Origin of the sequence: Prevotella sp. khp7 (genome assembly GCF_900109055.1) — a bacterium.
Lineage (GTDB): Bacteria > Bacteroidota > Bacteroidia > Bacteroidales > Bacteroidaceae > Prevotella.
Genome location: NZ_FOIV01000003.1, coordinates 230,685 through 288,355, shown reverse-complemented (window position 1 = coordinate 288,355; position 57,671 = coordinate 230,685). Strand labels below are relative to the sequence as shown.

The following is a 57,671-nucleotide window of genomic DNA, read 5'->3' as shown; positions in this document are numbered from 1 at the left end:
CAGCAAAAGCGCATATTGATTATCTCTGGTCCGAATGCTGGTGGTAAGTCTGTATGCCTGAAGACCACAGGATTGCTACAATATATGTTGCAATGCGGCCTTCCCATACCCATTGGCGACCGTTCTACATGTGGTGTTTTCAAACACATCCTTATAGACATAGGCGACGAACAGAGCATTGAGAACGATCTCTCGACCTACTCAAGCCACCTGATGAACATGAAGCAGATGATGAAACAGGCCAATGGCCAGTCGCTGCTATTGATAGACGAGTTCGGTAGTGGTACTGAACCTACCATTGGTGGCGCCATCGCAGAAGCCATGCTGAACCAGTTCTGGAAAAAACAGACGTTTGGCGTGATAACCACTCATTACCAGAATCTGAAACATTTTGCAGAGGATCATCCAGGAGTTGTAAATGGCGCCATGCTGTATGACCGTCATGAGATGCAAGCACTCTTCCAGTTAGCCATTGGACAGCCCGGTTCTTCATTCGCCATCGAAATAGCTCGAAAAACAGGCATTCCTGAAGAGGTAATCCGCGAAGCCTCAGACATCGTAGGCTCAGATTACATCCAAAGCGACAAGTATCTGCAAGATATCGTGCGCGACAAGCGCTACTGGGAAGGCAAACGCCAAACCATACATCAGCACGAGAAATCGCTGGAGAATAAGATCAACCGTTACGAAGACGAACTTAATGAGATTGAACGCCAGCGTAAGGAAATACTGCGCAAGGCTAAGGAGCAAGCAGAAGAACTACTGAGGGAAAGCAACAAGAAAATCGAAAACGCCATTCGTGAGATCAAGGAAGCACAAGCTGAGAAAGAGCGCACACGACTGGTGCGCGAAGAGCTGAACGCCTTTAAAGAGGAACTGACAGATATTGACACGAAAGACAACGACGAAGCAATAGCCCGCAAGATCCGTCAGATACAGGAGCGCAAGGAACGTAGAGAAAAGCGTAAGCAAGAGAAAGCCAACAAGGCTGACAGTCCCGTATCTGCACCAGCCCCAAAAGCAAAAGTCGAGGATAACAAACCTATAGTAGCTGGCGACACTGTAAGAATCAAAGGACTCTCGTCTGTTGGTGAAGTAGAATCCGTTGATGGCAAAATGGCTACCGTCATCTTTGGTGGTATGAAAACAAAGATGCGTGCTGATCGTCTGGAACACGCAGAGAAACCCAAACAACATACAACCAAGGCAGAAGAGCGCAACAATAATATTGCGGGATCATACGCCACCGTATCACGAGACACACGCGACGTGATAGACAATCGAAAGATGAATTTCCATCAGGATCTTGACGTTCGTGGTATGCGAGGCGATGAAGCCATCAATGCCGTGACCTACTTTATCGACGATGCCATACTCGTAGGCATGTCGAGAGTAAGAATTCTGCATGGCACGGGAACGGGCGTATTGCGCCAGTTGATACGCCAATATTTAGGCACGATTCCCAACGTTTCACACTTCCGCGACGAGCATGTCCAGTTTGGTGGAGCAGGCATTACAGTAGTCGATTTAGACTGATTTTACCCTCTTGACATAGATTAAGCGCATACTCGCGATTTATTAAAAAAGCCAAAAATATTTGGCTAACTGCCTGATTATTTGTACCTTTGCCCCCGAAATACGACGCGACGTCGTTAGTTTGAGTAAGAAATCTAAAGGATAACGCGGGTCTCGCAAGAGTCCGCCTAAAGTATAGAGAATATGAATCAACTAATTAAAAAGGCAAGTGTCAGCTTGATGGTTCTTATGATGACAAGCTTTACAGCTTTTGCATCTAGCAGCGGCAACAAGAACACAAAATCATCAAGTTTTGACTGGAATCCAGTAATGGATGCGATTATTCAAGTAGAAAGCGAAGGAAATCCCAGAGCCGTGAGTGGGAACTCAGTAGGCGCGATGCAGATTACTCCGATACTTGTACGAGAATGTAATGAGATTCTGAAAAAGCAAAAGAGTAAGAAGCGCTACACGATGGACGACCGTTATAGTGTCGAGAAGTCAAAGGAGATGTTCCTCTTAATTCAGAAGTACTTCAACCCTGAAAATAGCATTGAGAAAGCTATACGTTCATGGAATGGTGGTGTTAAGTACAGTGTCAAAGCTACCAACAGGTACTATAAGAAAGTATTGGCACGAATGAAGTAAGGATACAGAAAACTTCGCAGTCGTTTGTATAACGAGAACTATTTGCAAGACTGATAATCCGATTGTCAAGGGCAAAACCTGACGATCGGATATTTTTTTCTCCCCTCCTCTTTCTTAACTGTCTGGATGAAAATAAAAAATGCAAGCTTTTCAGCTTGCATCCCTCTCTTGTTGCGGAGGCAGGATTCGAACGTGCGACCTCCAGGTTATGAGCCTGGCGAGCTACCAACTGCTCCACTCCGCGATGTTATTTTTTCTAAGCGGGTGCAAAGGTACTACTATTTTTTGAATTACGCAAATATTTGCGCTTTTTTTTTGTATTTTCTCGACTCAAGGCATATTTTTGCCCTATTTTCTTGTTTAATTCAAAGAAAAAAATTAATTTTGCACACTGTAATTGCTGTGTGCAATTCATAAAAAAGAGGAGGAAGTAATATGTCAATATCAAAAACCAGACAGAAACTAGTTGACGTGGCTCGACAGCTATTTGCCAAAAACGGGCTCGAGAACACGACGATGAACGACATCGCTTTGCAGTCAGGCAAAGGACGTCGGACGCTCTACACTTATTTCAAATCGAAAGAGGAAATTTATTATGCCGTTATCGAAAGCGAGTTGGAACGCTTAAGCGACAAGCTCGATGAGGTAGCAGCCAGAAAGATACGTCCACAAGACAAAATCATTGAGCTGATATATACCCATCTGAGTATGATTCGTGAGACGGTGGTGCGTAATGGAAATCTGCGTGCAGAGTTTTTCCGCAACATCTGGATGGTCGAGAAGGTACGCAAGCATTTTGACGATGCAGAAATAGAACTCTTCCGCAAAGTTTATACGGAGGGAAAGGAAGACGGTGAATTTGACATTGACAATGTAGACCTTGTGGCAGACATCACCCACTATTGTATCAAGGGTTTGGAAGTACCTTATATATATGGACGCATTGCCCACGGTATGAAGGAAGAGGACACCAAGCCACAGGTGGCCAAGGTCGTTTATGGCGCCTTAGGCAAGTTCCAGAAGAAGTAAAAGAATAAAGTACAAACATATTTAAACAACAAGAATTTTATTATGGGATTATTAGAAGGTAAGACAGCACTGATCACAGGTGCTGCACGCGGTATCGGAAAGGCTATCGCACTGAAATTCGCCGCCGAGGGCGCAAACATCGCATTCACAGACCTCGAGGTTAACGAGGATACTGAAAAAGAAATTGCCGCTCTGGGCGTAAAGGCAAAGAGCTACGCCTCAAACGCAGCAGATTTTGCTCAGACTGAGGAAGTGGTTAAGGCTGTGAAAGAGGAGTTTGGTTCAATCGATATCCTCGTGAACAACGCTGGTATCACCAAAGACGGACTGATGCTTCGTATGACAGAACAGCAGTGGGATGCCGTTATCGCTGTAAACTTGAAGTCGGCCTTCAACTTCATCCACGCTTGTGTGCCCGTGATGATGCGCCAGCGTGGTGGTTCAATCATCAACATGGCCTCAGTAGTAGGTGTTCACGGCAATGCTGGTCAGGCCAACTATGCAGCCTCAAAGGCTGGTCTGATTGCACTTGCAAAGAGTATTGGTCAGGAGATGGGTCCCAAGGGTATCCGTGCTAATGCTATTGCTCCTGGTTTCATTGATACAGCTATGACTCAGGCTCTGCCTGATGATATCCGCAAGGAGTGGATCAACAAGATTCCTCTGCGTCGTGGTGGTCTGGTAGAAGACATTGCCAATGTAGCCACATTCCTCGCTTCAGACATGTCGAGCTACGTAAGTGGTCAGGTGATCCAGGTAGATGGTGGTATGAACATGTAAGCTGATGGATGTAGTTTACGAAGACAACCATATTATCGTAGTCAACAAACAGAGTGGGGAGATCGTTCAGGGCGACAAGACTGGCGATCGCCCCCTTTCTGATATTGTAAAAGACTATATCAAGGAAAAATACGCAAAGCCCGGAGCCGTATTTCTGGGCGTGGTGCATCGTCTGGATCGTCCTGTTTCAGGCCTAGTAGTCTTTGCCCGCACCTCAAAAGCCCTGACCCGTCTGAACAAGATGTTTGCAGAAGGCGAAGTACACAAGACTTACTGGGCTATCGTAAAAAACACGCCACGCGAACCCGATGGAACACTCACTCATTGGTTGGTACGCAATGAAAAGCAGAATAAGTCGTATGCCTACACCTCGGAGAAACCAAATGCCAAGAAAGCGATCCTGAAGTACCGCGTTATCAGTCACTCAGACAACTATTGTCTGTTAGAAGTCAACCTGATGACGGGCCGTCATCACCAGATACGTTGCCAACTTTCAGCGATGGGAAGTCCTATTAAGGGCGATCTAAAGTACGGCTTTCCCCGTAGTAATCCCGATGGAAGCATCTCGCTGATGTCACGAAAGGTCGAGTTTGTCCATCCTGTTTCAAAAGAAACCATTGTTATTGAGGCACCCATACCCCACGATCCTCTCTGGCAAGCTTTGGCACCACAATCACAAAACAGACAGAAAAAGACATAAAAAACCTGGGTGTTATCGAACATCCAGGTTATCGTGTTTTGCCATCCATACACTGAACAGCATGCCAGCTAAAAGCATGGCACTCATGGTCATTGTCATTATCATTATTTTCAAATGTATAATATATCTTTACTAACTAATCTTCTTATTCTTATTGACGGTGCAAAATTACTGCATTTTTATGAAATAAGCAAGGAATCTTTAAGAATTGTGTGCGGTAACAGAAATTAGTTGATACATGTCAATTCGGCAGCAAGAATAACAATTCTATCTTTTTTCTTCACTAACCAATGGACATATCGGAATTATTTCTTACCTTTGCCACATATTTACAATGACAAGAATATGAAAGGAAACAAGATTATAGGCTTCATTGCAGGAGCATTCATCGTGGTAGTAGCACTCTATATGTGTGGCGACTGGCACATTCAGAGCAATGATGAGGCAGAGAAAAAGGAAACCTATCAGGCAGCCGACTCACTGCCTATGCTCATCATGCAGATTCAGAAGTGTTCTAAGCTCTACACAGCAGAATACAAGGTACATAAGATCGTAACCCACGACGATGCCCTGCGCCTGAAAGGCTCACTTCTCCAACGACAATTCAACTTAAAGGTTCCAATGGCTGATCGCAAGATTGCCATTCCCATGGACGCCAAGTTGAAAGCCTGGATCGACTTCAGTCAGTTCTCAGAAAAGAACGTTGAGCGCGAGGACGACAAGATTACCATCATCCTGCCCGACCCCAAGGTCACGATGACAAGTTCGAAGATAGACCAGAAGAACATGAAACAGTATGTGGCTATGACCCGTTCGAACTTCAGCGATGAAGAACTGGCTAACTATCAGCAACAAGGACGTGCAGCCATCATCGAGAGCATACCAGAAATGGGTATTTTGGAGACAGCCCAAGCCAACGCGGCGAAAGTACTCGTACCCATGCTTGTAGAGATGGGATATGAAGAAGAGAACATTACGGTTGCTTTCCGCAAGCATTATGGTCCGAAAGACATCCAGACACTGATAAGAATTGACGATTAGAAGGGAAATTGACTTATGAAGACAAGCAGTTATATTAAAATAGGTATAAGCATCATAGTCGTTGGACTACTCATTGCAGTTATCATGTGGGTGAAAAGTATCACAAAAGGCAACTATGTAGCTTTCGGAGCAGATACAGCCATTGACGTGACCCCGACACAGATTCAGAGCATAAAAGCCATTGGCGAGTGGGAATTCCTCTCCTTAAGCGCAGAAGAATTAGTTGACACCGTACGCAAGGGATTCTTCACCAACGACGAACTGGTACGCATCTACTATGGCACATTACGACTAGGTGTCAACATGCACCAAGTAGAACCCGGATGGCTCACCACGAAGGGCGACTCCGTGATCATGAAACTACCCAAGATAGGACTTCTCGACAAAGACTTTATCGACGAGGCACGTACGAAGTCATTTTACGAGAGCGGTTCATGGAAACCTACTGATCGCGATGCGCTCTATAAAAAAGCCTATCGACAGATGCTGAAGCACTGTCTGACCAAGGAAAACCTTCAGGCAGCAGAGGTCAACGCAGACCAACAACTACGCAACATGATGCAATCAATGGGGTATAAAAACATAAAGATTGTATTCAAGAATTAGCGCTCAGAATTCAGGCACAAGGATTAGCGCACAGGGAGCACAAACTCCATACGTGTTCCCTTCTGGTAATGTTCGTCGTAACGAAGATAGCCACCTATCTTCTCAGCCAGTCGATTAGCCACACTGAGGTCGAACTCTATCTCATCCGTCATATCACTGGGATTGTCGAACCACTTGAAAAGAACCTTTTTCCTATCCTCAGGAATACCTCCGCCCGTATCTTCCACATAGAACGTAATCATGCTCGACGACTTGTCGCGATAGCATCCAGCGGCCACCTCGCCCTCGCTGGTAAAGCGACAAGAGGTAAACACCAGTTTATTAAGTACCACTTCTACGATATGACGATCAGCAGACACGAACACATCGTCAGGCAGATCATGACGGAATGTCAAACGCACGCCATTCTGCACAAATGGGCGGTTACCGTCCAGACTGCGCTGAATCAGCTGGTTAGGACTGAAGCGTTCGTCCTGGAGATGATGCCCATCGCCACCTTCCGAATATACAGCCACCTCGTCGAGCAAAGTAGATATCATACTGGCATTATACTGAATCTTACCCGAGATACTCTTTTTCTCGCTTTTCGACAAATACAGATCCTCACGGGCAATAATCTCAGCCATTCCAGAGACAGAGTGAAGAGGAGTACGGATCTCACGACCTAATGCACGAATAAAAGTAGTCTTCATGACATCAAGCTTCTCCAATTCCTTAATTTTGGAATTGAGCGATCTGATGCGCATGAAAAGGTAAATGCACATACATAACAAAATGACCAAACAAACTACCAACATCATTGTACTACGCTTCTCTAAATATATCTGACATTCGTCGAGAGATTGCAAAATTATAAAATATCTGTTAAATGGCAAACTTTTCGGCTACAATTTCGCAAAAAAGGGTCAATTTTTGATAATTTCGGTAACAATCAGGCTTCTTCCATCCACCCTGAAGCGAATATCCACATTAAGGAAAGGCATGCCATAGATGCGCTGTGGATCGTCATGGAAACGTGGGCGCGGGTCCTGAGCCAGCGTCGCCTTCAAGGCCTCCAACTCGCCAGCAGGAACCATAGCAGCCAGTTCGTCAGTCATCTCCACCTCAAGAGGCTTCCACTCTGTAGCGTCCACGAAACCACTACGCGCCTCAGGATGAGCATCAGCGTATGCCACATAGGGTTTCACGTCGTAAATAGGAGTACCATCCATGAGGTCTGCGCCAAGCACATAAATCACAGGCCCCAGACGCGAATCCATCTCCACCCTGTCCATGCGCACACACGAAAGTCCTAAGTTATTAGGGCGGAAAGGCGAACGCGTGGCGAAGACACCCAGGCGGGTATTTCCCCCCAGACGGGGCGGACGCACAGTGAGGCTCTTCTCTGCATCCCGATTGGCAGAGAATTCCCATATCAGCCACAGGAAGTCAAACCCTTCGAGGCCTCTCACAGCCTCTTCCCTGCGATAAGGCGGTTCAAAGACAATACGCCCTGAGAGTTGCTCCACAAGTCCACTTTGCCTCGGGATGCCGAATTTCGACTTCAGGGGCGATTCGAAATGAGCTATCGGTTTTATTTCCATAGGCGCAAAATTACCATTTTTCAGAGAAAAACACAAAATATTCACCCAAAAACTTTGAGAGAATGGATATTTTTCTTATATTTGCAAAGGAAAATAGAGCTAAACAATTTTTATGAGGTTAAAGACTATCCTTTTGACAATGGCTTTAACACTGTCTGGTAGTATATTATACGCTACTGAGGACTATAAGAGCAGCGCCGAATATACTGCTCTGCGCGACTCAATGAGCCATGCTTTCAACGATGGCGACAGCGCCCGTTTCTTCCCAGCCCTGAAAAACCTTCAGAGCTATCTGCTGAAACAAAAGGACATGCACGCCTACTACACCCAGCGATGCAACGAAATTGTGTTTCTGATGAACCAACAACGCATCTACGAGGCCTACAAATGTGCTCAGGTGATGGCCAAGGAACTGCGTGAGAAGAAACTCGACAAGGAGATGTATATGGCCGTCAACATGCTGGGCCATATCAATCGCTATTGCGGCAACGAGAAAAAAGCGAAGGAATGCTGGTACGAGGCGCTCAGCATGATGGAGGAGCAGGGCTACTACTCCAACATGCCACCAATCTACATGAACATCGTCAACGTGGCGCTCGACAATAACCCGGCAGAGGCCGACAGTCTGCTGGAAAGAGCCAAGTGTATTGCGGAGAAGCACTCCAAAGAGCGTGTGTTCGACATCGTGACCCGTCGTACTGCGAGTTACTTCACACGTGGTGATATGGACAAGTTCCTTGAGGGCTATAAGGCATACAAGGAAGGTGAGGCACGTGGCGAGTCGTCAGTCCATGGTCGACTGCTCGAAGTCTATTATCAGTGCTATCTTGGCAACACTGACGAGGCCGTAAGAATGGCTCGTGAGGATTTAGGCGACGAAGGTCTGGACGCCATAGTCATGATCTACGAGAAAGCCGGCAGGTGGAAAGAGGCCTACGAAGCCCTTAAACAAGACTATGCCACCAGCGACTCAATCGACAATGTGGTGCTGACCAACAGCATGCTGGGTATCCGCGAACAAGTCAGGATGTACGAGATGGAACGCGAGGCCTCGAACACCAAGATGATCACCCTGACGGCTACCATGGGTGCGCTTCTACTATTACTCATGGCACTCTTCTATATCGTACAGGCACGCAAGCGCCATACCCTCGAACTCGAGAAGGCCTACAAGCGCGCCATGGAATCAGAGGAGATGAAGCGGGCCTTTATCAGAAACATCAGTCACGAGATACGCACGCCGCTCAACATCATCAGCGGCTTTGCCCAAGTCATAGCCAATCCCGATCTGGTAGAGAATGTGTCTGATCGTCAGCACATGGCTGAGGTCATGCAGCAGAATGCCCAGCGGATGACCCAACTCATCGACGAGATTATCGGCCTCTCGCTTATAGAGTCGACAAAGAAGATGAATCAGGAAGACCACACGCACATCAACTCGCTGCTCAGATCGCTCATCAAGCATCATGCGAAAGAGGTTTTTCCTGATATCGAAATGAAATTTGAGACCACGCTATCTGACAGCTTCACGCTCAGGACGAACAAGAACATGCTGAAACGCATTCTCAACAGTCTGCTCGACAATGCGAGGAAATATACCATTGAGGGCTATATCAAACTATCGGCAGAGAGCGACGGGCGAATGCTGTCCATCTCTGTAGAAGACACAGGAAGCGGCATACCCGCCAAGGAGGCGGAACACGTCTTCGAGCGCTTCGTGAAGCTCGACTCCTTTAAGGAAGGTATTGGTCTCGGACTGCCTTTGAGCCGCAAGTTCGCAGAACAGCTGGGAGGCACTGTCACACTCGACACCAAATACACCAAAGGTGCGCGTTTCATAGTCAGACTGCCCATTCATACATAAGCAGCAAAAAAAATCCCTCGCCAGAAAGCGAGGGATTATCTTTTTCCTTATCCTAAATATTTTATCAGGATGCGGGCATAGCCACTGTCGTGCAGTTTAGCGATGCTCTTTTCGCGAATCTGTCGCACACGCTCACGTGTCAGTCCCATCTCCGCACCGATTTCCTCAAGTCCGCGCTCCTGGCATCCTATACCAAAGCACTCCTTCACGATTTTCAGTTCACGGTCCTTCAACACGTTGCGCAACACGTTATCGAGATCGCTGGTCAGCGACTCATAGTCCACGTGTTTGTCTGTACGGGAGTCATCTCCCGAGCTGAGCATATCTGCCATCGAGTTGTCGTCGTCCTCGCCAAAAGGAGCGTCGATACTCATGTGGTGGCTATCAGCCTTAGCAGTCTGCTCGATTTTCGACTCATCGATCTGAGTCAGTTCCGCCAACTCTGTCACAGAGGGGCGACGCTGATGAATCTGCTCGAAACGGTTAATCTCCTGATTAATCTTGCTCAGTGCTCCGCTCTGGTTCAAAGGCAGGCGAACGATACGGCTCTGCTCTGCGATAGCCTGCAGGATGCTCTGGCGAATCCACCATACGGCATAAGAGATAAACTTAAATCCTCGCGTTTCGTCAAACTTTTCAGCAGCTTTTACCAGTCCGATATTACCTTCGTCGATCAGGTCGGTCAGTGTCAAGCCCTGATGCTGATACTGCTTAGCCACAGAAACGACAAAGCGCAGGTTGGCCGTCACCAGGCGTTCCTTGGCTTTCTCTCCTTCCGGGCCACCCTTACGGATAGCCTGTGCCAGTTCAATTTCCTCATCAATGGTTACAAGGGGTTGACGACCAATCTCTACGAGGTATTTGTCAAGTGCTTCACTCGATCGATTGGTAATACTCTTTTGAATCTTTAATTGCCTCATATATATTCTGTTACTCTGAAAAAGTGTGCAAAAGTACAAAAAATATCGGTTCGTTGTTACTTGGGCACTTTCTTTTTAAGAGACGTTAACTAAATTTCGTTCGTTATTGATACAAATCATTGCACTATTTCCTGCAGTCTGGCGTCACCAGGCTTAAAGAGCCATCCTTTACAGGTCTTGGCGTCAGCCTTGTAAGCCTTCATTTCCACCCTGCTCCAGTCTATCTGGTCTGTGCGCTGAGCCAGAGGGGCATGAGGTATCAGACTGCCGTCACGCACCAGGATAATGGCAGGAATCTTCCCTGCCTCGATGGTCTGATAGCCACCCTCATAAACCTTACCGGTCTGATAGTCGATCCACTTACCCTTGGGCAGATAGACCTCACGCTCATGACCACTCTCCATGAGCGGAGCCACCAGCATCTGCGAGCCGAACATATACTCATCTTCAACGAGCCAGGCACCCGTATCGTGCGGGAACTCCACCAGCAGAGCCCTCACCATAGGCAGTCCGCGCTCAGAGCAGTCCTTGGCCTGAGCATACACATAAGGCATCAGTTTGTATTTCATCTCCGCACAATCGCGGAAAGCCTCTGTAAACGATTCCGAGATGAGCCAAGGCTCCGTAGGAGGCGCACCATGGGCTCGTGTGTGAGAGCTCAGGAATCCGAAGGGCAGCCAACGACGATAGATATCCTCAGGCGAGGCCGTCACGAAGCCACCCATGTCGTGACTCCAGAACGAGAAACCGCTCAGTCCGAAGCTCAGTCCGCCCCGCAGGTCTCCCAACAGCCCTGTGTTCGTGGTAGCAGCATCGCCGCCCCAGTGTAAGGCATAGCGCTGACTTCCTGCCCAGGCACTGCGCGCCCAGATGATGCCCTCACCAGGATGGTTGCGCTCCACAACCTCCCAGAGAGCCTTGTTATAGCGCAGGGGATAGAGGTTATGCTCGTAGAGTCCGCCCTTGCCGCTATGATAGAAGCCATTATAGGGAGCTGCCTCGCCAAAGTCACACTTGATGGTTGAGACGCCCTGTTTCATCAAACCTTCGATTTTCGACTGATACCAGCTGACGGTCTCAGGGTTCGAGAAGTCGAGCACGGCATCCTCTACAGGCATACCGCCCGTAGCATTCACCACGTGAAGACGTTTCTCTATGATTTCCGGGAAGAAACGGTTCTTGGGCGTAAAGTAAGGCAGTTGCCACAGGCAAGTATGGAATCCGTCTTTCGAGAGTTGTCTGAGCATCTTCACGGGATCCTCGAAGCGGTCCTTCGCGAACTGATAGTCGCACTGCCAGTCTACGCCGAACCAGCCAGTATCGAAGTGGATCACGTCTGAAGGAATTCTGTGTGCCCTCAACTGACGGGCTATCTCCAGTCCCTCATCTTGCGAGAAGTAAGTGATGCGGCTCATCCATGTGCCAAAGCTCCACAAGGGCAGCATAGGACTCTTTCCCGTGATGTTCGTGTACTCGTCGAGAATATCCTTAGGCTCACCAAGGAAGACGAAGAAGTCCATCTGCTCGTCAGCCATAAACAGGCGGTCTGCCCCAATATACGAGGCACCGAAGTCGCACGTCACAGGGGCTGAGGTGTGCATGAACACACCATAGCCGCGGTTCGAGAAGAAGAAGGGCACGGGCTTGTATTGTCCGTCAGTCTCCGGCCCCTGAGGGTCAGTCACGGAGAGATGCACCTTCTGCCCCACCTTGTTCAGCGAGGTGAACGACTCGCCACAACCATAGATTCTCTCCCCTGGTGCCAGCGTCAGCACAGGGTTCATGCTCCTCGAGTTGTCGCTTCCGCGCTTGATGAACGAGAAGGGCAACAGCTTTACCTGACTCGAGTCGTTATCTATGCTGTGTCGCGTCTGCGTCAGTATTCTGCCCTTGGCATCCTTCACCACGATGCGCCAGGGATATTGTCTGATTTCGATGGTGCCATAGTCCGAGCTGTAGGCAATGCCGCCCTCCTTCTGCGAGACCTTCCACATGGTGCCCGCCCCTTTTTTCTTAAAGGCGTCGCAGAACATCACGTCGTCCTCGTCAGATACCTTGGGCTCTACGGGGGTCGAGAGCATGCGCACCCTCACCGTTCTGGGACTGATGAACTCCACCTTCAGTTTCAGTTCCGGGTCGTTCTCATAGGCAGCGTCAGGAAAGTCGAGCATCTGCATTCTCACGGGCCAGTAACCGTTCAGGTTGAACGCCTGGCGCGGACTCATCCTGTAGCGTTTCCACTGCACCAGTCCCTCACCTTTCGCCGCATCGAAGCTCACCAGCGAGTCGGCCAGGAAATAGGTATTCGACAAATCATAAAAGTCTGTCGACACATCCTTCTGCATAGCCTGCAGGTACTGGATACCTGCGTTGGTCTGTATCTGTGCGCTGACAACCATTGAGCTACCCAGCAGCAACATTGCACCAAAAAACTTCTTCATATTTCTTGAACTCCTTGTATTCTTGTCTCCCTAATTAAAACTCTATCCACGTTGGTTTCAGCATGGGCGACTTGGCAGTAATCGAGCCCTTGCCCGTTGCCACCACCATACATTTGCCGTGGAAGGCCTTACGCTGCGGCGCCTTGAAACGCTCCATCGACGTCTGGCATCCATTGTCGGTACCAATCACCTTTCCGTCGCCCTCATAGATGAAATAAATCATATCCTCGGCCCATGGACACAGGTTGCCGTCCTTGTCCACCACCTCAGCAGTGATGAAGGTCGTCTCCTTGCCCTTGTAGTCTATCGACAAACGGATATGGTCGGGCGCTCCGGCAGTCTTGATGGTCTGTTCGCACACCACCTTACCGTTCTTTCTCGATACGGCCTTCACCTCTCCTGGGTCGAACGTCACGCGCCATCCCACGTGATACTCCGTGCAGAGTCCGGGTTTCCAGCCTTCAGGCTGGTGGTCTGTCTTCCTGCGCACGCCCTGACTCTCGCCATTGATGAAGAGTTCCACCTCGTCGGCCCCGCTGTAGTAGCACCACATATCGATATAGTCGCCTGCCACCCAGTTCCAGTGAGGGAAGAGGTGCAGCATAGGCTTCTCCGTCCACTCGCTCTGATACATATAGTACGTGTCTTTCGGGAAGCCTGCCAGGTCTATCAGCCCGAAGTAGCTCGAGCGCGCAGGGAATCCGTAGGGCGTAGGCTCGCCAATATAGTCGAAGCCCGTCCAGATATACTGTCCGCCCACGTATGGCGTGTGTTTCACCACGTCCCATGTCTCCTCGTGCGTACTCGACCACGAAGCATGCATATTGTCATAGGCCGAGCACATATACGTAGGGTCTGTATAGGGCAGCCACCACTGTTTCGGTGCCACGTATGTCGAGTCGCTGGGCATCATATAGTAGCCACGCGTTTGCAAGGCACTCACGCTCTCCGAGAAGATAAAGGGCTTGTCGGGAAAGTTCTTCGGCACGTCCTTCACCCACTGGTGGTGGTAGTTGAAGCCTATCAGGTCTATCGCCCCGCTCTTGAAGAGATGGTTGCCTGGCGACGGCTCGTTGCAGCCCGCCGTAACGGGTCGTGTCGTGTCGTAGCGCTTCACGATCTCCGCCAGATGCTGTGTCAGCAGCGACTGTACGCTCAGTTCGCCGTCCTTAGCCAATGTCGATGCATCATGACCAGCGTTCAGAATCAGGTTGGCCTGTTCCAGCGTCAGCGTGTCAGCCTCCGCATCCGACCACTGTTCGAGCACCTCGTTGCCAATACTCCACATCAGCACCGAGGGGTGGTTCCTGTCTCTCAGCACCAAGTCGGTGAGGTCTCTCTTATGCCACTCGTCGAAGAAGCGTGCATAGTCGTTCTGTGTCTTCTTGCGCCGCCACATGTCGAAACTCTCGTCCATCACGATCAGTCCCATCGTGTCGCACATGTTCAGCAGCTCCGGTGCTGGGGGGTTATGCGAGCTACGGATGCTGTTCACGCCCATGGCCTTCAGCTTCGTGAGCTTGCGGTGCAGGGCATCCTCGTTGAGGGCTGCGCCCAGACAGCCGAAGTCGTGGTGCTCGCACACGCCGTTCAGCTTGATGTTCTTGCCGTTGAGCCAGAAACCCGTCTTGGCGTCGAACCTGAAATCGCGGAAACCCGTGGTTGTCTCTACCTCGTCGACCACCTTTCCGCCTGCTATCAGCTGTGTCCTCACCGTGTACACATAGGGATCTTCGAGGCTCCACTTACGGGGCTTCCTGATACTGACGGGCTTTCCGCTGGCGTCGAGCCACGTGTTCTTTACCGTCACCTTCTGCCCCGTGGGATTCTCATAGTCCACCTCCACGCGCCCGTTGTCTACCTTCACGCCCCAATGCTTCACATGGATGGCGCTGGTCTTCGTGAGCCACACATGGCGATAGATGCCACAGCCCGAATACCAGCGCGAGTTGGGCTGGTCGCTGTTGTCCACACGCACCGCCACCACGTTCTCGCCCTCATGGACGTATGGTGTGATATCGTACTCAAAACTCGAATAGCCGTAAGGACGGAAGCCCACTTCCTTTCCATTCACATACACGGTGGAATTCATATACACGCCGTCGAACTCGAGAAACACCTTCTCTATCTTATCGAGCGCGAAGTGCTTGCGATACCAGCCTATGCCCCCTGGCAGCGCTCCCCCGCCCGCTCCGCTGGGGTTGCCCGCCTGGAAGTCGCCCTCGATGGCCCAATCGTGAGGCACGTCGAGCCCCCGCCACCATGAGTCGTTATAGTCTGTGGCAGCCATCTGAGCCGAATCGCCCAGCACGAACAGCCAGTCTTTGTCGAAACACAGTCTCTCCCTGGCCTGCGTTGTCAGTCCCATCAGCACCGCAGCCACCGTCAGTATTGTTTTTTTGATCATGAAAGATTTGGTTGTTTTTAAGTTCTTTAAATCCCCGCCCTGAGTGTTCAGAGCGGAGATTGTTGTTTTTTTTTGTTGTTGCGCAGCGGTTCTTATTCTGCTGCTGCGATGGTCCAGCCTGTGGGGATGCCGCTATCGCCTTTTTTCCAGGGCACATTCGCATTTATCTGTGCATCATCAGCTGTTCCTGCCAGATTACCATTCATATCTGCTATATAATCCGAATAAGCGCTGCTGATATAAATCGTCTTTGTCGTTACGGATTCATCTGTGCCAGCACCATTGAGCCAGTCAATAAGGCAAAAATCTGCACTGAGATCCGTAGCCTTACAGGTGACGCTGGACAATTTCTTACAGCCAGCGAACATATATGTATAGCAGTCTACTGCCAGCGTCTTGGCGGGCAGCTCGGGCGCTGTGGTCAGGCTTGTGCAGTCATAGAACATATATGTATAGCAGTCTACTGCCAGCGTCTTGGCGGGCAGCTCGGGCGCTGTGGTCAGGCTTTTGCAGTAAGCGAACATGCTAAAATAGCAGTATCTTGTCAGCGTCTTGGCTGGCAGGTATATCTGGTGATCAGCATCCTTGTTCTTCAGATTCTCTTGCATATAGAACATCCCACCGAAGGCATAGTCGGCTGTCAATGTCTTATTGGTGGGGTAGTTGTCCTTGTTTATGAGACTCATCACGTTGCCGTAAGCAAAGGTCTCGTCTGAGAGTTCGAATTGATAACAATCGTATATATATTCAGCTCCGTACGCCTCGTTCGTGCCTCGGAACGAGATCTTGTCGCCCGCGGCAGCCAGCGTAACACCATCCGCTGTCAGGTCGTTCTTCCATGTGATGCCGCCATCGAGCGAATATTCCACGTTAGGAGCAACAGCACTGCTATTATATTTATTAAACTTGACGGTCGCGCCAGCTTTGGCGGCCTCGAAGGTGAGCGGCGTCTCCAGGTTGACCACCACGCTGACGTCGCATGTGGCCTTCTTGCTGCCCGCCTTGGCGGTGATGACGGCTGTTCCTGTGCCAACGGCGTGAACCACACCCGCGTCGTCTACCGTGGCGACACTCTCGTCAGACGACGACCATGTGACATCAAAGTCTTCAGTGTCAGCGGGACTTACCGTGGCTTCGAGCGTCACGTCTTTACCGTTGCCATAAGCCATCTCCAGCGTCGCTTCGTTGAGCGTGACGTCCGATACGGGAGGCGCCGGATTATCCGTTTCGCCCAACAGTTCGTCGCACGATGTTTGCATCATGGTCACTGCCACCAGCAACGCCATACAGGAAAGTTTCTTGATTGATAATTTCATTTTGTTCGGTTTGTTTTTAGTTTCAGAGTGCAAAGATAATTAAAAATGAGTGAATTACCAAATTTTCACGCAAGAAAAATATCAAACTTTACTCCGAGGAAAATCCTGCTTTCACCTATCGGGAGTCAGGTTTTCCTCGGAGCAAAGTCGGGGCCATTTGTTGCAGTTGTTGCAGTGTTGCAGTTGTTTGAGAGCTTTGCGCACCCCTAAAAAAAGGTCTATATATTTATATATATATAATATATATAATATATAGTATTAACTTTTCACTTTTTCCACTTCATGATTCGAACTGCAACACTGCAACACTGCAGCAAATCAGAGCCGGATGGTGACGGGTTTACCGTTATAGCTGACCATCAGACCATCGGGGTTGTCGAGATCAAGGGGCTTAGCCTGATCGCTGCTGACGAGCACGACGTTGAAGCGGCGGCTCTTGAGCATACCGGGGAACTGACCCTTGCGGGCACCGAACGAGAGCGTACGGGTGGCATCGTCGTAGGTAATGTCGATGGTGGCATATTTGCCGCGCTCATAGTTGTAGTTGGTACCCTCGTCTTCATAGAGCTGGAAACTGCCGTTTTGTCCGGCATAGACGTAGAGGTTGATGAGCTCGGCGGGGCGCTCGTCGCTCCACTGCATCTCAGGACCGAAGGGGATGATGGCGCCCTCGCGCACGAAGACGGGAATCTGCTCGTAGGGAGCATCGACCACGAGGCGCTGACCACCTTCGAGGTGCTCGCCTGTGTAGAGATTGTACCAGCCACACTGCTCTGGGAAATAAACTGAGCGATTGCGGGCCTTGTAGTAGCCTACGGGACAGGCCATCAGCGCGGGACCGAACATCCATTGGTTGCCGATATTCTCTACCTCCTTGTCGCCATTGAAGTCCATCACCAACGGACGCATCAAGGTATAATCCTTGAAATGAGCCCAGCCAGCCATTGAGTAGAGGTATGGCATGAGACGATAGCGCAACTTATCGTAGTAGACAAACGACTTATAGGCAGGATGACTGTCGGGGGCGATGTTCCATATCTCGCGCAGGGGCCACTGGCCGTGTGAGCGGAACAGGGGGATGAAGGTGCCGAACTGGTTCCAGCGAGTCTGCAGCTCGCGCCACTCCTTGAGGTCTTCGTTCTCCACGCCACTATGGTCGAAGAGCTGCTGGGCAGCCACATAACGGTTTTCGACGCAGAAGCCGCCCTGGTCCATGCCCCAGAAGGGGAGACCCGAGATGGAGTAGTTGAGACCTGCCGTCATCTGGGCGCGCATGTCTTCCCAGCGAGTACCGATGTCGCCGCTCCATGTGGCGGTTGAGAAGCGCTGCTCGCCAGCGAAACCGCTACGGGTGAGGAGGAACACGCGGGGCTCATTCTGCTTGCCTTTCCACACGCTGCGCTGGCCGTTGTAGATGGCGTCGGCATTGACGGTGCTGTAGGCGTTGAAGTATTCGGTAGAGGTGCCTAAAGCGGTGGGGCCGCTAAGGGCCTTGCGATACCACATGGGGGTACAGTCGCGCACGTTGGGCTCCGAGGCGTCCATCCACCAGGCATCGACACCAGCGACACCGTTCTTGTTGAACTTGGTATAGAGGTTCTCGTCCATCTGGCGCCAGAACATCTTGCGGGCTCCCGGGTCGTAGGCGTCGTAGAAGCCGTTCTTATAGCCGGGCCCCACCCAGTCGTGGATATCGTCGGTGGGCGACTGAACGTACATCCAGCCCTTGGCATCGAGCTCTTTGTAGTTATCGGTATTGCAATAGAACTTAGGCCACACAGAGATCATGAAGCGACCGTGCATGGCGTGTACGGAGTCGAGCATGGCCTGAGGATTGGGATAGCGCGAGGCCTCGAACTGATGGGAGCCCCACTGGTCCTCGGGCCAGTAGTTCCAGTCCTGCACGATGTTGTCGATGGGTATCTGGCGCTTGCGGAACTCGGCGAGGGTCTGTTCCACCTCGGCAGAGGTCTTGTAGCGCTCACGGCTCTGCCAGAAGCCCAGCACCCACTTGGGATAGAGCGATGCCTTACCAGTCAGAGTACGGTAACCAGAGATGACCTGGTCGAGGTTCTGGCCTGCGATGAAGTAATAATCCATGTCCTTGGCCATCTCGCTCCAGACGGAGAGCTTGCCACGCTCCTCGGCACTGCGAGGCTCAGCCACGCGCAGTCCGCAATAGCTCTCGCCGCCATCGGGCTGCCACTCTATGCGCAACTGGGCTTTGCGTCCCTTCTGGAGCTCGCAGCTGAACTTATAGGCGTTGGGGTTCCAGGCTGTGCGCCAGCGCTCGGGCACGACTTCGCGGCCATCGATATAGACCTTGATGTAGCCGGCATAGTAGAGGATGAACTGGTAGAGCTGTGCCTTACCAGCACATTTGCCACAGCATTCGGGTTCGATGAAGCCTTCGTAGGTAACGTTGGCGCCTGCCAGCTGGAAACCCTGAGGCAGGTTCTTGATGCCACCGTTATCGGTCTTCAGCGCAATCTCCGACTTGGCTGGCGTACCGTATTCGTAATAGATGGAGTCTTCGTCGCGCACGAGCTTCTTACCCATACGGTCGATATAGGTGCCCGTGAGGTGGCCCTCCCTGCCCTGTCTGTCGTAGAGTTTGAAGGCGCGGTTGAGCTGGAGATAGTCGTTAGGATTGCCAAAGCGACAGAAGGAATAGGAATCCCACAGCAGACCGTAGTTCTTGTTGGACAGGACGAAGGGTACAGACACCTTGGTGTTGTACTGGAACAGGTCCTCGTTCTTGCCTTTCATGTTGAACTCTTCGCTCTGGTGCTGACCCAGGCCGTAGAAGGCCTCATCGTCGGGCGAGTCGAACTTCATCTGCCACGTCAGACCATGCTTCTGCTCCTCGGGGACGGAATAGCCCGTCTTCATACCCAGTTCGCGCTCTGGCACGGTGAAGGGCCAGAACTGCTTACCGTCCTTGGCTTCCCTCAGCAACGCCTTGCCAGCAGCATCGAAGAAGCTGATCTCACCTGTAGCCTTCTGTACTACAGCCTTCACATTTCTGGCCTTCACCACTACCGTCTCGCCCTCGTCGCTCACACGGTAGGAGCCTTTGGCCGGAGCCGTCTGGGGGACAATCATCAGCGAGGCGGGCTTCTCGGGCAGGACCTCGGCAGAGGTGGCTCGCACACGGATAATGTTGTCGTTCATCACTTCCAGGCGGATTACTTTTGCCTGACCTCCGTCAGGACGAATAGTCACAAAGTTTCCACTGGTCTGCACCTCGGCCGCCATCGACATTCCCGTCGTGAGCAGGGCAGACACCAGGATTAGGATTCTTTTCATACGTTTTAATTATATTATTGATGATATCAGTTATTTATTTCATCGTCATCGTCCATCAACACGGCTTCCTCGACGTCGCCGGCATCGTCGAGCGGAATGGTGATGGTGAATACGGAACCGCCTCCCGCGTTGTTGTCGCCAACAACCGTTCCGCCATGGGCTTCCACGATATCCTTCACGATGTGCAGGCATATACCCGGGTCGTCGTCGTTCACCACAGAGTCGAACATGTGAGCCTTGGCCTCCTCGGGCAGTCCGACGCCATTATCCGAAATGCGGATGGTGCCATGGTTGTCGGTCTTGTCGACGAACACCTTGATGCGACAGTCGCTGGGTGAGAACATCACGGAGTTGTTCAGCAGTATCTGGATGGCCTGAGCCATCATATCGTGGTCGAACTCGAGCCTCAGATCCTGAGCCAGAGGGAAGAAGGAGAACTTCACCCGCTTGCCGTCAGGAGCCTTGTACTGGGCACACTGCTCCTTCATGAACGCCTGGAGGTCGTTCTCCTGGCGGTGCAGTGTCAGCGCGCTCACCTCCCACTCGGGCTGCCGGGACTCTGCATTCTTCCGGGCGGTCTGCTCCTCAGCCATCATCTGGGTCTTCATCTCGTTCATCCACTGCTTCTTCTTCACCTCCATGCGCAAGCGCTCACGCTCTACGTGATCGGCCTGACGCTTCAGGAAGAAGTGACGCCACAGCCACACTGCAGCAGCCACGAAGAGGAGGAACAGCAGCAGTATCCAGCGATTGCGCAGCAGCGGGGGCGTGATGGTGATCTTCAGCGTGGCCTCGTTCTGTCCCATGGTGCCGTCTTCGTTGAGCATGCGCACATGAAGCACGTAACTGCCATGATGGAGCGACATATAGGTGATGTTGGGATCCTGCTCTTCTGTCTTAATCCACTTGTCGCTGAAACCTTCGAGCATATAGACGAAGCGCGAGGGGTTGTGGATTTCGCCCTTATCGGTAGCCAGCTGGATAGTGAACTGGTTCTCGTAATGACGGAGGGTCAGCTCGCGACTGTCGTTGAGTGCCTTTTTCAGAATCACGCGACCTTCGTATTCATCGCCTACGCCCAGTTCCTGTCCGAAGAGTTTCAGACCACTGAAGATGGGCTTCTCCGTATTGTGGATATTGGCCACAAGCTTAGGATAGATAACGTCTACACCTCCAAGACCGCCCACCAGGATCAGACCGTCCTTAGTGCGAGAGATGGAACGCTGGTTGTAGGGGCCTTCCTGCAATCCGTCGCGGCTGCTGAAGCTGCTCACGGTGAACGTCCAGTCGCCATCTTCCTCTTTCTTAGGAACGACACTCGAGACGCCGTGCTCAGTAACAACCCACATGTTATGCTGGAGGTCTTCGGCAATACCCACGACACTCGAGCCCAGAAGGCCGCTGTTCCTGTCGAGAAGGGTCTGCTTGCCTGTCTTTCCGTCGACGACACAACAGCCTGCTGTAGAGCCGTGCCATACAAGGCCTCGGCTGTCTTCGATGACACAGGTCGTCGACGCCATAGCTGCCGGCTGTCCGGGGATGGCGGGGATGGTGATGTTGACAATCTTTCCGCTCAAGGGATTGATGAGCGAATAGTACTGCGAGTGTCCCACCATGAGCCAGCCTTTTGCCGTCCACGTGGCCGAGGTCATGAAGTTCTCTGGCAGATTGGAGTTATAGGAATTGTAGGTCTTGAACTTTCCGGTCTTGACATCCAGTTGCTGCACACCGTTGCCCAGCGTGCCCAGCCAGATGTTGCCCCACTTATCCTCGGTGACAGACCATACGTTGTTGTTCAACAGGCCGTCCTCAGCATTCGAGGCGGTATAGTTGGTGGCATGACCATTGGCGATGCGGATCAGACCGCCGTTATAGGTTCCGAACCACACGGAACCGTCGCTTGCGCCATACGAGGCCACCATGATGTCGGAAGCGAAGCCACAGCGGGCCTTGTCGTAAACCTCGGTCTCGCCCGTAGAGGGCACGTACTTAACGATGCCGCGATTGTCTGTACCCAGCCAGTAGTTGCCGTAGATATCCTCTGTGGTGGTGTTGACATCGCCCAGTTCGAGGGTCTTGAAGCCCAGCAGCTTCTCGATATACTGGTTCAGACCATTACGATAGCATGCTATCCATACGCCGCCATTCTTATCGATCAGCAGATGCTTGGCCGTGTTCTCGCTCAGGGTGGTGGTATCATACTTGTTGTTGACGAACTGCTTCACCTCCTTGCTCTTCGGGTCGACCACGAACAGACCTTCATGATCCGTCGCAATCCACAGCCATCCGCGATGGTCCATAGCCACATCCCAGATCTGCATAGGACTGGGCAGTGCGGGGATACCGTATTCTGCGAAATAGCTGTTGACGGACGTGTGCCACTTCTTCTCCTTCTGGTCGAAGATAAACACCTTACCGCCTCCGGTGATGACCCAGTAGTTGTTGCGCTTGTCGACAAAAATGTTATAGGCATCGCTAGGCTTGCCGCCATTGTTACGCATATAGCTGTCTTTCGAGAGCACCGTTCCATGATCGCCATCGACGATCATCATGTCGCCATCGCTCGAAGCCATGAGCAGGCGACCGTCAGACTCGCCAAACGAAGATACCCAGAACTCTTTCGAGATCTCGTCCTGGGCATAGCCATACTTCACCAGCTTGAGTTTTTTCTTCTTGGGGTTGTAGCAATAGAGGCCCTCATCATAGGTCTTCACCCAGATGCGCTTCTCGGAGTCGATATAGAAGCGGTCGATACCGCCCTTGATGCCCCACTTGACCAGTTCGGTAGTAGGGTTACGGTTTACGCGCTCTGTGACGGGGTCGAAAATACTGTAGTTCATGCCCTGCTTCAGCCAGAGACGACCTAAGTGGTCTTCCCATATCTGATCAATATAATTATTACGCAGCGAGGTAGAGTCGCTCGGACTGGAATAGTAGGTACGGAAACGGTAGCCGTCGTAACGGTTCAAACCATAGGACGTGCCTATCCAGATAAAGCCCTTTGAGTCTTGGAAAAGGTAATTGATGGTTGAGTTAGAAAGGCCATCGCGCGTATCCAGACGACGGAACTTCATATCAGGAATCACGGTAGAAGCCGCGCTCATTCCGAGGCTGAACATCAGGAGCAAAGAGGTCAGAAGCTGCTTCATAATAGTTATCGGTTATGATTCATATTTCGTTATTGCGCTACAAATGTAAGGGTTTTCCACGAGAAAAACAAATAATCTGCAAAAAAATTGCAACTGAGTTGCGAAACATTCTTCATACCTTTGCACCCAGAAAGTAAAAAAGTAGAGAATATGGCACATCAACATCATCACGAAGCGTGCAGCTCATGTGAGCATAAGCATGAGCACCATCACGAGCACGAACACAGTCTGAAAGAACAGCTGGCACTCATCATTGTGACTGCTGTATTGCTCATCGTGGCCGTTATCATCGAGAAAAACACCAGTCTCACCACATGGCAGTTGCTGCTCGTCTACCTGGTACCCTATCTGCTCATCGGGCACAACACCCTGAAAGAGGCCGTAGAGGGACTGCTGAGCGGTGACGCCTTCAACGAGCATTTCCTCATGTCGATAGCTACCATCGGAGCACTCTGTATCGGATTCCTGCCCGGAGCCGAAACGGAATTCCCTGAGGCGGTATTCGTGATGCTGTTCTTCCAGATAGGTGAGCTCTTTGAGGGATATGCCGAAGGGAAAAGTCGTGACAGCATTGCCCACCTGATGGACATCCGTCCTGACGTGGCTCACGTAGAAATTTCAGGAGACAAGGAGACAGGGACACATGGAGTCCAGGACGTATCTCCGGAGGCAGTGGCTGTTGGTTCAGTGATCGTGATTCGTCCAGGCGAGAAGGTTCCCCTCGACGGTACGATTATCGAAGGCAGCACCTCGCTGAACACCATCGCCCTGACGGGCGAGAGCCTGCCTCGTGAGCTGGAGACCGGCGATGAGGTCATCTCCGGTTGTGTGAACCTCTCTGGCGTCATCAAGGTTCGCGTAACGAAAGCCTTTGGCGAGAGTACCGTCTCAAAGATACTGAACCTTGTGGAGCACGCCACCAACAGCAAGTCGAAGAGCGAGACGTTCATCACACGTTTCGCCCGTATCTATACGCCAGTAGTGGTGTTTGCAGCTATTGCCCTGGTAGTCATCCCTACCCTGTTCGGAGGCGCTTTTGCCACTTGGCTCTATCGTGCGCTGATGTTCCTGGTAGTGAGTTGTCCCTGTGCTTTGGTAATCAGCGTTCCCCTCACCTTCTTCGGAGGTATCGGCGGCGCTTCGCGTAAGGGTATCCTCATCAAGGGCGCCAGTTATATGGATGTGCTGGCACAGACCGAAACGGTTGTGTTTGATAAAACCGGTACGCTCACCCATGGACAATTCGCTGTCGAGGCCGTTCACCCCGACCAATACGACGAGCGGCAGCTACTTCATCTTGCCGCCCATGTGGAGCACTATACCACCCACCCAATTGGTGCAGCCCTGCGCGACGCCTTTCCTGAAGAGGCCAGCGACGGCTGTGAGGTGACAGAGGTTGAGGAAATCGCCGGTCACGGCATACGTGCCCGTGTGGGCGATAAGATGGTGAGTGTGGGCAACACGAAGATGATGGAAAGCATCGGAGCAAAGTGGCACGACTGCCATCATGTGGGTACCATCATTCATGTAGCCATCGACGGACAGTATGCCGGCCATATTGTCATCAACGACAAAGTGAAAGAAGACAGTGCTGAAGCTATTGCATCGCTCAAGGCGCTGGGTATCAGCAAAGCCATTATGCTCACAGGCGACCGTAAGGAGGTGGCTCAGCACGTGGCCAGTCAGCTGTCACTGACGGGATACCATGCTGAACTGCTACCAGCCGACAAGGTGGCTTTCATGGAACGCGAGTTGGCTGCTTCGGAAGCCAAGGTTGCCTTTGTCGGCGACGGCATCAACGATGCCCCCGTTCTGGCTCGTGCTGACGTAGGTATTGCTATGGGCGGTCTGGGAAGCGACGCGGCCATCGAGGCAGCAGACGTGGTACTGATGGACGACAAACCTTCGAAGATAGCCCTCGCCATCCGCATAGCCCGACGCACCTTGGCCATAGCCCGCCAGAACGTGTGGTTCGCCATCATCGTCAAGATAAGCGTACTGATTCTCGCCACCTTTGGTCTTGCCACGATGTGGATGGCCGTTTTCGCAGACGTCGGCGTCACGGTACTGGCTGTCCTCAATGCTATGAGGGCGCTGAAAAATTAAGGGAAAAAGCTATCGCTTAGCACTCGTGTCGCGGATAACAAGCTTCTGCGGCACGATTTTCTTATAGATCTTCGTATCGCCGTTGATGTTCTTCAACAGGAGCTTGCATGACTCGATGCCCATCTCATGGCTCTGATCTTCGATGGCCGACATGCGTGGCGTCACATAACTGGCATGCACATCGTCGGTAAAACCTATCAGTGCCACATCGTCGGGAATACGGAGCCCCTTGTCTTTTATGGCAGAGAAGGCTGCGAAGGTAATAATGTCATTGAAGGCCAATATGGCGTCAGCATGATTGTCCAGCAGCTTTTTCGTGGCCTCATAAGCCCAGTCGTAGTCTATCTTCTCACATATCACCAGGTTGCGGTCAATGGGGATTTTATTCTCCCTCAGAGCCTCCAGATATCCGTGCTTGCGACGACGCACCATATCCAGATGGTTCGGGCCACCGATAAAGGCAATCCTCCTGCTACCCGTATCAATCAGATGCTGGGTGGCCTCTTGGGCTGCCACGTCGCCATTAGCCATCACGCTCGAGAACCGGTCCTGCAAACAAGTACGGCCAAAGAACACCAGGGGGATACCCATTTGGGCTATCTCTTCAAAATGGCTGTAATCTGTGGTGTTCTGCGACAGACAGGCTATGATACCCTCTACGTGAAGACTGATAAAGTTATCAATAGCCCTCACCTCAGCCTCGCTGTCTTCATGGGTATTGGCACTAATCACCGAATAGCCCGCCTTACGCGCCTCATCCTCAATACCGTCGAGCACAGCAGCATAATAATGGGTCACCAGATTGGGAACCACCACACCAATAACTCTCGGGGCTTCTTTTCTCAAGCTTTGGGCAAAGGGATTAGGTCTGTAATTCAACTTCTTGGCAAGCGCTTTTACTTTTTCCTGCATCTCCATGCCAATCTCTGGAGAATTACGCAGGGCTCGGCTAACAGTAGCTATACTCACACCCAGTTCCTGGGCAAGGTCTTTCAACGATGTACGACGCTTATGATTTGTCATATGTTGATTACAAAAAAAGATGGTTCGGATGCAAAGATACAAAAATAATCTTAAATTGCAAACGTTTACGTGTAATTTTAGTTTAAAACACTTGCATTTTGAGAATTTTCGTCGTACCTTTGCACCAGCAAAAATGAATGAGTAATGAATAGTTGATAATAAGTTAGTTAGAAAAGGTAAAAGCAAGACTGTCGTGATGACACTCTTGCTTTTTTATTTTTCTATGAGAAAACACTCAAGTACTCTTACTTATAGCACTCAAAGATGCTGGCAATAGTCTGTTGGGGAAGCTTCTTCGTCATCAGACTGACAATCCATACTACAGGGAAACCGCCAACCATGGCGATAGCACCACAGTTAATGGGGTTGATAGGATTGCCGATGAGCATATTGACAACCGTCAGACCTACACCCCAGACGAAGCAGGCCCATACGCTCTTCGGAGTAACGCCACGCCAATAAAGGCCCAACATAAAGGGAGCCAGGAAAGCACCGGCAAGAGCGCCCCATGAGATACCCATCAGCTGAGCGATAAACGTTGGCGGATTCAAGGCTATCAATAATGAGATGGCTATGAAGAACATGATGAGCACACGCATCACAATCACCTTACGACGCTCTATCTTCTCTGCCACGATATCGTCGATACTACCATCCTCTACCTCACCAGGCAACGACTTCTTGTCGCGATATATCAGGTCGAGGGTCATCGTTGACGATGAGGTGAGCACCAGAGAAGCCAGCGTAGACATAGAGGCCGACAAAACCAGCAAGACCACAAGGGCAATCAATATGTCAGGCAAAGTGATAAGCATGGCAGGGACAATCGAGTCGAAGGCTATCTTGCCATTCGCTCCGATAACGGGTTCATAGAGACGTCCGAAACCTCCGAGGAAATAACAGCCGCCAGCCACGATAAAGGCAAAGACCGTTGAGATGACTGTACCACGCTTGATGGCGGCTTCATCCGTAATAGAATAGAACTTACCCACCATCTGTGGCAAGCCCATCGTACCAAGCGAAGTCAGGATGACCACGCCGAGCAGTCCCCACGGATCAGGACCGAACCACGAAGCGAATCCGCCGTTTACAGCAGGATCGGCATCCGAGGGAATCAAAGCCAGTTTATCTACAGCGGCCAAGAGACCGCCCTGAGCATTGAGAACGGCTACGATAACAGCAACAATACCGAAGAGCATAATGATGCCCTGTATGAAGTCGTTCATGGCTGTGGCCTTATAACCACCCAGAATCACATAGACAGCCGTCAGAACAGCCATAATCACCACACAATACTCGTAGGGAATACCGAATCCCATCTCGAAGAGGCGTGAGATACCGCTATATACACCAGCTGTGTAGGGAATCAGGAACACGAAGGCAATAACGGATGCGACAACACGCAAGCCCTGATCGCTGAAGCGGGTACCAAAGAAGTCGGGCATCGTACGGCTCTCGATATGCTGGGTCATCAGTTTGGTTCGCCGACCTAAGATGATCCATGCCAGAAGCGAGCCGATAATGGCATTACCAATACCTATCCACGCACTCGACAATCCGTATTTCCAGCCAAACTGTCCGGCATAGCCGACAAAGACTACTGCCGAGAAATAAGAAGTACCAAAGGCGAAGGCCGTGAGCCATGGACCAACGGCACGCCCGCCCAACACAAATCCGTCAACACTGCTGGCCTGCTTACGGGTATACAACCCCACACCAATCATCACGGCCAGGAAGATGATGGTCAGAGTAATCTTTATAATCATAGTTTCTTAGTTTCTATTTAGAATGCGACTTGGACCTGGGCCTGAAGCCAGTTATAGTCCTTTGAACTGATATTCTCACCACAGAGGCAGCGGGTGTACTGTAACTGCATACGGCACTTCTTGTAGAACCAGTACTGCAGACCGAGTGTCAGATTGGTCTGTTCCCATCCGTCCACCTTAGTATTACGGTCGAAGGTCTCACCGCTGGCTACGACATCAAGTGCGTCGACTACAGGAATACAGACGGTAGCATAACCACCACGCGAGCCAACCTCGCCATCCTGACCACCGAGCCACTCTGCACGGATAGAAGCAGGACGGGCCTCCTTGTATTTACTTCCTGTGTAGGCCTGAGTCTTATACTCTACGCCTACGCTGTAACGATTGCGCTTATAGTTATCGCCTACCTGTATATCAGGATTCCAGGCAGCATTACCTACAGCACAGCCTGTACCCAGATAGCCCGATGTCACAAAACGGAGTCCTGGCATGGGACGCAGTTCGAGTTTGGCAATAAAGTCTTTCTGATTGTTCTGGTCCTTACGATTGATACCCTGACCGCTCATCAGGGCCAGTTCGTAGTGTACCGCTCCCTTAGCCAGATCACCATACACCTCAAGTCCCATATCACGACCGTAGTTCACGCCGTTCAGCGGATCGGGGCCTTCACCAGCCAGATAGAGCACGGCTTGTGAATAGACATCAATCAGTTCCAACTGTGTGGGCGAGAGCGGGTTCTCCATCGAGTAAGAGTGCTTGAACTGTCCCAGACGGACAGTCATCTCATTGCCTTTTGAAACTCTGTAATCGGTATAGAACTCCTGAACAACACTCGAGAAGTCGTGCATAAACAGGAACGACCAGCGGTCGGTGATACGTGCCTTTGCCCATAGTAGCGTACGTTTAAGGTTGTAGGCATTGGTTTTCTTGCCATTAGGATCCTGGTATGACCAGCCTCCCTGAGCATAACCATTCAATGTGATACGACTGGTGAGGTCGTCCATCCAGTTCACCTCGCCATCTTTCTTCTGTTGCCCCATAGCTGCAACACTGCTGAACACTGCCAACATCATGGCGAGTGTCCTACGCTGAGCGATACGGCTTATCCGAACGCTCAATCCGCAAGTTTTCTGTTTCATTTTGTCATTGTTTATGTTGAAATTTAGGTCCTTGCGGCGGCAAAAGTACAATAAATCTATCAAACAGACAAAGATTTTGGCAAAAAACTTATCATTTAAAAGAAAACCCCGCTCAAAGGAGCGAGGTTTTTACTTTAGCGGGGAAGACGCTTCTACTTGAATATCTTCTGAGCGAACATCGTCAGGTAGATACGCCAGTTACGCCAGATATGTCCGCCGTCGGTCTCTACATACTCATACTTATAGCCTTTGCTGTCCCAATAGTTGCGCAGGTCGACTGTGCTCTGGTAGAGGAAGTCGGTCTTACCCATACCCATCCAATAGAGTTTGGGCTTGCTACCGAAGAGCTTTGCACTCTGCTGAGCAAAAGTAGGACTGTTCTCAATCTGCTTGGCAAACGAAGCCTCATATGTACCATTCTCCAAGTGCAGACCAGCTGAGAAAAGACCGAAGTAATCGAACTTATTAGGATAGAGCAGACTTACATGGAAGGTATGTCCACCACCCATCGACAAACCGCAGATAGCACGATGAGAACGATCCTTCAGGGTGCGATAGTTGGCATCCACATAGTTTACGATATCCATAAAGCTCTCAGGGATAGAAGCTGCGGCAGGAGCTGTAGGACCTGTGCCTCCGTCGCGGAAACCTGGTGTGTACATACCCCATGACCACTCGCCAGGAGCAGCCTGACAGTTAGGATTACCATTAGGCATTACCACAATCATGGGCTTGGCCTTTCCTGTAGCAATCAGGTTATCGAGAATCTGTGCGGCACGTCCGAGTTCGCTCCAGGCATTCTCATCGCCACCAGCACCATGCAACAGATAGAGCACTGGGTACTTACCACCCTTATCGTAGCCGGCAGGGGTATAGATAGTCATTCGGCGCTGCATCTTCAGCGTAGGACTGTTATACCAAACCTTGCTCAGGTTGCCGTGGGGCACCTCGTTCACCTTATACAGATCGCCCTTGTCGCCCTTCTGGTCGCTTACGATGAAGATGTTGGTAAACGAGACGATGTCGCGGTTCACATAGATATTGGCAGGGTCCTTCACGCCAGACATACCGTCGATATTGAAGGTATAGCTGTACATCTCAGGAGCCAGCTTATCGGTGGTATAGCTCCACACACCGTTCTTTCCCTCCTTCAGTTCTGCCACGCCAGGAGCATCATAAGTGCCATAGCCAGGCACCTCAATAGCCTGAGTGGGCAAGAAGTCGCCCGTTACCTCAACCTTTACGGCTTTAGGAGCAAAGAGATTGAACGTCACTGTTCCATCGGCGTTAACGATGGGTGATTGTACACTGGCACTGTTGAAGAGTTTCTCCTGTGCCTGAGCGCCAACGCAGCACATAGCTGCCAGCGCTAGAGTCATGATTTTTTTGTTCATACGATTGTTACAATGCTATTTAAAAATACGTTGTGCCAATTGATGTAAATTATTGCGCCAAGTGTACCATGTATGACCGCCAGGAGCGGTGTAGTACTCGTATTTAACGTTGGCAGCATTGAAAAGTTTAAGCGTAGCCAAACCATTCTGATAGGCAATATCCTCAGGATCGCCCTGTGTAAATACAAGCTGGCGCACATTCTTCTTAATACCATCGGCAGCTTTGTTAAGACGCTGGCGATAGCCCTCGAACTGCTCCTTCTGGGCAGGGAACCAACCAGCGCTCAACACCCAGAAGTATGCGAACTTATCGTTATCGTTAAGAATGGTCTCCATCGTTTCCATACCACCCATCGACAGACCGGCCATCGCACGATGCGCTTTATCAGCAACTACACGATAGTTATCTTCGATATAAGGAATGATGCTACCTACAAGGTCCTGCTCGAACAAAGGCACCTCGTCCATCATGTTCTTAACAGGGATTGAACCATTTGGCATCACAACCACCATAGGTTTCATCTTACCTTCGGCCATCAGGTTATCGAGGATGTTTCCTGCACAGCCCACACCAGGCCACGAAGCATCGTTGTCGCCACCGCCATGTATCAGATAGAGCACAGGCAGCTTGTCGGCGTTTTTTTCATAGCCAGCAGGTGTCCATACATGCAAACGGCGCAAGCCTTTTAATACCTTACTATAATAATAGCGCTGCGCAATGGCACCATGAGGGATGTCGGCACGCATATCATAGAACTGCTTGCCATCGCCGATATTTGCCAAAGCTGATGTCTCAGCTGAAAGTGCGCCTTTAGGATCCTGTACCTTCACCCCATCGATGGTAAAATTATAGCGATAAACGCCATCCTTCAAATCGCTTACTACAGCGGTCCACACACCATTATCGGCCTTAGTGAACTGCAAGGGTTTGCCCCAAGGCATGGCATCGCCGCCGAAGCCTACCTGCTTGGCATTAGGGGCATAGATACTGAAAGCCACATTACCATTACCCAGGTTGCGAACAGGTTGTAGTGTATCGTTAGGTGTTGCCTGCGTCTGCCACTGTGCCATCATAGGCACAGCGCAGAATGCCAGCGTTACTATTGAAAAGAGATGTTTCATTATCGTTTTAATAAGTTCAGTTTCACATTGGGTTGCAGCACGTTGTGTACCTTCTGAGTCCATGCCTTCACGTTGGCCGACACCTTGGCCTCTACGTCGCTGGCCGATGAGCAGATCAGGAAGTCATAACGTCCGGCATCGGTCTTCCAGGCTGAAGCTTTCTCGTTGAACGAGGCCATATCCTGGGTCTTCAACTGCATGGTCACCACCTCGCTCTCGCCTGGCTGCAACAGACGGGTCTTGGCATAGTTGCGCAGCTCCTTGGCGGGCTTGTTCAGCTTCTTGCTGTTGGGGGCAGCCACAAAGAGCTCAACCACGTTGCGTCCCGCACGGTCGCCTTTGTTCGTCACCTTTACTGATACGGTATAGGTGTCGCCCTCAACCTTCACAGCAGCATCGCTGTAACCAAAGGTGGTATAAGAGAGACCGTAGCCGAAGGGATATGCCACAGGCTTACCAAACGAGTCGAAATAGCGATAGCCCACATAGATATCCTCTTCGTAGTTGGTGAAGTCGATATTAGCCTGAGGCTTACGCTCCTTCTGAGCCTGGTCCTTGTTGTAGCCCCACATGAACATGGCACCCAGCGTCTTATCATCTACCTCGCCAGGGAAGTTCTTATCTGCATAAGCGTCACCATAGTTAATCTGGAAGGTCATGGGCAGCTTGCCGCTGGGGTTCACCTTACCGCTGAGCACGTCGGCCACACTGAAGCCGCTCTCCTGTCCGCCCTGCCAGGTACACACCAAGGCGTCAATCTGACTCTGCCATGAAGCCACGTCGATAGGACTGCAGATGTCGAGCAATACAACCACCTTCTTGCCTTTGGCGTGATAAGCCTCGCTCACCTGCTTGATGAGCGCCTTCTCACCTTCCTTCAGATAGAAATCGGTAGCATTACGGTCGGCAGCCTCTCCGCTCTTACGACCCAACGAGATGATGGCCACATCAGAGCCATCGATGGCAGCAGCCATTTCCTCGGCAGTAAAGCTCTTTTCCTCAGCACGGGCTGGGGGCATCAGCGAGAAAGCGGGACGGCCATTGGGGAACAGGCGTTTCTCCTCATCGGCGATGTGTTTCAGATAGGTACTGATAAGGGGCTTGTACACCTCATAGCCGGCACTGCGCAGACCTTCGACAAGCGACACTGTGTAGTGACCTACTGTAGTACCGCCGAAGCCAGAGCCGCCCGATATCCAGTCATAACTTGTGCATCCGAAGAGAGCCACGCGTTTGCCTGTAAGAGGCAGAATGCCATTGTTGCTGAGCAGCACGATACCATCGGCACCCACCTCACGCACCACCTGGGCATGAGCCTTCAGGTCGGGTTCATTACTATACTGATAGCCCTTGAAGTTATGTGTCTTCACGATATACTCAAGAATACGCTTCACGTTGGCGTTGAGCACGTCCATCGAGAGCTCACCGCTCTTGGCAGCCTCCAGAATGGCCTGATACTGCCTGTCGTTACCCGGCTGCAGCATATCGTTGCCTGCCTGCATGGCGGCCACAGCATTGTCGCCCGCATTCCAGTCGCTCACATACATACCCTTCCAACCCCACTCGTCGCGAACGATGGTTGTCAAGAGGTCGCGATTCTGCAAGGTGTAAGGGCCGTTCAGCTTATTATAAGATGTCATGATGGTCCAGGGCTCACCCTCCTTCACAACAATCTCGAAGGCTTTCAGATAGATTTCACGAAGGGCGCGCTGCGACATCTGCGAGATGTTGCTATTACGGTTCGTCTCCTGGTTGTTGGCAATGAAATGCTTCGGACAAGCTGCCGTTCCCTCGCTCTGCACGCCACGCACATATCCGGCGGCAATGGTACCTGAGAGATAGGGATCCTCTGAGTAATACTCGTGGTTACGACCACAGAGGGCATTGCGAATCAGGTTCATCGAGGGAGAGAGAATCCAGTCGAGTCCGAACTCACGCACCTCGTTGCCGATGCCCTGTCCCACTTTGAAGGCGGCCTCACGATCCCATGTCGAAGCAAGTGTCATCGAGGCAACAAAGTCGGTGGGATAATAGTCGCGATGATCCCAGTTGCGGTGATCCTGCATGCGCAGTCCCTGCTGGGAATCGGCACAATAGGTTTCGGGAATACCCAGACGGGCAATGCTGAAGGTGCTACCAGCCGTACCAGGGAACTTCGCCTCGTCGTTGAAATGCATGCCACAACCAAGCACCAGATGACACTTCTCTTCAAGCGTCATGGCGCTCAGTACTTCGTCAATGTTATCCGCTCTTAGCTGTTGGGCAGACAGACGAAGGCTGTAGCCGCTCAGAGCGACTACAGCCACAACTACCAAATTAATCTTTAGAATCGAATTCTTCATTTGTTGTTTTTATCGTTTTTGTTATTATATGATTGTCGACGCGCTTTTATTCCAGCTATCGCAGACGACTGCAAATGTACGAAATCTTTTTCGATCGGCGATGCAAAAGTAGATAAAAAACACAAAAAACGCATTCTCCTGTGTTCTTTTGTTTTTCTGCCCTGTTCAAAAGCGTCTGTTTACTTTCGTATTTGTTCAAATCTGTTTCAATTCGTTCAAATGCGCTCCGTCCGGCGTCTGTTTTTAACGATTCTATTGAATATATAGAGCAATACGTCGCCCAATACTGCATATCCGGTTAACACGCCGTCAAAGGGTGGCAAGAATAATTGTTTTGGCCGACAGAAATAAGCCTTCACTATGACAAAGATAATCCTATCAGATGTAATATAGATTATTTTGCCTAGCAATTTAGACTAAATTGCAGAGTAAAATAGACTAAATTGGTTGGCAATTTAGTCTATTTTGCATTCAAAGAGATAGTCTCTGTCAATAAGCGGGCCGTTCCATGCCAGCCAAAGCGCTATGATATGACAACACCGCAAGCTACCTCATCAATACATGATACAACATAGAAACGCTAAAGAGAGCTAATCAACAGATGCTTTATATTGAAAAAAGAAAAACAGCCCCCGCTCAACATGAGCGGAGGCTGCTATTATAAAGACGTATAAACGTTGACTTAGCGTTTCAGGAGGTTCATCGGGGCCTGGGGCTTCAAGACGTTGTGAACCTTGGTCTGCTGGCCTTTAATGGTTGCAGGGAGCGTGGCCTTGATGTCTTGCGATGAAGCAGCGACATGGAACTGGTATTCTCCTTCGGCAACAACCCAGGCAGAAGCCTCTGCATCGAAAGAAGCAAGATCGGCAGCCTTGACCTTCATTGTCACCATCTCGCTCTCACCAGGCTTCAAGTCCTTGGTCTTGACATAGGCTTTCAGCTCCTTGACAGGCTTATTGGCGGCTTTGCTGTCGGGGGCAGTAGCGTAAAGCTCAACAACCTCCTTGCCTTCATGACTGCCCGTGTTGGTAATCTTCACTTTGACGACAATATCATCGCCGTTTACCTGACAGCTGGCACCTGTGTAAGAGAAGGTCGTGTAGCTCAGACCAAAGCCGAAAGGATAGCTCACAGGAACATCGAAAGAGTCGAAGTAGCGATAACCCACGTAGATGTCTTCTTCGTAGTCGGTATAATCGACATTCTTCACGTTGGCACTCTTTGAGCCCTGGTTAGTCATATCGATGCGGGGATCCTGATCAATGGGGAAGTTCTTTGAGCTATAAGCGTCGGAGAACTTCACGGGCCAAGTCATGGTGAACTTACCAGAGGGCGACTGACGACCGCTGAGCACGTCAACCACACTGTTACCACCTTCCTGACCAGCCTGCCATGCACAGAGAATGGCATCAGGAAGAGTGTTCCATGAAGCAGTCTCAATGACGCCACCGATGTTGAGCAGTACTACCACCTGCTTGCCTGCCTTGTGATAGACATCACACACTTGGGTAATCAGCTGGCGCTCCGAGCTGCTCAGATTGAAGTCGGCAGCCTTACGGTCCATGAACTCACCAGAGATACGACCCAGAGTGATCACAGCGATATCGGAAGCCTCAGCCTGCTTGGCCAGTTCATTAGCAGAGAACAGCTTCTCGGCAGGTAGCGGACGTGGCATGAAGCGGAGCAGCATAGCATTCTTGGGATCCTTCTTAGCAGCCGCCTCAATCTCGGCCTCAACCTTAGCCTTCTGCTCTGCAGCATAGGTAGCGTAGGCAGTCTTCAGTTCCTCAGAAACAGTATAGCCACCATTCTTCAGACCATCGAGCAGAGAAACGACATAAGCGTGGTTTACATTACCAGAACCTGTGCCACCAGCGATGAAGTCGTAAGAGGTGTTACCATAGAGGGCTACGTTCTTCACACTCTTGGCAAAGGGCAGAGCCTGATTATTCTTCATCAGCACCATTCCCTCGGCAGCACTCTGACGAGTTACCTGAGCATGAGCCTTGAGGTCGGGCTTGTTAGAGTACTGGTAGCCCTGGAAGCGCGGACTCTTCTCCACAAGATTCAGCGTGCGCTGGACACTGCGGTCAAGATCAGCCTCAGCCAGTTTGCCACTCTTCACACCAGCCACAATACTGTCGAACTGCTCTTTCTTACCAGGCTGCAACATATCGTTACCTGCCCACATCTGCTTGGCACCGTCCTTACCACCAAACCAATCGGTCATCACGGTACCCTCGTAGCCCCACTCATCGCGGAGGATTGTCTCGACTAGATCCTTGCTCTCTGAGGTGTAGACTCCGTTAATGTAATTATATGAGGTCATCACTGTCCAAGGCTTACTCTCCTTGATAGCTATCTCGAAGCCTTTGAGGTAGATCTCGCGGAGGGCACGCTGGGAAATGTGCGCATCGTTGTTCATGCGGTTGGTCTCCTGATTGTTGGCAGCGAAATGCTTGATGCTGGTACCGACATCGTTCTTCTGCACACCAGTGATATAGGCAGCTGCTGTCTTACCTGCCACAACAGGATCCTCACTGTAATACTCGAAGTTACGCCCACAGAGAGGGTTGCGCATGATATTGAGAGCAGGAGCCAGAAGTACATCGGCACCATATTCCTTCACCTCCTCACCGATGGCCTGACCTACTTCCTCTACCAGCTGAGTGTTCCAAGTAGAAGCCAACAGGGTTCCGATGGGGAAATGCGTACAATAGTAGGTGGCAGAATCGCCTTCACGGGTTGGGTCGATACGAAGACCAGCAGGGCCATCGGCCAATACAACAGCGGGAATACCCAGAGAGTCGAGAGGATAAGTAGTACCTGCAGCACCAGGTACGAGACTGCGGGTGGCACCAATCACAGCATCATTGCCGCTAAAGCCTGCCATACCAGTACCAATGACGAAGTGGGCTTTATCTTCAAGTGACATCTTTGCCATCACCTCTTCCTGGTTGATAGTGTACTTAGGAGCCACCTTGTCAGCAGTGGTACAACCCACTGCCAGGGCTGCAACTGCAAAAAACAGAATAGATTTGTTCATAGATAAAAAATTTTAGGAGACAGGGAGACAAGGAGTACAGGGAGTCCAAGACATTACTTGATGAACTGTGGGAAGTGGCAGAGCTATTGTCCTGCACTCGGCTTAGCCGCTTTGCTTGTCCAAGAACTCCTTGAACTCCCTGTACTCCCTGTCTACTAGTCTCCTTATTAATTAATTATTTAAAAAGTAACGGAGTGAACTCTGAGAGATAGATACGCCAGTTGCGCCAGATGTGACCTCCCTCTGTCTCGAGATAGGTATACTTGTGCCCCTTAGAGTCGAGATAAGCACGCAGGTCGTTGTTGTTCTTAATCAGGAAGTCAGTCTTACCAATACCAATCCAGAAGAGGTTGGGCTTCTTGGCGAAGAGAGCATCGATCTTCTTGTCACGGTCTGCGTATATCTCAGCATGGCCGTTAGGATCGGGCTGATTCTGATCGACAGCTGCAGAGAACAAGCCGACGTAACCGAACATATCGGGATTGTTGATAGAGACGAAGAGGCTATGAAAGCCACCCATCGACAGACCCGCGATGGCACGATGGGCTTTGTCCTTTTTCACGCGATAGGTCTTCTCAATGAAATTAACCACATCAGGGAAGGCGGTCTCAAAGCTACCTTCCATGGTCTTGGGAAGCATCATGGTAGGTACACGGAAGCCTTCAGAGGTCTCACCTGGGCAAGCCTCCTGCGAGATATTACCATTGGTCATCACCACGAGCATGGGCTCAGCCTTGCCCTGGGCGATGAGGTTGTCGAGAATCTGAGTGGCACGGCCTAGCTCACTCCAGGCATTCTCATCGCCACCGATACCGTGAAGCAGGTAGAGCACGGGATACTCCTTACCGCTGGTCTCATAGCCAGCAGGGGTGTAGACTGTACAACGACGTGTAAGACCGGCGGTAGGACTCTCATACCAAACCTTGCTGACAGTGCCGTGAGCCACCTTATTGACCTTGTAAAGATCGGAACGGGCATCACCACCGATGAGCAGCACGCTGAACAGGTTGTTGATGTCGCGGATATTGTAAACATTCAGCGGATCGATAATCTTTACGCCATCTACAATCATATTATAGGTGTAGAGTTCTGGAGCCAGGGGGGCAGAAGTAAAACTCCACACGCCCTTATCATTCTTCACGAGGTCTACCACACCTGGAGTCTCATAGGTATTGCCACCGAATTCAACCTTCTTAGCAGGCAGGAAGTCGCCTGTAATCTGTACCTTCTGGGCCTCGGGGGCTATCAGGTTAAAGCTAACGGAGTTGTCTGCATTAACCACGGGGGATGCCACCTGTGGGCCCTGTCCCCAGCTGAGGTTCTGCTGAGCCTTTGCTGCCATTCCGATAAAGCAGAAAGCAGCGATTACAAAAAGTTTTCTCATATTACTAATCTTATTTAGTTATTGAATGGTGCAAAGATAAGAAATTTTTCCGATATCCCTGCACCATTCTATGTTAATAATTACCAACCCGCGTTGGGCTGCATGTTTGGATTGAGCTCAAGTTCCTTCAAAGGAATAGGCAGAAGCATGTTCTTATCCTGGAAGCCATACTTGTCATTGTGCCAGTTCCACTGAACGCCAGATGTAGTGAAGGCAGGCACGTCCTTACCCTGATTTCCCATAGCAGTCTTGGCATCACCCCAGCGTACAAGGTCCTGATAGCGCACACTTTCGTTACAGAGTTCCAGGCGCTTTTCCGTCTTGATATCTTCGAGGGTTACACTGGCCAGAGGAGTCTCCTTGGCACGTATACGAATCTGGTTGACATACTCAAGAGCCTTGGTGGCATTGCCTGCCTGCAACTGTGCCTCAGCAGCCATCAGCAGAACCTCTGCATAGCGCATCACCTTCAGATCGATGAACTGAACGCCTTGGAAGAACATCTGATCGACAACACAGTCTTCTTTAAGCGACTGGTTCTTCCAGAAGAAGTATCCCTCACTGCCATAAACGCTGGCACCCGGCTGTACGTCAACACCAAAAGCCTTGAGCTGATCGTAGGTCATGATCGACTTGCTGAGGCGATAACCATCAGCGCCCTCCCAGGCAACGAAAGCATCATAGAGCGACTTGCGGGGGTTAGAAAATCCGTAGGTACCAAGAGCCAGTTTCATCATAGCCTCACCACCATAAGTGAGCACACTGGTGCGCCAACCCTGCATGAGGTAAAGCATGTCGAACTGGTTCCACATCTGCTCTGGATCGTAACGCTTCTGGAGTTCGAAGAGCGATTCGCAGTTATTGTTAGCAGCTGCATGGAACTGGGCGTCGTACTCACCCTGATAGAGGGCATACTTGTTTGAGCCAATCACATTCTCGAACATAGCAGCGGCCTCGCTGTACTTACCCTGGAAGAGATAGGCCTTACCCAACAGCGCCTGAGCGAACTCTTTGGTTACACGGATACCCGTCTCCTGATCGTTTACATCGCTTTTTGAGGGCAGCGTTCCACTGTTGATAGCCTCTGTGAGATCCTGCTCAACGAAAGCCCATGTGTCAGCAGCAGTGCCGTTAGCCTGACGATATTCGCTGGCAGCCAACAGATGATCTACCTTTGGAGCCGTGCCCCAGAGGGTAACGAGTTCGAAATGCCCGAAAGCACGGAACACCTTCGCCTCGTTGATGGCACGCTTCATCACAGCAGTCTCACCTTCAGTCTTATCGATAATCAGGTTGGCCTTGTAGATAATGCCATAGAGCCCAGAATAGAGGCTCTCTATCATACCATGGTTAGAGTCGAAACGATACTCATTGAGTTTTTCCATCTCACCATTGTCACCACGCTGACCACCGCCACACCAGATATCGTCGGAAAGCAGGTTCTTGACGAAGAACCAGTTGTAATAGTTGCTACGCATCTCGAGATACATAGATGCTGTTGCGGTATTGATATTCTCGTCGGTAGTGTAGTATGTATCCATACTACCCATGTTGCCGTGTTTCTCAATGTCGAGTTCACTCTCACAACTGACAGTCATCAGCGACATCACACCCAGCAATGCGATATATAATTTATTCTTTTTCATTGTCGTTAAAGTAAAAAGTTAGAATTCAATATTGAAACCAAGTACCACCTTCTTTGAAGTGGGATAAGCACCCTTGTCGACACCCATACCTGTGGTAGTGTTGGCAGCAGCTTCCGGATCGAAACCGGGGTAGCTTGAGAAGGTGAAGAAGTCATCGAGCGATCCATAGACACGGGCGTTGCTGATACCAACCTTGCTCAACACGTTCTTTGGCAGTGTGTAACCCAACTGGATCTGTTTGATCTTGAAATAGCTTCCGTCGTAGATCATAGCGCTTGAGTCAACATACTTGTCCATGTCGTTAGCGCCCGCACGGGGCTTTGTACCTGTGGTGTTTGTCGGATTCCAACGGTCGTCGTAGAGCACTTCCTTCATCTTATTCGATGTAGCGTAGTCAGGACGGTTGATACAATTGAATATCTTATTGCCGTGAGAGCCTGTACCGAATACGGTGAGGTCGAAGCCCTTGTAGGCAGCATTCAGGGTAATACCATAAGTAAAGTCAGGAATGGCATTTCCAATATCAGTCAGGTCGTCGTTGTTCACCACGCCATCGCCATTGATATCCTTAAACATGGGATCACCAGTCTCTGGATTAATCTTGTCGAACTCGAAGCCACGGAAATAGTATACGGGATAGCCCTGCTCGAAGTAGGTGATAGTGTAGGTGTGGAACGTGCTACCAGCCAGACGGGTTATTGAAGGATCAATATAAGTCACCTTATTACTCAGCGTAGAGAGGTTTGCACGGATGCCGTAGCTGAAGTCGCCAATGTGGTCTCTCCATCCTAATTCAAACTCAAACCCTTTGTTCTCCACATTACCTGCGTTGATAGGTGATGTAGCGCCACCGATAACCAGCGAAGGCGTTGTGTTCCAAACCAGCAGGTCTTTTGTCTTCTTAGTGAAGTAGTCGACGCCGAAGGTCAGGCGACCACCCATCAGAATACCATCAAGACCGAAGTTCAGCTGTTCTGAAGTCTCCCACTTCAGGTCTTCATTACCCATGGTTGAGGGAGCTGCTGCCTGTGTATACTGGATACCAGAGCCGAAAGGATAGAGCCCACCCAGAGCGATATCGGTACTATAGCTGTAACCACTGAGTGCAGAGAGGCTACCGTTCTGGCCCCAAGAGGCACGGAACTTCAAACTGTCGAAGGCTTTTTTCAAAGGAGCAAAGAACTTCTCCTCGCTGATGGTCCAACCTACTGATACAGCGGGGAAGTAACCCCAGCGTTTCTTCGGAGAGAGTTTTGAAAGGTCAGCAGCATCAGCACGGAGTGAAGCCTGCAACATATAACGACCCAGGAAATCATAACCCAGACGACCAAAATAAGAGAACTTGGTGCTGCTGGTAGTCTCACCGCTAACACCCTTCGTTGCTGAGGCGTTGGCATAGTTCAGGTAGTAGAACAGGGGATCGTTCTTCTTGATGGCATCCTCACCATTAGAAGTTAGCTGACCCGTTACATAATCATAGCTTGAATCCTGGAACGACATACCCACCATAGCACTTACTGTGTGGTTGCCAAAAGACTTCATATAGTTAGCAAAGTTCTCCCACTGGTAATAGATTGTAGTGCTCGAGGTGTTGCTCTGATCCACATAATCGCGGCTCTGAACGGCATTGCCAAAGAAAGGCAGTGAGGTAGAAGAAGAGCGTGTTCCTGTAAGACGATAACCAAAGCGTGAAGTGACAGTAAGGTTAGGAATCAGCGTAAAGTCACCATAGACTGATCCCGTTACATTAAAGCCAGAATTCTTATTCAGTCCATTATCGCGCATAATCATAGGATGATACTGCTCACCATTGTAGAACTGGCTCACACCATAGTAGTTATCATTCCCGTCCTGTAAGAATGTCTTGCCCATGGCTTGATACGCCTGAAGGTTCGCAGGCAGTTCTTTACCATAGGTATCTGGAGTCAGAGGATCCATCATGAGCACAGCTGTCAACAGAGAGCCGTACTCATTATTGGTAGACACCTGACGGACATTGTATTTCTCTACCTGATTGGTGGTACCCACTTTCAACCAGTCTTTAATCTTATATTCACCATTAACGGTGGCTGTAAGACGCTTATAGGTGTCTGCATCGCCTTTTACAATACCGTCATTATTAAGGTATGAAAGAGCCAGATAATAGTTCCCTCGATCGTTACCGCCAGTGAATGAGAAGTTATGCTTCTGCATGTGACCATGCGTGAAGGCCACGTCAGTCCATTTTGTATCTGTCTTACCATCCCAATTGGCATTCATATAGTCCTGTGTAAAGAGGTTGCCCTCCACCATATACTGCATATATTCCTTAGCATTCAGCATCTTGGGGATGCGAGCCAGACTCTCATCAGTCCACATGAAGTCGTAGGCAATCTTACCTTGTCCTGCCTTACCCTTCTTGGTTGTGATGAGCACTACACCATTACCGGCTTCAGCACCGTAAATAGCAGCAGAAGCAGCGTCTTTCAGAATTTCCATCGAGGCGATAGTGGCAGGGTCGATACCACTAATGTCGCTCAGACGTACACCATCGACCACATAGAGGGGCTCGCTGCTTTTATTAGAAGAATAACCGCGCACACGTACGGTGGGTGATGAGCCAGGGGCTGCTGAGGTTGAGATAATCTGTACACCAGAGGTCTTTCCCTGCAAAGCCTGTTGCGCGTTCGAGATGGTACGGTTCTCCATATCCTCAGGCTTTACTTGCGAGATGGCACCTGTCACACTACTCTTTTTCTGAACACCATAACCTACTACAACGACTTCATCGAGTACTTTGTTATCGGGCTGCAGACGAACGGTCATGCCATTCTTAGCCGCCAGCTCCTGTGTCTCGTAGCCAATGTAAGAAACAACGATGGTTTTTCCCGCGTTCACGTTAATGGTAAAACGTCCATCAAAATCTGTAATCGCTGCATTCTGGCTATTAACCTTGTCAACGATTGTCGCACCGATCACGGGTTCACCGTTCTCGTCGATCACTGTGCCCTTGACTCCTTGGGCGAAAGATGTCACTGACATAAATAATGCCATCAACACCATCAGTAAACTGATCTTTTTCATTTGCAATTGTTTTGAGTTAAATGTTAGATAATACTTTGGTTTGATTAAATTTTCGACGGCAAAGGTATATAAATAAATATCAGGTGGCGTTTCAAGGCGTTCTTTTGATTTTCGTAAGCGTTCAAAAATATCGAGAGTCTTTCCTATTTGTTCAAAACTTGTTCAATTTGTTTAAAAAACATAGAAATTACTTATATTTGAATAATAATATGTATCTTTGTGGCCTAAAACTAAAATCAGATATGATAAAAACGACAGGACAGAGAGAGATTATAGTCATCATGATGGCTATGATAACGCTGTTATCATGTCAGAAGGCAGCAACGACACAACAACGTGACAAAGACGAGGAGCACAGCGTTGTTGTAGCTCAGGAACTGTCGAACAGTCGCGTGCAATGTATAGCAGAAGATGCTGCAGGCCAACTCTGGATTGGAACATTCAGAGGATTGAATCGTTACGATGGTCATGAATATCACCAGTATCTTTGTACTGACGATTCATTGGGTCTGCCCGACAATCAGATAAAAGACATCCTTTGCGACCAGCAGGGACGACTCTGGGTGGCGACAGTGAATGGTGTATGCCGTTACAGCCGTATGGACAGTTTCGATCGTATCACTGTCAAGTCTGCCAATCTCAACACTCAGAAACTGCTTGAAGACAGTAAGGGGCGTATCTATGTATATAATGGTACAGAGGTGCTCCGACTCGACGAAAAGGAGCAGGCCTTCCTTCCATGTATTGGCAGACAAATGGAAAGACAGTCATGGACTTGGGGCAACTGTATCATAGACGCTTCAGACAATATTCTTATCACGGAGTCGCAGCGAATATTAGTCTACGATAACGAGACACTGAAACTGAAGAAAGAAATACCATTGGACGAGCGATACTATTTCTATTCAGAGATACTGTCGAATGGTCTGATGGTGCTTTCAGGCTATGGATTCATGATGCTCTACGACACCAAGTCACAGCACGTCGTGCCACTTGACGCAGCAATGGAGTCGCGCCTGATGGCACATAACAGCATCATTCAGGCTGCTCGTCTTCTGGAAAACAACACCATTCTGCTCAGTACCTCTCACAATGGCGTGTTTGAACTCAATCTCCTGGCCCACACTTTGCATGGCGAGGGCGATACAGGATTCACCCTACCCGTCCCTGATGCCATGGTGACACAAGTTTTCCAAGACTCACGGAAGAACGTGTGGCTGGGTACCTACGACAAGGGGCTTTTTGCAGACTATTACTATAAAGAGAAATTCGGTGGTAGCGATAATTACCTGAACCGTGTCATCGAGAACTCATCAGTGCTGGCCGTGGCTATGGACAAAGCTAAGAATCTCTGGATCTCTACCCTGCTCAAAGGCGTCTATGTCTACCACTGCGAGAGTCAGAAGGCAGAATCTATTCCCTTACAAGGCTTACCTGCAGGCGAACAAAAGAATGCTGTTACCCACATATTCTGTGACCGTGACGGACTATTATGGCTCTCTACCCCCAGTCTAGTGATGAAGTGTCGCTATGAAAGTGGCAGACTAAGTATCCTAAACCAATGGACGATCATGGCAACGATGGATTTCGAGCAGACCGACGACGGAACGATATGGCTAGCAACCAGCAGTAATGATATTGTTGGTTTTCCGCCCAACAGCAACACACCTGTTGTGAAGCAGGCTTTCAATGCAGACTTCTGCTTTATTCCCTCGCTACTCAAATTGGACAATGGCCAGATGCTTATCTCGGCCTTCTTCCAGAAGATTGTGCGCATGAACCCACAGACAGGAAAACTGAGCGAACTCGATATTCCCTCAATGGCACAGTGCATTCGTCGAAGCGTCTATATTCCCACTGATATGGTGCAAGACTCACAGGGCGACGTATGGATTGGAACCGTAAGTAACGGACTACTGCATTACAGTCTGAAAACCAACCAGATGACACGCATCGCTGGCCTATCTTGTTCTGATGTGGGTAGTATAGAAGAAGACCAGCAAGGAAACCTCTGGATTAGTACGATGAAAGGTCTGAACCGCTGGGATCGGAAGACGGGGCGTATCACCGCCCTCTATAAAGCTGATGGCATTGGAGGCGATGAGTTCTGCGACCGTGCCTCATGCAAGTTACCTAATGGAAGTCTGGTATTCGGAGGCACAGAGGGCATTACCATGTTTAACCCTGCAGACATTGACACACTCAGACAGATACCCATACGCTTTTGCGATCTGAAGATACACAACCAACTGGTTAGGCCCTCAGAAAACGGCCCCATAGAGGCCCTGCTCGACAGTTGTCGCGAAGTTAAGCTGAATTATAGTGAAAACAGTATCAGCATTTCGTTTACAGCCCTCGACTTCGGAGAATACGAGCGTGTGCGCTATTACTATAAGATGGATGGCTTCGACCACGACTGGATTGACGCTGGAAACACCCATACAGCCAACTATGCAAACCTGCCATCAGGGCATTATACCTTCCGTGTGAAAACCACCGACAGCGCCAGTGACGAGACGAACTCCGACGAACGCACACTAAGCATCGTGGTGAAACCCGCCCCAGCCAACAGCTGGTGGGCGTGGCTTATCTACTTGGCGCTAGCAGCTTCGCTGGCAGTCTATCTCTATCGTAACGCTAAGCGCGTGGTGGCTGCCCGTCGTGCTGCCCGACAGGCAGAGATGGAGAAAGAGCAGGAGTTACGCACCAACCAGATGAACATGAGCTTTTTTGCCAACATAGCTCATGAGTTCCGCACGCCATTGACCATGATTGCAGGGCCTGTAGGCCAGCTTGCCAGGAGTGTCTCACTCAATGACGAGGACAAGAACCTTCTCAACGTAGCCCAACGTAGCATACAACGTATGTTCAAACTCGTTAATCAGCTCATGGACTTCAACAAACTCGAGAACGACACATTACGGCTGAACGTTGAACAAATCGATGTGGTGAAAGCTATGAACGACATCTGCGACATCTTTGAATTTAACGCCAAGGAAAAAGGCCTGACCATTAACCGCTTTGGCATGGAAGACTCGCTGACAGCTTGGACTGATGGTGACAAGTTGGAAAAGATCGTATCTAACCTGTTGTCGAACGCCCTGAAGTTCACACCGCGTGGAGGCAGGATAGACGTTTCGCTCGATGTAGCAGACAATCAGGTAAAGGTTACGATTGCCGATACAGGTAAGGGTTTGCCCGAAAACCAGTTGGAGAACATCTTCAAGCGCTACTACCAGCTCGATAACCAGACGAAGGCCGTGGTAAACTGGGGTACAGGCATAGGCCTTTACTATTCACGCCGACTGGCAGAACTCCATCATGGCTCACTCACAGCCAGCAACCGTACAGAAGGTACAGGAGCCGTTTTCACACTCATCTACCCCATGAATGAGGATGCCTATAGTGATGAAGAGCGCAGGCCGTTGGAAGGTGACGGATCGCTGGCAGTCAATGCGTTACTGCCTGTCGATGCTGCATCAGGATCCTCTGCCTACGACACAACAGAGGACCATCGACCTACGATACTCGTTGTCGACGACGACACAGAAATCATCAACTACATGCGTCTGCTCTTCTCACGCGATTATCGCCTGATCACCTGCCTCGACGCAGACACCGCCCTTGAAGAGATGCGCGCTGAAGAGCCGAACCTCGTATTGAGCGACGTGGCCATGCCTGGCAAAGACGGCTACGAACTTTGTCATGAGATTAAGCAAGACATACAGTTGTGCCATATCCCCGTCATTCTGGTAACAGCCAAGATCACAGCAGAGAATCAGGTCGAAGGTCTGAGCGTTGGCGCAGATGCCTATGTCACAAAGCCATTCGAACCCACCGTACTGTCAGCTCTGATTCAGTCGCAACTGAAGAATCGCGATCGCATACGCAAACTGCTGACAAAGGCCACAACGACAGAAGACGAAGGCGTAGACAACGCCCTCTCCGATCAGGACAAGCATTTTATGGAAGAACTCTACAAACTGATGGAGGAGGAACTCTCGAATTCCGAACTCGACGTGACACGCATCACCAAACTGCTGCTTATCTCACGCACAAAATTGTACTACAAGATAAAAGGACTGACAGGCGAGACGCCTTCGAACTTCTTCCGCACCTACAAACTCAATCGAGCTGCAGAGCTGCTGAAAAGCGGAAAATACACAGTCTCCGAGATTTCCGACAAGTGCGGATTCAGCACCCAGAGTCATTTCTCGGTAGTCTTCAAGAAACACTTTGGTGTTACACCCTCAGAATATACAAAGTCAAATTAAACAATAAAACAACATGAAGAAAAAAACTATCTTATTACAACTATTCATCGGATGGGCAACCATGGCAGCAGCCCAGTCCGCCACCTGTAACCAGGATGGAACCGTAACTTTCCGTTACAAGAACGACCAGGCAAAAGAAGTTCAAGTAGACGTGCAGTTCGCAGGACGCAACGCTATGACGCGTAACGCGGAAACGGGCTTATGGGAGGCCACTCTAGGTCCTGCAGCCCCTGACATGTATCCCTACTGCTTCATTGTTGACGGGGTAAGTGTGATGGACCCCGAGAATCAGCAGTATTTCCCCAATGAAGGCTTTAAGAACTCGCTGCTTGAGATTCCAGCCAAAGAGGGCTCGCTGGCCCACGACATTAAGAACGTTCCCCATGGCAAGGTGGACTATATCCACTACTACTCCAAGAATCTGGGTGCCACAAATCAGGCTGTGGTCTACCTGCCACCGAAATACAAAGAGAATCCCGACAAGAAATACCCCGTGTTCTATCTGATCAGTGGAACCACTGATACTGAGGAAGTATATTATAAGGTAGGACGTGTGAACTATATCCTCGACAATCTGATTGCTGAAGGAAAGGCTGAGGAGATGATTGTCGTGCTACCCTACGGCAATCCCTATAAGCTGCTGCCTGCACAGACAGAAAAGGCTGGTGTCCCTCAGACTCAGACTATGTTTGGCAAGGACGTGTTCAGTCTCGACCTGACAGATGACCTCATGCCCTATATAGAGAAGAACTATCGCACCATCAACGATGCCGACCATCGTGCCATTGGCGGTTTCTCACGTGGTGGAAACCAGGCTCTGTCAAATGGACTGCGCAACCTCGACAAGTTCTCTTATCTTTGCAGCTACAGTTCATTCACAGCCACCAACATCCCTGGCGTCTACGACAATGCCAACGACACGAACAGCAAGATCCATCTGTTTTGGTTAGGCGTAGGTACTGACGACTTCCTCTTTGGCAATGCTCGCGACTACATGGAATTCCTCGACAAACATGGTATCCGCTCTGTGAAAGAGTACACCCACGATAAATACGGACACACGTGGATGAACGCCAAGTACTTCCTGAGCAAGACACTGCCCCTGCTCTTCAAGCCTGAAGCAGCAGAGAAGGCTATGCAAGGCGGACAGCCTGTCATCGCAGCCACAGGTAAGGAGCCACAGTTCACTGCTGGTGTCATGGCACGTCTTTTTCCAAAACCCATCATTTCGCCCGAATATATAAGCGACGGTGTGGTGTTCCGCATGAAGGCGCCCAATGCCAAGGAGGTAAAACTGGCTGCAGAAGTATTGCCAAAGCCTTTACTCATGCAGCGCGACAGCGATGGCATTTGGACAGCAGAATTGAATGAGAATGTCTACGAGACCTTCACCTATTATTATTTGGTCGACGGGACACCCGTCGCTGACCCAGAGAACATGTATCTGGCCCCCTCTATAGGTTTCAAACCCAGCATCTGTAACAATCCCTCGAATCCTTATCACTACATGAACCTGACAGACATGGCACATGGCACAGTGAGCTACGACCTGAACAGCCAGCAGGCCTGCTACCATCCTGCAGAAGGCAAGCCGCAGTTTGCCATCCAGCTGATTCCAGGAAAGTACGACACCATTGAGAGCTGGTTTAAAATCGGAGGTGCTGACGTGATGGCCGACAAGTTGATTGGAACCAAGAAACTTCCGCCATTCTGCATCACCACAGGCAAGGCTGAGTGCTGTGAGAAGAACGACCAGAAGTGCTGTGAGAAGAAGGTATACACCATAAAGGCAGATGACTATGTCACATGGCCTGAACGTCGCCACGCCTTGGAATCGCTTCTCGACTCACTGATGCTGCAGGCTGCCGTAAAAGGCGACATCAGCATGAACCTACCACTCTTCCAGACTAAATACACAGCAGACCCTGCTCCTCTGGTAGTAGGCGACACACTGTTTCTCTTCACCTCGCACGATGCCTCGCCAGAAGACATCCCCGACCTGAACGAGAAGAACTCTGCAGGTTTCTTCATGTACGACTGGCTGCTATGGAGCACCACCGACATGGTGAACTGGACAGAACACGGAGCTGTGGCCTCACTGAAGGACATTCCCTGGCGCAGTCGTGAAAACGGTGCATGGGCCATCCAGACAGTAGAGCGTAATGGCAAGTACTATCTCTATGCACCACTTCACGGACACGGCATCGCAGTGCTCGAGGCCAACTCACCCTATGGTCCCTTCAAGGATCCTCTTGGAAAGCCTCTGGTATGGGACCAGAGCAACTGGTACGATATCGACCCGTCAGTATATACAGACGCTGACGGACAGGCCTATCTCTACTGGGGAAACCCACACACCTTCTATGCCCGTCTGAACGACAACATGACATCCCTGAAAGACAGCGTGGTGAAACTGCCCCACATCAAACACTATCAGGAAGGGCCTTGGTTCTATAAGCGCGACGGGCACTACTACTGCGCCTTTGCCTCCACTTGCTGCCCTGAGGCCCTAGGTTATGCTATGAGCGACTCACCCACAGGCCCCTGGGAGTGGAAGAACTACATCATGCGCCCCACCCTGCGCAATCGCGGTAACCACCCTGGCATCTGCGACTTCAAGGGACACTCGTATGTATTCGGACAAAACTACGACCTCATGCACCTCGACACCTTCACACACCATGAGCGCAGAAGCGTGTCAGTTGCAGAAATTACCTACAATGCAGACGGCACCATCAATGAAGTGCCCTACTGGCTCGACCTCGAGCCCCTCAAGCAACTCTGCTGGCTGAATCCCTACCAGCGTGTCGAGGCAGAGACCATGGCATGGGGTTACGGACTGAAAAGTGCCAAAATGGGTATCGAGAACACGGGCGTGGTGGCTGATATGCCCGAATCTACTGGCAAACGCGACATGTACATCTTCGATATCAACGACGGAGAGTTCATCAAACTGCGTGGTGTAGACTTTCTCCATGGTGCCAAGAAGTTCAGCATCAGCGCTGCCTCTACAGGCACTTGCAAACTGACGCTCCGCATCGACTCTCAGGATGGTCCCATCATTGGCGAGACCCTGATTTCTGATACAGGCAGTGTAGAGAAGTACAAGACATTCAACGCCAAGGTGTCTGGTGCTCAGGGCGTACACGACCTGTATCTCTGTTTCAGCAACTCTGAGGGCGACACGCATCTCGACTATTGGCAATTTAAATAAAGGTAATAAAAAGGGGGAACAATAAAAGAACTAAGAATTATGAAGAAAATATCATTATCAAAGGTATTGGGAGCAGTGAAAGGAGTTTTTCCTTCTTTCCTTTTTATCCTTTTACTTTTAATAACAAGCTGTAACACCGCTGTCGACATAGAGAAGCAGGTTGACGAGCTCTATGAGAAGATGCCTCAGGAGGAGCGCATCGCCCAACTGAAGAGCATGTATATGGACGAGCTCTTCGACGAACAAGGCCAGCTCGACACAGCCAAGTGTCGCAAACTGATACCTTTTGGCATCGGACACTTCTCACAGTTTGCCCTCCAGAAGCCCCGCGATCCAAACATCATTCGCGACATGGTGGTGGCTGTACAAGACTGGCTGAAGGCCAACACGCCCAATGGCATCCCAGCCCTCTTCCACGAAGAGGTACTCTCGGGCATCAACACCAAGGGCTCTACCATCTATCCCCAGCAGATAGGCCAGGCCTGCTCGTTCAACACCGAGTTGGCTGAGTTGAAGACCCGCCAGACCAGTACCACCATGCGTAAAATGGGTGGCATTCTGGCCCTTTCGCCCATGGTCGACGTATGTCGCACACCCAGTTTCAATCGTCTGGAAGAGTCGTATGGTGAAGACGCCTATCTCTCTGCAGCCATGGGGTCTGCCTTCGTCAAGGGTCTCCAACAGAGCGATCTGAAGAAAGGAGTTGGCGCCTGCACCAAGCACTATCTGGGTTATGGAGGCGGTGGCGACGCTGACGAGAAGGAGTTGATGGAAGAAATTCTGTTACCCCACGAGACTATGATTCGCACTATGGGGAGCGTGGCTGTGATGCCAGGCTACCACGACGTTCACGGCACGCGTTGTGTCTGCAACAGCGAGATTCTGCAGGACATCCTCCGCGACTATATTGGATTCGACGGCATGGTGGTGAGCGACTATACGGCCATCGACCAGATACCAGGACTCGACGATGTTGTGAAAAAGGCTGCCGCTGCCATTAACAATGGCAACGACGTCGACTTCCCCTTCGGCGCCAACTATCAATATCTTCAAGAAGCCATTGACAAAGGACTGGTAAAACCCGAAGTGCTCGAGCGTGCTGTTAAAAACGTGCTGCGCATGAAATTCCGCGCAGGCCTCTTCGATAAGGACGCCTACCTCTATAGCACTGAGAAGATTGAGCTCGACACGCCCGAAGAGCGACAGACCGCCTATGATATCGCGACCCAATCCGTAGTACTGCTCGAGAACAATGGTGTGCTACCGCTCACCAATGCCAAGAGTATCCTGCTCACAGGTCCTAATGCCAACACTATGTGGGCCATGCTGGGCGACTACTCGTTCCCTGCCATGTCATACTTCTGGAAAAGGGTAGAGAGCGACCTCGACCATCCTCACACCATCACCCTGCTCGAGGGCATGAAGGATAAGCAGCCCGAGGGCGTTAGCCTACTCTACTCACGCGGATGCGACTGGACAGAGGAGATAGAGACAAAATACGGAGAAGCAGGCGACGAGCGTGCCTGGGAGTTCACTTTACTGCATCGCAAGGTCGATGCCGGTGAGAAGGCCGACAAGGCCGAGGCCCTGAGCATGGCCAAGCAGGTCGATGTGATTATTGCAGCTGTTGGCGAGAACGTGATGCTCTGTGGCGAGAACCGCGACCGCCAAGGCTTGCGCCTGCCAGGCAAACAGGAGCAGTTCGTCGAGAATCTTATCCAGACGGGCAAGCCCGTGGTATTGGTCATCTTCGGTGGTCGTGCCCAGGTAGTATCCGGATTGGCAGAGAAGTGTGCTGCCGTCATCCAGGCCTGGTATCCTGGCGAGGAAGGCGGCCATGCCGTGGCAGACATTCTCTATGGCAACGTATCACCTTCCGCCAAACTCTCTGTCAGCTATCCTAACACAGAACTTTATGAGCCCATCTGTTACAACTCTACAGCTGTGCAAGACGCACGCATTCAGTGGCCTTTCGGCTATGGACTGAGCTACACAACGTTCGAATATGCCAATCTACAGGTTGATGGCGAAGTTCCCGTCTCAGCGCCCTTCGTCAATCTATCGTTCGAAGTGAAGAACACTGGCTCGATGGAAGCTTCAGAGGTGGCACAGATATACCTCTCGCCCACACAGGCCGACCAACCAATACGCCCCATACAGCTACAGGGTTTCGCCCGCGTGTCACTGAAGTCTGGCGAGACGAAGACCGTCAACGTGAAGCTCTACACCGATCAGTTCGGCTATTACAGCCACGAAGGTCAGCGCCAATGGAACATCCGTCCTGGCAAGTACACAATCAAGGTGGGTGCCTCATCGACAGACATCAGGCTCGAGCAGAAAATCAGCCTTACAGGTGAGCCCGTCAGCAAGCCTCTGCGCGACATCTATTTCTCAGAGGCCTCTGTCGAATAAATCTTAAATAATTCCTATATAAAAAATAAAAGACATGAGAAAAACTATCTTATCAACATTCATGCTGTGCCTCGCCTCTGTGGCCATGGCACAACCTGCTGGCGGATTCGGAGGCTTCCAGATGCCACAGGTGAAACTCGAAACATCACAAGAGTGGAAAGACGTGAACTATGCTGGCGACAACCAAGCCTATCACACCTGCGACATCTATCTGCCCAAACAAGAGAAAGCCTCCTATCCCGTGGTAATCCATATCTATGGCAGCGCATGGTTCAGCAACAACAGCAAGGGCATGGCCGATCTGGGCACCATCGTGAAGGCTCTGCTCAATGCGGGCTATGCCGTGGTGTGTCCTAACCACCGTTCCAGCATGGACGCCAAGTGGCCCGCCCAGATCAACGACATCCGTGCCGTCATCCGTTTCGTACGCGGCGAGGCAGCCAAATATAAGTTTGACACTTCCTTTATCGCCACTAGCGGTTTCTCTTCAGGCGGTCATCTGTCATCGACAGCAGCCACCACTAGCGGACTGAAACAGGCCAAGGTTGGCACCGTCGATATCGACCTCGAGGGCAGCGTGGGTTGTCACCTTGACGAGAGTAGCGCAGTTAACGCAGCCTGCGATTGGTCGGGCCCCGTAGATCTGACTGCCATGGACTGTGGCGAGGCCATGAAGATGGGCGAGAACTCACCTGAAGACGTGCTGCTCAACTCGAAGCTCGACAAGGAGCCCGACAAATACCTCAGCCTGAGCGCCACCAACTATGTCGACCCCAACGACCCGCCTATCATCATCTTCCATGGCGAGAAAGATAATGTAGTGCCCTGCTGCCAAGGCAAGAAGTTCTTTGAACTGTTGCAGGCTGCCGGTGTGAAATCAGAGGCCACCTTCGTTCCCGAGGGCGGACATGGCATGGGCATGTACAGCGAGGAGAACCTGCAGAAAATGGTTCGCTTCCTTGACTCCGTCAGATAAAGCAAGATGAAGAAGACACTGTTCATTGCAGCCCTGTCATTGTTTCTGCTCACCGCAGAGGCAGCGACAGGGGCTTTTTTTAGCATTAAGAAGGTGGCACGCAACGCCATACGTGTCTGTTATGGCGAAAGTGATGTAAAAGACACCCTGCCCGACTGGCTCTACGTGAAGCACGACGAGGTGGAGCAGCAAGACATCACTTTTGCCGTCGAAGGCCAGCGGCTGAAGGTCTACACTAAAGACGGGCGTCCCGTTTTTCAGGCCTTGCGCCACGAGTTCCGTAATGGCATAGCCACACTGGCATTCGAGAGTCCAGAGGATGAATATCTTTTTGGCCTCGGACAATTCCAAGACGGCTACAGCAATGTGCGTGGCCTCTCTCGCCGCCTCACACAGGTGAACACCCAGATATCAATTCCCATGCTCATCTCGAGTAAGGGCTACGGCATTCTGTGGAACAACTACGGACTGACGGAGTTCAACCCCTGCGATCAGAGCATCAGGCTCACCAAGCAGAAGGGGGCAGGCAAGCAGGAGGTGGTCAATATCACCACTACCGAGGGGGGCAGACGTGAGGTGCGCGAGCGCCACCTCTTCGAAGCCGGCATTGACATTGCCGAGACAGGCGACTACGCTTTGTTACTTGATGTAGGACAGAAGATGGCCCGTCGCCATAACCTATGTATCGACGGACAGACCGTCATCGAAATGCAAAACCTTTGGCTACCCCCTACGGCGTCAAGCATCGTGCGTCTCGAAGCAGGACGCCACAAGCTGACAGCCGAGCTGACCAAGGACGACCAGCCCACCCTCTATTATAAAAAGGTGACTGGCGAGACCACCTTCCGTTCACCCATCGCCCATGCCGTTGACTACACCGTGTTCGTGGGTACCCCCGATGAGATTATCGCCACCTATCGTGAGCTCACAGGTCCCTGTCCGATGATGCCTGAGTGGGCGCTGGGCTATATCCACTGTCGTGAGCGTTTCCACTCCTCTGATGAGATACTACAGACAGCCCGACGATTCCGTGAGGAGCAGATGCCCTTAAGCGTCATTGTACAGGATTGGCAGTACTGGGGCAAACACGGGTGGAACTCCATGCAATTCGACGAGGACTTCTACCCCGACCCCAAAGCCCTCACTGACAGTCTCCATCAGATGGATGTGCGGCTCATGCTGAGTGTGTGGTCGAAGATCGACAAGCAATCAGAGGTGGGGCGTGAAATGGAGCGACAGCAGTATTACATCCCTGGGACCGACTGGATCGACTTCTTTAACCCCGATGCCGCACAAGCCTACTGGAACAACTTCCGTAAGCGCCTCGTACCCTTAGGTATCGATGCCTGGTGGCAGGACGCCACCGAGCCCGAGAACGACGATCTCGCAGGGCGTCATGTGAACAACGGGCGCTGGAGCGGCGAACAGGTGCGCAACGTCTATCCGTTACTGGTCAACAAGACCGTCTATGAAGGTCTTCTAGCAGAAGGCCGCGAACCCATGATCCTCACCCGTTGCGGATTCCCAGGTATCCAGCGCTACGGCTCTGCCCTGTGGAGCGGCGATGTAGGCAACGATTGGGAGACCTTCCGTCGCCAAATCACGGCAGGACTAGGCATGCAGGCAGCAGGCATCCCTTGGTGGACCTACGACGCAGGCGGCTTCTTCCGTCCACGCGACCAGTATACCAATCAGGACTATATCGAACGTATGCTGCGCTGGATAGAGACGAGTGTCTATCTGCCCCTGATGCGTGTGCATGGTTATATGAGCGATACTGAGCCGTGGAACTACGGTCCTGAGGCGCAGGCCGTCATCGCCCAGTGCCTGAAGGAGCGTAAGCGCTTGCTGCCTTACATCAAGCAGTGTGCCGAACGCGTCTCGACAGAGGGTTACACACTGATGCGCCCACTTGTATTTGATTTCTCTGACGATCCCGAGGCCCTGCGCCAGCCTTATGAATATATGTTCGGCCCTCGCCTGCTCGTCAGCCCCGTCACAGAGCCTAGTGTCAGCGAGTGGACCACCTACCTACCCCGCAATCCAGGCGGCTGGCGCTGCCACCAAACGGGGCAGCACTACGACGGTGGTCAATACATCACCACGATAATAGACAAGACCTTCATCCCCGTCTTCGAACGGGAGTAGCGTCTTTATATATATAGTAATTGTTATATCCACTTTTTACCCCTCACTTTCCGCACTTCCCACACCTAAATCAAACATCAGTTAGGTGTGGGAAGTGCGGAAAGTGAGGGGTAATTCTCAGGTATTGCAACTACCGCATTCGAATATATGCATCATAATAAAACGTATCCTCTAAAAAGTTAATAAGTTGTTCCTGAAATTAAGCACGACTTTTCACTCAATACGCCGTGCTTATTTTCCAAAAAGCGCGGCGTATTGAGCAAAAAACATGGCCATAACAATAGATTCTTCTGACTGATTTCCAAATTGTTTGTTTGGGTGACCTTTACTCGCTTAGAATTTGGTATTTATGGAAAAAAGTTGTATTTTTGCAACAGAAACTCAAAATTACCATCATGCTAAAAGAAGACAAAATCCTGCGTGTCGGTATCATCGGCACAGGATGGATAGCCGAGAAGGCTGCCATCACATTGAACGGACTCAACAAGTGTACGTGTTACGCCATAGGCTCGCGGACATTAGAGAAGGCGGAAGCCTTTGCAAGAAAATGGAACATAGCCAAGGCTTACGGCTCGTATGGGGAGCTAATAGCCGACAAGGACGTAGATCTGGTGTATGTAGCTACACCTCACTCTCACCACTACGACGTGACGAAGGAGGCGCTACTGACAGGCAAGCCTTGTCTGGTAGAGAAGGCATTTATGGCTAACCACAGGCAGGCGAAGGAGGTGGTAGACCTTGCACGCGAGCGGAAGGTGTTTCTGGCTGAGGCGATATGGACGCGCTACCAGCCTGCACGCAAAATGGTGAAGGACCTGATAGACAGCGGACGCATTGGTACGCCGCGACTGGTGACAGCCACATTGGGCTACTCGATGGGCGAGAAGCCGCGAATCATGAGGGCCGACCTGTGTGGGGGCGCATTGCTTGACTTGGGCGTCTATGCGCTGAACTTCGTGCGGATGTTTTTCGATGCCGACATCGTAAACATGAAAAGTCTGTGTGTGAAGTCGAAGACGGGCATGGACCTGACGAATGCCATCTGTATGGTGCTGGCAGACGGGTTGCTTTGCAACCTGCAGTCAAGTGCGGCCTGTGTGGGCGACAACATCGGGGTGATAGCGGGTACGGATGGTAACCTGATTATCGACAACATCAACAATCCACAGAAGATTACGGTGAACACACACGACCGCGAGTTTGTAGAGGACATCCACGTGCCCCGACAGATTACAGGCTACGAGTATCAGTTTAATGCATGCCGGCAAGCCTTGATAGAGGGATTGCTGGAACCTAAGGAGATGCCGC

General features: G+C 50.7%; 33 protein-coding genes, 1 tRNA gene and 1 pseudogene (2 of these 35 cut by a window edge). 16 read left to right on the top strand and 19 right to left on the bottom strand.

Features of this window, described 5'->3' with window-relative positions:
* Both BMX82_RS08055 and BMX82_RS08050 read left to right on the top strand, forming a co-directional pair.
* Positions 1 to 1,536, top strand: the 3' portion of a protein-coding gene (locus BMX82_RS08055) for an endonuclease MutS2 (protein WP_091767707.1). 1,023 nt of this gene lie to the left of the window's left edge; only the last 1,536 of its 2,559 coding nucleotides appear in the window; the start codon falls outside the window, past its left edge; the stop codon is at positions 1,534 to 1,536.
* Positions 1,537 to 1,719: 183 nt separating this feature from the next.
* Positions 1,720 to 2,163, top strand: a complete 444-nt coding sequence (locus BMX82_RS08050; protein WP_036910366.1) for a lytic transglycosylase domain-containing protein — start codon at positions 1,720 to 1,722, stop codon at positions 2,161 to 2,163.
* Positions 2,164 to 2,334: 171 nt separating this feature from the next.
* Here BMX82_RS08050 and BMX82_RS08045 read toward each other — a convergent pair.
* Positions 2,335 to 2,407 (bottom strand) — tRNA-Met (locus BMX82_RS08045).
* Between the two features lie 191 nt (positions 2,408 to 2,598).
* Here BMX82_RS08045 and BMX82_RS08040 point away from each other — a divergent pair.
* The 5 genes from BMX82_RS08040 (at position 2,599) to BMX82_RS08020 (ending at position 6,319) form a co-directional block, all read left to right on the top strand.
* Positions 2,599 to 3,192 carry a TetR/AcrR family transcriptional regulator gene (locus BMX82_RS08040; protein WP_036910364.1) on the top strand — a complete coding sequence of 198 codons (594 nt, stop codon included), beginning with the start codon at positions 2,599 to 2,601 and terminating at the stop codon, positions 3,190 to 3,192.
* 42 nt (positions 3,193 to 3,234) lie between these two features.
* Positions 3,235 to 3,972 carry a 3-oxoacyl-[acyl-carrier-protein] reductase gene (gene fabG, locus BMX82_RS08035; RefSeq protein ID WP_036910362.1) on the top strand — a complete coding sequence of 246 codons (738 nt, stop codon included), beginning with the start codon at positions 3,235 to 3,237 and terminating at the stop codon, positions 3,970 to 3,972.
* Positions 3,973 to 3,976: 4 nt separating this feature from the next.
* A complete protein-coding gene (locus BMX82_RS08030) occupies positions 3,977 to 4,672 on the top strand; it encodes an RluA family pseudouridine synthase (RefSeq protein WP_036910360.1) in 696 nt (231 codons plus the stop codon).
* Positions 4,673 to 5,017: 345 nt separating this feature from the next.
* Positions 5,018 to 5,713: a DUF4230 domain-containing protein gene (locus tag BMX82_RS08025; protein ID WP_091767704.1), complete on the top strand. Its 696-nt coding sequence runs from the start codon at positions 5,018 to 5,020 to the stop codon at positions 5,711 to 5,713.
* A 15-nt stretch (positions 5,714 to 5,728) separates the two neighbouring features.
* Complete coding sequence (locus tag BMX82_RS08020; protein WP_091767701.1) at positions 5,729 to 6,319, top strand: DUF4230 domain-containing protein; 591 nt, start codon at positions 5,729 to 5,731, stop codon at positions 6,317 to 6,319.
* 23 nt (positions 6,320 to 6,342) lie between these two features.
* Here BMX82_RS08020 and BMX82_RS08015 read toward each other — a convergent pair whose 3' ends face one another.
* Complete coding sequence (locus BMX82_RS08015; protein WP_218142019.1) at positions 6,343 to 7,011, bottom strand: sensor histidine kinase; 669 nt, start codon at positions 7,009 to 7,011, stop codon at positions 6,343 to 6,345.
* A gap of 213 nt (positions 7,012 to 7,224) precedes the next feature.
* Positions 7,225 to 7,902, bottom strand: a complete 678-nt coding sequence (gene tsaA, locus BMX82_RS08010; protein ID WP_091767695.1) for a tRNA (N6-threonylcarbamoyladenosine(37)-N6)-methyltransferase TrmO — start codon at positions 7,900 to 7,902, stop codon at positions 7,225 to 7,227.
* A 139-nt stretch (positions 7,903 to 8,041) separates the two neighbouring features.
* Between tsaA and BMX82_RS08005 the strand changes: the two genes are divergently transcribed.
* Positions 8,042 to 9,766 (top strand): sensor histidine kinase, encoded by a 1,725-nt coding sequence (locus BMX82_RS08005; RefSeq protein ID WP_177172051.1) that lies wholly within the window; start codon positions 8,042 to 8,044, stop codon positions 9,764 to 9,766.
* Between the two features lie 47 nt (positions 9,767 to 9,813).
* Here the strand turns inward: BMX82_RS08005 and BMX82_RS08000 are convergent, their stop codons facing one another.
* The 6 genes from BMX82_RS08000 to BMX82_RS07975 all read right to left on the bottom strand — a co-directional run bounded on the left by BMX82_RS08000 (position 9,814) and on the right by BMX82_RS07975 (position 23,308).
* Positions 9,814 to 10,686: a sigma-70 family RNA polymerase sigma factor gene (locus BMX82_RS08000; protein ID WP_036910350.1), complete on the bottom strand. Its 873-nt coding sequence runs from the start codon at positions 10,684 to 10,686 to the stop codon at positions 9,814 to 9,816.
* A 116-nt stretch (positions 10,687 to 10,802) separates the two neighbouring features.
* The gene (locus tag BMX82_RS07995; RefSeq protein ID WP_091767689.1) at positions 10,803 to 13,127 is read right to left on the bottom strand and encodes a glycoside hydrolase family 31 protein; all 2,325 of its coding nucleotides are present in this window, start codon (positions 13,125 to 13,127) and stop codon (positions 10,803 to 10,805) included.
* Positions 13,128 to 13,161: 34 nt separating this feature from the next.
* On the bottom strand, positions 13,162 to 15,534 hold the full coding sequence (locus tag BMX82_RS07990; RefSeq protein ID WP_091767686.1) for a glycoside hydrolase family 2 TIM barrel-domain containing protein: 2,373 nt from the start codon (positions 15,532 to 15,534) through the stop codon (positions 13,162 to 13,164).
* A 92-nt stretch (positions 15,535 to 15,626) separates the two neighbouring features.
* Complete coding sequence (locus BMX82_RS07985; protein WP_091767683.1) at positions 15,627 to 16,850, bottom strand: Ig-like domain-containing protein; 1,224 nt, start codon at positions 16,848 to 16,850, stop codon at positions 15,627 to 15,629.
* Positions 16,851 to 17,168: 318 nt separating this feature from the next.
* Positions 17,169 to 20,159: a glycoside hydrolase family 31 protein gene (locus tag BMX82_RS07980; RefSeq protein WP_091767680.1), complete on the bottom strand. Its 2,991-nt coding sequence runs from the start codon at positions 20,157 to 20,159 to the stop codon at positions 17,169 to 17,171.
* Positions 20,160 to 20,185: 26 nt separating this feature from the next.
* Positions 20,186 to 23,308, bottom strand: coding sequence for a ligand-binding sensor domain-containing protein (locus tag BMX82_RS07975; protein WP_091767677.1), 3,123 nt, complete (start codon positions 23,306 to 23,308; stop codon positions 20,186 to 20,188).
* A 228-nt stretch (positions 23,309 to 23,536) separates the two neighbouring features.
* Here BMX82_RS07975 and BMX82_RS07970 point away from each other — a divergent pair, with 228 nt between their 5' ends.
* Positions 23,537 to 25,414 carry a heavy metal translocating P-type ATPase gene (locus BMX82_RS07970; RefSeq protein ID WP_091768573.1) on the top strand — a complete coding sequence of 626 codons (1,878 nt, stop codon included), beginning with the start codon at positions 23,537 to 23,539 and terminating at the stop codon, positions 25,412 to 25,414.
* A gap of 9 nt (positions 25,415 to 25,423) precedes the next feature.
* Here the strand turns inward: BMX82_RS07970 and BMX82_RS07965 are convergent, their stop codons facing one another.
* From BMX82_RS07965 to BMX82_RS07920, 10 genes are all read right to left on the bottom strand, one after another.
* The gene (locus tag BMX82_RS07965) at positions 25,424 to 26,437 is read right to left on the bottom strand and encodes a LacI family DNA-binding transcriptional regulator (protein WP_036910341.1); all 1,014 of its coding nucleotides are present in this window, start codon (positions 26,435 to 26,437) and stop codon (positions 25,424 to 25,426) included.
* Positions 26,438 to 26,682: 245 nt separating this feature from the next.
* The gene (locus tag BMX82_RS07960) at positions 26,683 to 28,203 is read right to left on the bottom strand and encodes a sodium:solute symporter family transporter (protein WP_036910339.1); all 1,521 of its coding nucleotides are present in this window, start codon (positions 28,201 to 28,203) and stop codon (positions 26,683 to 26,685) included.
* Positions 28,204 to 28,220: 17 nt separating this feature from the next.
* The gene (locus tag BMX82_RS07955) at positions 28,221 to 29,342 is read right to left on the bottom strand and encodes a porin (protein WP_143058345.1); all 1,122 of its coding nucleotides are present in this window, start codon (positions 29,340 to 29,342) and stop codon (positions 28,221 to 28,223) included.
* Between the two features lie 152 nt (positions 29,343 to 29,494).
* Positions 29,495 to 30,736: an esterase gene (locus BMX82_RS07950; RefSeq protein WP_036910335.1), complete on the bottom strand. Its 1,242-nt coding sequence runs from the start codon at positions 30,734 to 30,736 to the stop codon at positions 29,495 to 29,497.
* Between the two features lie 15 nt (positions 30,737 to 30,751).
* Complete coding sequence (locus BMX82_RS07945) at positions 30,752 to 31,858, bottom strand: alpha/beta hydrolase (protein ID WP_091767671.1); 1,107 nt, start codon at positions 31,856 to 31,858, stop codon at positions 30,752 to 30,754.
* Positions 31,858 to 34,200, bottom strand: a complete 2,343-nt coding sequence (locus BMX82_RS07940; RefSeq protein ID WP_177172050.1) for a beta-glucosidase — start codon at positions 34,198 to 34,200, stop codon at positions 31,858 to 31,860. Before BMX82_RS07940 ends, BMX82_RS07945 begins: the two co-directional genes overlap by 1 nt.
* Positions 34,201 to 34,882: 682 nt before the next feature.
* The gene (locus tag BMX82_RS07935; RefSeq protein ID WP_091767668.1) at positions 34,883 to 37,246 is read right to left on the bottom strand and encodes a beta-glucosidase family protein; all 2,364 of its coding nucleotides are present in this window, start codon (positions 37,244 to 37,246) and stop codon (positions 34,883 to 34,885) included.
* A gap of 175 nt (positions 37,247 to 37,421) precedes the next feature.
* Positions 37,422 to 38,630: an esterase gene (locus BMX82_RS07930; RefSeq protein ID WP_231622181.1), complete on the bottom strand. Its 1,209-nt coding sequence runs from the start codon at positions 38,628 to 38,630 to the stop codon at positions 37,422 to 37,424.
* An 80-nt stretch (positions 38,631 to 38,710) separates the two neighbouring features.
* A complete protein-coding gene (locus BMX82_RS07925) occupies positions 38,711 to 40,276 on the bottom strand; it encodes a RagB/SusD family nutrient uptake outer membrane protein (RefSeq protein ID WP_091767665.1) in 1,566 nt (521 codons plus the stop codon).
* An 18-nt stretch (positions 40,277 to 40,294) separates the two neighbouring features.
* Complete coding sequence (locus BMX82_RS07920; RefSeq protein ID WP_091767662.1) at positions 40,295 to 43,339, bottom strand: SusC/RagA family TonB-linked outer membrane protein; 3,045 nt, start codon at positions 43,337 to 43,339, stop codon at positions 40,295 to 40,297.
* Between the two features lie 242 nt (positions 43,340 to 43,581).
* On the opposite strand from BMX82_RS07920, the gene BMX82_RS07915 reads away from it, so the two are divergent.
* From BMX82_RS07915 to BMX82_RS07890, 7 genes and pseudogenes are all read left to right on the top strand, one after another.
* The gene (locus BMX82_RS07915; RefSeq protein WP_177172049.1) at positions 43,582 to 47,613 is read left to right on the top strand and encodes a hybrid sensor histidine kinase/response regulator transcription factor; all 4,032 of its coding nucleotides are present in this window, start codon (positions 43,582 to 43,584) and stop codon (positions 47,611 to 47,613) included.
* A 13-nt stretch (positions 47,614 to 47,626) separates the two neighbouring features.
* Positions 47,627 to 48,481: pseudogene (locus BMX82_RS13205) on the top strand (esterase); the annotation flags it as partial.
* 984 nt (positions 48,482 to 49,465) lie between these two features.
* A complete protein-coding gene (locus tag BMX82_RS13200; RefSeq protein WP_255396592.1) occupies positions 49,466 to 50,827 on the top strand; it encodes a family 43 glycosylhydrolase in 1,362 nt (453 codons plus the stop codon).
* Between the two features lie 39 nt (positions 50,828 to 50,866).
* Positions 50,867 to 53,239: a glycoside hydrolase family 3 C-terminal domain-containing protein gene (locus BMX82_RS07905; RefSeq protein WP_036910324.1), complete on the top strand. Its 2,373-nt coding sequence runs from the start codon at positions 50,867 to 50,869 to the stop codon at positions 53,237 to 53,239.
* A 34-nt stretch (positions 53,240 to 53,273) separates the two neighbouring features.
* Positions 53,274 to 54,215 carry an alpha/beta hydrolase gene (locus tag BMX82_RS07900; protein ID WP_036910323.1) on the top strand — a complete coding sequence of 314 codons (942 nt, stop codon included), beginning with the start codon at positions 53,274 to 53,276 and terminating at the stop codon, positions 54,213 to 54,215.
* Between the two features lie 6 nt (positions 54,216 to 54,221).
* A complete protein-coding gene (locus tag BMX82_RS07895) occupies positions 54,222 to 56,363 on the top strand; it encodes a glycoside hydrolase family 31 protein (protein ID WP_091767654.1) in 2,142 nt (713 codons plus the stop codon).
* A gap of 395 nt (positions 56,364 to 56,758) precedes the next feature.
* Positions 56,759 to 57,671, top strand: partial view of a Gfo/Idh/MocA family protein gene (locus tag BMX82_RS07890; RefSeq protein ID WP_036910321.1) — the 5' portion only. 77 nt of this gene lie beyond the right edge of the window; only the first 913 of its 990 coding nucleotides appear in the window; the start codon lies at positions 56,759 to 56,761; its stop codon lies beyond the right edge, outside the window.

Coding starts and splice junctions, on each gene's coding strand:
- BMX82_RS08050 (WP_036910366.1), top strand. CDS start 1,720: ATGAATCAACTAATTAAAAAGGCAAGTGTCAGCTTGATGGTTCTTATG.
- BMX82_RS08040 (WP_036910364.1), top strand. CDS start 2,599: ATGTCAATATCAAAAACCAGACAGAAACTAGTTGACGTGGCTCGACAG.
- fabG (WP_036910362.1), top strand. CDS start 3,235: ATGGGATTATTAGAAGGTAAGACAGCACTGATCACAGGTGCTGCACGC.
- BMX82_RS08030 (WP_036910360.1), top strand. CDS start 3,977: ATGGATGTAGTTTACGAAGACAACCATATTATCGTAGTCAACAAACAG.
- BMX82_RS08025 (WP_091767704.1), top strand. CDS start 5,018: ATGAAAGGAAACAAGATTATAGGCTTCATTGCAGGAGCATTCATCGTG.
- BMX82_RS08020 (WP_091767701.1), top strand. CDS start 5,729: ATGAAGACAAGCAGTTATATTAAAATAGGTATAAGCATCATAGTCGTT.
- BMX82_RS08015 (WP_218142019.1), bottom strand. CDS start 7,011: ATGAAGACTACTTTTATTCGTGCATTAGGTCGTGAGATCCGTACTCCT.
- tsaA (WP_091767695.1), bottom strand. CDS start 7,902: ATGGAAATAAAACCGATAGCTCATTTCGAATCGCCCCTGAAGTCGAAA.
- BMX82_RS08005 (WP_177172051.1), top strand. CDS start 8,042: ATGGCTTTAACACTGTCTGGTAGTATATTATACGCTACTGAGGACTAT.
- BMX82_RS08000 (WP_036910350.1), bottom strand. CDS start 10,686: ATGAGGCAATTAAAGATTCAAAAGAGTATTACCAATCGATCGAGTGAA.
- BMX82_RS07995 (WP_091767689.1), bottom strand. CDS start 13,127: ATGAAGAAGTTTTTTGGTGCAATGTTGCTGCTGGGTAGCTCAATGGTT.
- BMX82_RS07990 (WP_091767686.1), bottom strand. CDS start 15,534: ATGATCAAAAAAACAATACTGACGGTGGCTGCGGTGCTGATGGGACTG.
- BMX82_RS07985 (WP_091767683.1), bottom strand. CDS start 16,850: ATGAAATTATCAATCAAGAAACTTTCCTGTATGGCGTTGCTGGTGGCA.
- BMX82_RS07980 (WP_091767680.1), bottom strand. CDS start 20,159: ATGAAAAGAATCCTAATCCTGGTGTCTGCCCTGCTCACGACGGGAATG.
- BMX82_RS07975 (WP_091767677.1), bottom strand. CDS start 23,308: ATGAAGCAGCTTCTGACCTCTTTGCTCCTGATGTTCAGCCTCGGAATG.
- BMX82_RS07965 (WP_036910341.1), bottom strand. CDS start 26,437: ATGACAAATCATAAGCGTCGTACATCGTTGAAAGACCTTGCCCAGGAA.
- BMX82_RS07960 (WP_036910339.1), bottom strand. CDS start 28,203: ATGATTATAAAGATTACTCTGACCATCATCTTCCTGGCCGTGATGATT.
- BMX82_RS07955 (WP_143058345.1), bottom strand. CDS start 29,342: ATGAAACAGAAAACTTGCGGATTGAGCGTTCGGATAAGCCGTATCGCT.
- BMX82_RS07950 (WP_036910335.1), bottom strand. CDS start 30,736: ATGAACAAAAAAATCATGACTCTAGCGCTGGCAGCTATGTGCTGCGTT.
- BMX82_RS07945 (WP_091767671.1), bottom strand. CDS start 31,858: ATGAAACATCTCTTTTCAATAGTAACGCTGGCATTCTGCGCTGTGCCT.
- BMX82_RS07940 (WP_177172050.1), bottom strand. CDS start 34,200: ATGAAGAATTCGATTCTAAAGATTAATTTGGTAGTTGTGGCTGTAGTC.
- BMX82_RS07935 (WP_091767668.1), bottom strand. CDS start 37,246: ATGAACAAATCTATTCTGTTTTTTGCAGTTGCAGCCCTGGCAGTGGGT.
- BMX82_RS07930 (WP_231622181.1), bottom strand. CDS start 38,630: ATGAGAAAACTTTTTGTAATCGCTGCTTTCTGCTTTATCGGAATGGCA.
- BMX82_RS07925 (WP_091767665.1), bottom strand. CDS start 40,276: ATGAAAAAGAATAAATTATATATCGCATTGCTGGGTGTGATGTCGCTG.
- BMX82_RS07920 (WP_091767662.1), bottom strand. CDS start 43,339: ATGAAAAAGATCAGTTTACTGATGGTGTTGATGGCATTATTTATGTCA.
- BMX82_RS07915 (WP_177172049.1), top strand. CDS start 43,582: ATGATAAAAACGACAGGACAGAGAGAGATTATAGTCATCATGATGGCT.
- BMX82_RS13200 (WP_255396592.1), top strand. CDS start 49,466: ATGCTGCAGGCTGCCGTAAAAGGCGACATCAGCATGAACCTACCACTC.
- BMX82_RS07905 (WP_036910324.1), top strand. CDS start 50,867: ATGAAGAAAATATCATTATCAAAGGTATTGGGAGCAGTGAAAGGAGTT.
- BMX82_RS07900 (WP_036910323.1), top strand. CDS start 53,274: ATGAGAAAAACTATCTTATCAACATTCATGCTGTGCCTCGCCTCTGTG.
- BMX82_RS07895 (WP_091767654.1), top strand. CDS start 54,222: ATGAAGAAGACACTGTTCATTGCAGCCCTGTCATTGTTTCTGCTCACC.